General features: G+C 67.4%; 47 protein-coding genes and 5 tRNA genes (2 of these 52 only partly in view). 29 read left to right on the top strand and 23 right to left on the bottom strand.

All coding sequences use genetic code 11. From position 1 onward, the window contains the following. Positions 1-557 carry the 5' portion of an ABC transporter ATP-binding protein gene (locus ACM0PK_RS08755; protein WP_072168333.1) on the bottom strand. 526 nt of this gene lie to the left of the window's left edge, so the window shows 557 of its 1,083 coding nt (coding positions 1-557); its start codon is at positions 555-557; the stop codon falls past the left edge of the window. A 352-nt stretch (positions 558-909) separates the two neighbouring features. Between ACM0PK_RS08755 and zwf the strand changes: the two genes are divergently transcribed. The 5 genes from zwf to eda all read left to right on the top strand — a co-directional run bounded on the left by zwf (position 910) and on the right by eda (position 6,909). Next, a complete protein-coding gene (zwf, locus tag ACM0PK_RS08750) occupies positions 910-2,346 on the top strand; it encodes a glucose-6-phosphate dehydrogenase (RefSeq protein WP_005416129.1) in 1,437 nt (478 codons plus the stop codon). Beyond that, positions 2,343-3,350 carry a glucokinase gene (glk, locus tag ACM0PK_RS08745; RefSeq protein WP_061480283.1) on the top strand — a complete coding sequence of 336 codons (1,008 nt, stop codon included), beginning with the start codon at positions 2,343-2,345 and terminating at the stop codon, positions 3,348-3,350. Before zwf ends, glk begins: the two co-directional genes overlap by 4 nt. After that, positions 3,347-4,069, top strand: a complete 723-nt coding sequence (gene pgl, locus ACM0PK_RS08740; RefSeq protein ID WP_049413491.1) for a 6-phosphogluconolactonase — start codon at positions 3,347-3,349, stop codon at positions 4,067-4,069. Before glk ends, pgl begins: the two co-directional genes overlap by 4 nt. Before the next feature lie 58 nt (positions 4,070-4,127). Then, positions 4,128-6,044: a phosphogluconate dehydratase gene (gene edd, locus ACM0PK_RS08735; protein ID WP_111201953.1), complete on the top strand. Its 1,917-nt coding sequence runs from the start codon at positions 4,128-4,130 to the stop codon at positions 6,042-6,044. Positions 6,045-6,249: 205 nt separating this feature from the next. After that, positions 6,250-6,909 carry a bifunctional 4-hydroxy-2-oxoglutarate aldolase/2-dehydro-3-deoxy-phosphogluconate aldolase gene (gene eda / locus ACM0PK_RS08730; protein ID WP_134970163.1) on the top strand — a complete coding sequence of 220 codons (660 nt, stop codon included), beginning with the start codon at positions 6,250-6,252 and terminating at the stop codon, positions 6,907-6,909. Positions 6,910-7,026: 117 nt separating this feature from the next. On the opposite strand, the gene ACM0PK_RS08725 is transcribed toward eda, so the two are convergent. The 3 genes from ACM0PK_RS08725 to ispG all read right to left on the bottom strand — a co-directional run bounded on the left by ACM0PK_RS08725 (position 7,027) and on the right by ispG (position 9,870). Then, positions 7,027-7,674, bottom strand: a complete 648-nt coding sequence (locus tag ACM0PK_RS08725; RefSeq protein ID WP_005416124.1) for a response regulator — start codon at positions 7,672-7,674, stop codon at positions 7,027-7,029. A 170-nt stretch (positions 7,675-7,844) separates the two neighbouring features. Continuing rightward, on the bottom strand, positions 7,845-8,624 hold the full coding sequence (locus tag ACM0PK_RS08720) for a phosphatase PAP2 family protein (RefSeq protein ID WP_414607492.1): 780 nt from the start codon (positions 8,622-8,624) through the stop codon (positions 7,845-7,847). Beyond that, positions 8,605-9,870 (bottom strand): flavodoxin-dependent (E)-4-hydroxy-3-methylbut-2-enyl-diphosphate synthase, encoded by a 1,266-nt coding sequence (gene ispG / locus ACM0PK_RS08715; RefSeq protein WP_134970161.1) that lies wholly within the window; start codon positions 9,868-9,870, stop codon positions 8,605-8,607. The genes ACM0PK_RS08720 and ispG overlap by 20 nt, the downstream gene beginning before the upstream one ends. Before the next feature lie 114 nt (positions 9,871-9,984). Here ispG and ACM0PK_RS08710 point away from each other — a divergent pair, with 114 nt between their 5' ends. Further along, entirely contained in the window at positions 9,985-11,211 is a 1,227-nt protein-coding gene (locus ACM0PK_RS08710) for an ATP-binding protein (protein WP_049414674.1), read from the top strand. After that, positions 11,208-11,771 (top strand): response regulator transcription factor, encoded by a 564-nt coding sequence (locus tag ACM0PK_RS08705; protein ID WP_005409063.1) that lies wholly within the window; start codon positions 11,208-11,210, stop codon positions 11,769-11,771. The genes ACM0PK_RS08710 and ACM0PK_RS08705 overlap by 4 nt, the downstream gene beginning before the upstream one ends. 102 nt (positions 11,772-11,873) lie before the next feature. Here the strand turns inward: ACM0PK_RS08705 and pgi are convergent, their stop codons facing one another. The 6 genes from pgi to pcnB form a co-directional block, all read right to left on the bottom strand. Then, complete coding sequence (gene pgi / locus ACM0PK_RS08700) at positions 11,874-13,388, bottom strand: glucose-6-phosphate isomerase (RefSeq protein WP_414607491.1); 1,515 nt, start codon at positions 13,386-13,388, stop codon at positions 11,874-11,876. After that, positions 13,385-13,765: an aspartate 1-decarboxylase gene (panD, locus tag ACM0PK_RS08695; protein ID WP_006432456.1), complete on the bottom strand. Its 381-nt coding sequence runs from the start codon at positions 13,763-13,765 to the stop codon at positions 13,385-13,387. The genes pgi and panD overlap by 4 nt, the downstream gene beginning before the upstream one ends. A 161-nt stretch (positions 13,766-13,926) precedes the next feature. Further along, complete coding sequence (panC, locus tag ACM0PK_RS08690) at positions 13,927-14,766, bottom strand: pantoate--beta-alanine ligase (RefSeq protein WP_134970159.1); 840 nt, start codon at positions 14,764-14,766, stop codon at positions 13,927-13,929. Beyond that, positions 14,763-15,578: a 3-methyl-2-oxobutanoate hydroxymethyltransferase gene (panB, locus tag ACM0PK_RS08685; RefSeq protein ID WP_014646749.1), complete on the bottom strand. Its 816-nt coding sequence runs from the start codon at positions 15,576-15,578 to the stop codon at positions 14,763-14,765. Before panB ends, panC begins: the two co-directional genes overlap by 4 nt. Before the next feature lie 34 nt (positions 15,579-15,612). Next, positions 15,613-16,098 (bottom strand): 2-amino-4-hydroxy-6-hydroxymethyldihydropteridine diphosphokinase, encoded by a 486-nt coding sequence (folK, locus tag ACM0PK_RS08680; protein ID WP_414607490.1) that lies wholly within the window; start codon positions 16,096-16,098, stop codon positions 15,613-15,615. Positions 16,099-16,101: 3 nt separating this feature from the next. Beyond that, positions 16,102-17,475, bottom strand: coding sequence for a polynucleotide adenylyltransferase PcnB (gene pcnB, locus ACM0PK_RS08675; RefSeq protein ID WP_095377484.1), 1,374 nt, complete (start codon positions 17,473-17,475; stop codon positions 16,102-16,104). A 52-nt stretch (positions 17,476-17,527) separates the two neighbouring features. Here pcnB and ACM0PK_RS08670 point away from each other — a divergent pair. Further along, positions 17,528-17,602 (top strand) — tRNA-Glu (locus tag ACM0PK_RS08670). Positions 17,603-18,076: 474 nt separating this feature from the next. On the opposite strand, the gene ACM0PK_RS08665 is transcribed toward ACM0PK_RS08670, so the two are convergent. Then, complete coding sequence (locus ACM0PK_RS08665) at positions 18,077-19,501, bottom strand: sugar porter family MFS transporter (RefSeq protein ID WP_414607489.1); 1,425 nt, start codon at positions 19,499-19,501, stop codon at positions 18,077-18,079. A gap of 194 nt (positions 19,502-19,695) precedes the next feature. Here ACM0PK_RS08665 and fdxA point away from each other — a divergent pair, with 194 nt between their 5' ends. Then, positions 19,696-20,019, top strand: a complete 324-nt coding sequence (fdxA, locus tag ACM0PK_RS08660) for a ferredoxin FdxA (protein WP_301909210.1) — start codon at positions 19,696-19,698, stop codon at positions 20,017-20,019. A gap of 210 nt (positions 20,020-20,229) precedes the next feature. Here fdxA and ACM0PK_RS08655 read toward each other — a convergent pair whose 3' ends face one another. Both ACM0PK_RS08655 and dapA read right to left on the bottom strand, forming a co-directional pair. Beyond that, entirely contained in the window at positions 20,230-20,745 is a 516-nt protein-coding gene (locus ACM0PK_RS08655; protein ID WP_005416115.1) for a hypothetical protein, read from the bottom strand. Positions 20,746-20,777: 32 nt separating this feature from the next. Further along, the gene (dapA, locus tag ACM0PK_RS08650) at positions 20,778-21,671 is read right to left on the bottom strand and encodes a 4-hydroxy-tetrahydrodipicolinate synthase (protein WP_061480294.1); all 894 of its coding nucleotides are present in this window, start codon (positions 21,669-21,671) and stop codon (positions 20,778-20,780) included. A gap of 164 nt (positions 21,672-21,835) precedes the next feature. Between dapA and ACM0PK_RS08645 the strand changes: the two genes are divergently transcribed. The 10 genes from ACM0PK_RS08645 (at position 21,836) to ACM0PK_RS08600 (ending at position 27,795) form a co-directional block, all read left to right on the top strand. After that, the gene (locus ACM0PK_RS08645) at positions 21,836-22,396 is read left to right on the top strand and encodes a glycine cleavage system transcriptional repressor (RefSeq protein WP_005409051.1); all 561 of its coding nucleotides are present in this window, start codon (positions 21,836-21,838) and stop codon (positions 22,394-22,396) included. A gap of 79 nt (positions 22,397-22,475) precedes the next feature. After that, positions 22,476-22,955 carry a peroxiredoxin gene (locus tag ACM0PK_RS08640; RefSeq protein WP_005416113.1) on the top strand — a complete coding sequence of 160 codons (480 nt, stop codon included), beginning with the start codon at positions 22,476-22,478 and terminating at the stop codon, positions 22,953-22,955. A gap of 84 nt (positions 22,956-23,039) precedes the next feature. Continuing rightward, complete coding sequence (locus ACM0PK_RS08635; RefSeq protein WP_414607488.1) at positions 23,040-24,440, top strand: PhoH family protein; 1,401 nt, start codon at positions 23,040-23,042, stop codon at positions 24,438-24,440. Then, positions 24,437-24,943: a hypothetical protein gene (locus ACM0PK_RS08630; protein WP_065185214.1), complete on the top strand. Its 507-nt coding sequence runs from the start codon at positions 24,437-24,439 to the stop codon at positions 24,941-24,943. The genes ACM0PK_RS08635 and ACM0PK_RS08630 overlap by 4 nt, the downstream gene beginning before the upstream one ends. Positions 24,944-24,955: 12 nt before the next feature. Continuing rightward, the gene (locus ACM0PK_RS08625) at positions 24,956-25,624 is read left to right on the top strand and encodes a YoaK family protein (RefSeq protein WP_053500054.1); all 669 of its coding nucleotides are present in this window, start codon (positions 24,956-24,958) and stop codon (positions 25,622-25,624) included. Between the two features lie 127 nt (positions 25,625-25,751). Further along, positions 25,752-26,561, top strand: a complete 810-nt coding sequence (gene thiD, locus ACM0PK_RS08620; RefSeq protein WP_088496463.1) for a bifunctional hydroxymethylpyrimidine kinase/phosphomethylpyrimidine kinase — start codon at positions 25,752-25,754, stop codon at positions 26,559-26,561. Further along, on the top strand, positions 26,558-27,484 hold the full coding sequence (locus tag ACM0PK_RS08615; protein WP_260808651.1) for an alpha/beta hydrolase family protein: 927 nt from the start codon (positions 26,558-26,560) through the stop codon (positions 27,482-27,484). Before thiD ends, ACM0PK_RS08615 begins: the two co-directional genes overlap by 4 nt. Further along, positions 27,475-27,551, top strand: a tRNA-Arg gene (locus ACM0PK_RS08610). The genes ACM0PK_RS08615 and ACM0PK_RS08610 overlap by 10 nt, the downstream gene beginning before the upstream one ends. A 58-nt stretch (positions 27,552-27,609) precedes the next feature. Continuing rightward, a tRNA-Arg gene (locus tag ACM0PK_RS08605) sits at positions 27,610-27,686 on the top strand. Between the two features lie 32 nt (positions 27,687-27,718). Beyond that, positions 27,719-27,795: transfer RNA gene (locus tag ACM0PK_RS08600), tRNA-Arg, on the top strand. A 570-nt stretch (positions 27,796-28,365) separates the two neighbouring features. On the opposite strand, the gene ppk2 is transcribed toward ACM0PK_RS08600, so the two are convergent. Genes ppk2 through hemA form a run of 4 tightly spaced genes read right to left on the bottom strand, consistent with a single transcriptional unit; the run spans position 28,366 to position 33,250 of the window. Then, the gene (ppk2, locus tag ACM0PK_RS08595) at positions 28,366-29,148 is read right to left on the bottom strand and encodes a polyphosphate kinase 2 (RefSeq protein WP_111202202.1); all 783 of its coding nucleotides are present in this window, start codon (positions 29,146-29,148) and stop codon (positions 28,366-28,368) included. Between the two features lie 46 nt (positions 29,149-29,194). Further along, a complete protein-coding gene (locus tag ACM0PK_RS08590; protein ID WP_414607159.1) occupies positions 29,195-30,901 on the bottom strand; it encodes an O-linked N-acetylglucosamine transferase, SPINDLY family protein in 1,707 nt (568 codons plus the stop codon). A gap of 5 nt (positions 30,902-30,906) precedes the next feature. Then, entirely contained in the window at positions 30,907-31,989 is a 1,083-nt protein-coding gene (gene prfA / locus ACM0PK_RS08585; protein ID WP_014036080.1) for a peptide chain release factor 1, read from the bottom strand. Continuing rightward, complete coding sequence (gene hemA / locus ACM0PK_RS08580) at positions 31,967-33,250, bottom strand: glutamyl-tRNA reductase (protein WP_414607160.1); 1,284 nt, start codon at positions 33,248-33,250, stop codon at positions 31,967-31,969. Before hemA ends, prfA begins: the two co-directional genes overlap by 23 nt. A 63-nt stretch (positions 33,251-33,313) precedes the next feature. Here hemA and ACM0PK_RS08575 point away from each other — a divergent pair, with 63 nt between their 5' ends. The 8 genes from ACM0PK_RS08575 (at position 33,314) to ychF (ending at position 40,297) form a co-directional block, all read left to right on the top strand. Further along, complete coding sequence (locus tag ACM0PK_RS08575; RefSeq protein ID WP_181452514.1) at positions 33,314-34,999, top strand: tetratricopeptide repeat protein; 1,686 nt, start codon at positions 33,314-33,316, stop codon at positions 34,997-34,999. Then, a complete protein-coding gene (lolB, locus tag ACM0PK_RS08570; RefSeq protein WP_111202206.1) occupies positions 34,996-35,655 on the top strand; it encodes a lipoprotein insertase outer membrane protein LolB in 660 nt (219 codons plus the stop codon). The genes ACM0PK_RS08575 and lolB overlap by 4 nt, the downstream gene beginning before the upstream one ends. Beyond that, a complete protein-coding gene (gene ispE, locus ACM0PK_RS08565; protein WP_111202207.1) occupies positions 35,652-36,521 on the top strand; it encodes a 4-(cytidine 5'-diphospho)-2-C-methyl-D-erythritol kinase in 870 nt (289 codons plus the stop codon). The genes lolB and ispE overlap by 4 nt, the downstream gene beginning before the upstream one ends. A gap of 11 nt (positions 36,522-36,532) precedes the next feature. Beyond that, positions 36,533-36,609, top strand: a tRNA-Gln gene (locus tag ACM0PK_RS08560). 140 nt (positions 36,610-36,749) lie between these two features. Beyond that, positions 36,750-37,709, top strand: a complete 960-nt coding sequence (locus ACM0PK_RS08555) for a ribose-phosphate diphosphokinase (RefSeq protein WP_005415400.1) — start codon at positions 36,750-36,752, stop codon at positions 37,707-37,709. A 109-nt stretch (positions 37,710-37,818) separates the two neighbouring features. Further along, the gene (locus tag ACM0PK_RS08550; RefSeq protein ID WP_005408191.1) at positions 37,819-38,436 is read left to right on the top strand and encodes a 50S ribosomal protein L25/general stress protein Ctc; all 618 of its coding nucleotides are present in this window, start codon (positions 37,819-37,821) and stop codon (positions 38,434-38,436) included. Between the two features lie 48 nt (positions 38,437-38,484). After that, entirely contained in the window at positions 38,485-39,063 is a 579-nt protein-coding gene (gene pth, locus ACM0PK_RS08545; RefSeq protein WP_088496489.1) for an aminoacyl-tRNA hydrolase, read from the top strand. A gap of 142 nt (positions 39,064-39,205) precedes the next feature. Next, a complete protein-coding gene (gene ychF / locus ACM0PK_RS08540; protein ID WP_005415403.1) occupies positions 39,206-40,297 on the top strand; it encodes a redox-regulated ATPase YchF in 1,092 nt (363 codons plus the stop codon). Between the two features lie 505 nt (positions 40,298-40,802). Here ychF and ACM0PK_RS08535 read toward each other — a convergent pair. The 6 genes from ACM0PK_RS08535 to ACM0PK_RS08510 all read right to left on the bottom strand — a co-directional run bounded on the left by ACM0PK_RS08535 (position 40,803) and on the right by ACM0PK_RS08510 (position 55,178). After that, positions 40,803-44,042 carry an autotransporter family protein gene (locus tag ACM0PK_RS08535; protein ID WP_414607161.1) on the bottom strand — a complete coding sequence of 1,080 codons (3,240 nt, stop codon included), beginning with the start codon at positions 44,040-44,042 and terminating at the stop codon, positions 40,803-40,805. A gap of 263 nt (positions 44,043-44,305) precedes the next feature. Then, positions 44,306-44,947 carry a response regulator gene (locus tag ACM0PK_RS08530; RefSeq protein WP_049416983.1) on the bottom strand — a complete coding sequence of 214 codons (642 nt, stop codon included), beginning with the start codon at positions 44,945-44,947 and terminating at the stop codon, positions 44,306-44,308. Next, a complete protein-coding gene (locus ACM0PK_RS08525; protein WP_414607162.1) occupies positions 44,944-48,171 on the bottom strand; it encodes a hybrid sensor histidine kinase/response regulator in 3,228 nt (1,075 codons plus the stop codon). Before ACM0PK_RS08525 ends, ACM0PK_RS08530 begins: the two co-directional genes overlap by 4 nt. Before the next feature lie 114 nt (positions 48,172-48,285). Then, a complete protein-coding gene (locus ACM0PK_RS08520; protein ID WP_414607163.1) occupies positions 48,286-49,509 on the bottom strand; it encodes an EAL domain-containing response regulator in 1,224 nt (407 codons plus the stop codon). Continuing rightward, on the bottom strand, positions 49,506-52,277 hold the full coding sequence (locus ACM0PK_RS08515) for a response regulator (RefSeq protein ID WP_088496493.1): 2,772 nt from the start codon (positions 52,275-52,277) through the stop codon (positions 49,506-49,508). Before ACM0PK_RS08515 ends, ACM0PK_RS08520 begins: the two co-directional genes overlap by 4 nt. 162 nt (positions 52,278-52,439) lie before the next feature. Next, positions 52,440-55,178 carry a TonB-dependent receptor plug domain-containing protein gene (locus ACM0PK_RS08510; protein WP_414607164.1) on the bottom strand — a complete coding sequence of 913 codons (2,739 nt, stop codon included), beginning with the start codon at positions 55,176-55,178 and terminating at the stop codon, positions 52,440-52,442. A gap of 170 nt (positions 55,179-55,348) precedes the next feature. Between ACM0PK_RS08510 and ACM0PK_RS08505 the strand changes: the two genes are divergently transcribed. Together ACM0PK_RS08505 and ACM0PK_RS08500 are read left to right on the top strand one after the other, a co-directional pair. Further along, positions 55,349-56,368, top strand: a complete 1,020-nt coding sequence (locus tag ACM0PK_RS08505) for a cyanophycinase (protein ID WP_414607165.1) — start codon at positions 55,349-55,351, stop codon at positions 56,366-56,368. A gap of 106 nt (positions 56,369-56,474) precedes the next feature. Next, positions 56,475-56,843, top strand: partial view of an isoaspartyl peptidase/L-asparaginase family protein gene (locus ACM0PK_RS08500; RefSeq protein ID WP_414607166.1) — the 5' portion only. Its footprint extends 648 nt past the window's final position; only the first 369 of its 1,017 coding nucleotides appear in the window; its start codon is at positions 56,475-56,477; its stop codon lies off the right edge, out of view.

The raw sequence follows: 56,843 nt of genomic DNA, 5'->3' as shown, positions 1-56,843 counted from the left end.
GTGCCCAGCTTGCGGTGCAGCTGCGCGATCTCGGTACGCACGCTGTGGCGCAGCTTGGCGTCGAGGTTGGACAGCGGCTCGTCGAGCAGGAACACCGCCGGCTCGCGCACCAGCGCCCGGCCCAGTGCCACGCGCTGGCGCTGGCCACCGGACATCGCCTTGGGCAGCTTGTCCATCATCTCGGTCAGGCCCAGCGTCTGCGCCGCCTCGGCAATGCGCTTGTCGATGGTCGCCTTGTCATGCCCGCGCAGCTTCAGGCCGAAGGCCAGGTTCTCGGCCACGGTCATGTGCGGGTACAACGCGTAGCTCTGGAACACCATGGCGATGTCGCGATCCTTCGGCGCCACGTCGTTGACCACGCGATCACCGATGGTCAGCGTGCCGCCGCTGATTTCTTCAAGGCCCGCCACCATCCGCAACAGGGTCGACTTGCCACAGCCGGACGGACCGACCAGCACCATCAGCTCGCCATCGGCGACCTCGAAGCTGGCGTCCTTCACCGCGACCTGGCCGTTGTCATAGACCTTGCGCACACCCTGCAACTGCACTTTTGCCATATCACCTATCCGGTCCGCCCGAAGCCGGGCTGTCTTTTGGAACTGCCTCGGCCCTCCCGATGGCAGTGATGATTGCGCGCTTGCCGCATGACGGCGAGCACTGCAATCGAATACAGTTGCCCATTCTGCCATGTAAACGTTTTCACGTGGCACTATCCGATGATCGGTGCGCACCGATCTGCGTCGGCGGTTGAACGAAGGTTCCGCCGAGGTAGTGGTTTCGAATGGAACGGTCTTCCGCAACCCCGGAGATCGCCCCTGACGAACCTCGGACAGGCAGTTGCGCGGATGTCCCCCGAACCCAGCCATGAAGCGATTGACAACGATGTCACCCGGATCTGAAACTCGAGCGATGCACGACACCCTCTTCCTGTTCGGTGCCACAGGTGATCTGGCCCAGCGCTACCTGTTCCCTTCGCTGCTTCGCCTGCTTGGCGACGGCCTGCTGCCGGAGGACTTCCGCATCCGCGCACTGGCCCTGTCCGGGCATGACACCGAAGCCTTCCATGACATCCTGCGGCCGCGCCTGCAGCAGGCCATGCCGATGGCCACGCAGGACGACATTGCTGCCCTGCTGCGCCGCATCGACTACCGTTCGGTGGACCTGCGCGACGTCGACTCGGTTGCCGCTGCGGTCTCCGACCTGGTGCACCGCAAGTGCGTCAGCTACCTCGCCATTCCGCCGGGCCTGTACATTTCCACCTGCGAAGGCCTGGCCAAGGGCGGCGCCCTCGCCGCGCCGGCACGCCTGATGCTGGAGAAGCCGATCGGCAGCGACAGCGAGAGCGCCGAGGAAATCATCAGCACCATCGGCCAGTGGATCGACGAGGACCGCGTGTTCCGCCTCGACCACTACCTGGGCAAGGCGGCAGTGCAGAACCTGATCGCGCTGCGCTTCGGCAATACGCTGCTGGAAGCGGTGTGGAACCGCAACTACATCGAATCGGTGCACATCCTGGTGGCCGAGAGCGAAGGCGTGGACGGCCGTGACGCCTACTATGCCCGCTCCGGCGCGCTGCGCGACATGGTGCAGAGCCACATCCTGCAGCTGCTGTGCATGGTGGCGATGGAGCCGCCGGCGTCGCTGGAGGCCGACCGCATCCGCGACGAGAAGGTCAAGGTGCTGCGCGCCCTTCGCCCGCTCGACGCGAAGCACGCCGCGCGTGACAGCATCCGCGGCCGCTATACCGCCGGCACCATCAACGGCCAGCCGGCGCAGGCTTACCAGCCGCCGGAAGGCAGCGACGTGGAAACCTTCGCCGGTGTCACCGCGCATATCGACAACTGGCGCTGGAGCGGCGTGCCGTTCCATCTGGTCACCGGCAAGCGCCTGCCCGAGCGCACCACCCGCGTGGTGGTCACGCTGAAGCCGGTCACCCATTGGCTGTTCGAGCGCCCGCAGCGCGCGCAGGCCGCACCGAACCGCCTGGTGTTCCAACTGCAGCCGCAGGAGAACATCGAACTGGGCCTGATGAGCAGCCTGGCCGGCCCGGAATGGGGCGCGCTGGAACTGCATCCGCTGGAACTGGAACTGTCAGTGCCAACCGGCCTGCATCGCCGCATCGCTTACGAGCGCCTGTTCCTGGACGCCTTCAATGGCAATCACACGCTGTTCGTGCGCGACGACGAAGTGCGTGCAGCGTGGGCCTGGATCGACAGCGTGGCCGACGCCTGGAAGGACGCCAAGCTGCCGCTGGAACCCTACCCCGCCGGCCAATGGGGCCCGAGCAATGCCGGCGAGTTCCTGCCGCAGGGCGTGGACGCACCGGACAGTGGAGCGTCGGCATGAGGGCCAGTTCGCAGCCGGTGCTGGTGGCCGACATCGGTGGCACCAATGCCCGCTTCGCCCTGGCTGACACCTCGCAGGACGCACCTCTGCAGAAGGACAGCATCCGCGAGTACGCGGTGACGGAGTTCCCTTCGCTGGGTGATGCCGCGCGCCACCATCTGGAACAGATCGGTGCCACCGCAAGCCGCGGCGTGTTCGCAGTGGCCGGTCGCGTTGATGGTGATGAAGCACGCATCACCAACCATCCGTGGGTGATCTCGCGCAGCCGCACCGCAGCGATGCTCGGTTTCGACGAACTGCACCTGATCAACGACTTTGCCGCACAGGCGATGGCGATCTCGCTGCTGCAGCCCGAGGACGTGGTCCAGGTCGGCGGTGCCGCCTGGGTACCGGGCAAGCCGGGCCAGCCGCGCAACTACGCAGTGATCGGGCCGGGTACCGGCCTCGGCGTGGGCGGCCTGATCATGCGCCACGGCCGCTGCTACCCGCTGGAAACCGAAGGCGGCCATGTCAGCTTCCCGCCAGGAACCCCGGAAGAGATCCGCATCCTCGAGATCCTGTCCGAACAGTTCGGCCGCGTCTCCAACGAGCGCCTGATCTGTGGCCCCGGCCTGGTCAACATCCACCGCGCCGTGTGCGAGATGGCCGGTATCGACCCGGGCCAGCTGCAGCCGGTGGACGTGACCGCCCGCGCCCTGCACGGTGATCCGCAGGCAATGCGCACCGTGGACGTGTTCTGCGCCGTGTTCGGCGCCATCGCCGGTGACCTGGTGCTCACCCAGGGCGCCTGGGATGGCGTGTTCCTGACCGGCGGCCTGACCCCGAAGATGCTCGATTCGCTGCAGCACTCCGGTTTCCGCCAGCGCTTCGAACACAAGGGCCGCTTCTCCTCGATCATGGCGCGCGTGCCCTCATTGGCGGTGATGCATCCCCACGCCGGACTGCTGGGCGCCGCCGCCTATGCCACCGACGCCGAACGTGACGCACCAGGAGTTGCCGCATGAACCCCAGCTTCCACGACGACCGCATCGAGTTCATCCAGCACGGCGACGCCGACGGCTGGATCGAAGCGGTGGCCGCTGAGATGGCACGCACCCTCAACCACGACATCAATGAAGTGGGCCGCGCCCGCATCCTGCTGTCCGGCGGCACCACGCCGGCCCCGGTCTACCAGGCACTGGCCGAGCTGGACGTGCACTGGGACCGGGTTGAAGTGAGCCTGGCCGACGAGCGCTGGCTGTCGCCGCAGGATCGCGACAGCAACGCCTGGCTGGTGCGCGAGCACCTGCTCAAGCGTACCGAGGGCGCCCACTTCGATCCGCTGGTACGGATCGGCAAGCCACTGCCCGAATGCGTGTACACCGCCAACCTGCAGGCGCAGCACAGCCAGCCGCCGAGCCTGGTAGCGCTGGGCATGGGCAACGACGGGCACACCGCCTCGCTGTTCCCGGGCTCGAAAGACCTCGCGCGCGCACTGGAAAGCACCCTGCCCTACGCCGCGCTGGATGCCACTGGCTGCCCAGGCGCGAACCAGTGGCCGCTGCGCATCACGCTGACCCCGCACGGCCTGCGCCAGTGCCGCCAGCGCCTGTTGCTGCTGCGCGGCAAGCAGAAGCTGCAGGTACTGCGCCAGGCGCTGGACAGCAACGATGCCCAGCAGTATCCGATCCTCAATGCGATCAACCTGGAAGGCGCGCGCCTGCGCGTCCACTGGGCTGATTGATGTCGGCGGCGGCGCCGTGCCGCCGCTTGCCTCTCGCCACCACGAACGCCGGTAGCCAATGAGCCTCCATCCTCAACTGCAAGCCATCACTGAGCGCGTCATCCGCCGCAGCGCCGCCTCGCGCGCCGCCTATCTGGCCGCGATCGATGCCTCCCTGCGTGAGGGCCCGTTCCGCAGCCGCCTGAGTTGCGGCAACCTCGCCCACGGGTTCGCCGCCTGCGGCGGCACCGACAAGAGCCGCCTGCGCGGCGGCGTGACGCCGAACCTGGGCATCATCACCGCCTACAACGACATGCTGTCGGCCCACCAGCCGTTCGAGACCTATCCCGAACAGATCCGCGACATCGCCCGCGAGCTGGGCGCCACTGCACAGGTCGCCGGCGGCGTGCCTGCGATGTGCGACGGTGTCACCCAGGGCCGTGGTGGCATGGAGCTGTCGCTGTTCTCGCGCGATGTCATTGCCCAGGCCACGGCCATCGGCCTCAGCCATGACATGTTCGATACCACCGTCTACCTCGGCGTGTGCGACAAGATCGTGCCGGGCCTGCTGATCGGTGCGCTGGCCTTCGGCCATCTGCCGGCGGTGTTCGTACCGGCCGGCCCGATGACCCCGGGCATCCCGAACAAGCAGAAGGCCGAAGTGCGCGAACGCTACGCCGCCGGTGAAGCCACCCGCGAAGAGCTGCTGGAAGCCGAGTCCGCGTCGTACCACGGTGCGGGCACCTGCACCTTCTACGGCACGGCCAACTCCAACCAGGTGCTGCTGGAAGCCATGGGCGTGCAGTTGCCGGGCGCCTCGTTCGTCAATCCGGGCACGCCGCTGCGCGACGCCCTGACCCGCGAGGCAACCGAACGCGCGCTGGACATCACCGCACTGGGCGACGACTTCCGCCCGCTGGGCCGGATCATCGACGAGCGCGCGATCATCAACGCGGTCATCGCGCTGATGGCCACTGGCGGTTCGACCAACCACACCATCCACTGGATCGCGGTGGCGCGTGCGGCCGGCATCGTGCTGACCTGGGACGACTTCGACGAACTGTCGCAGCTGATTCCGCTGCTGGCCCGTGTCTACCCGAACGGCGAGGCCGACGTGAACCGTTTCGCGGCCGCTGGCGGCCCGGCCTTCGTGTTCGGCGAGCTGATCAAGGCGGGCCTGATGCACGGCGATCTGGTCAGCGTCGCGCGTGGCGGCATGTCCGACTATGCGCGCGAGCCGCAACTGCGTGACGGCCGGCTGGTCTACCTGCCGGGCCTGGAACACAGCGCCGATGACGAAGTGGTTCGTGGCGTCGACAATCCGTTCGAGCACCAGGGTGGCCTGCGCCTGCTGCGTGGCAACCTCGGCAAGTCGCTGATCAAGCTGTCGGCGGTGAAACCGCAGTACCGGACGATCGAAGCACCTGCGGTGGTGGTCGATGCACCGCAGGTATTGAACAAGCTGCACGCCGGTGGCCTGCTGCCGCAGGACTTCGTGGCGGTGGTGCGTTACCAGGGCCCGCGTGCCAACGGCATGCCCGAACTGCATTCGCTGGCACCGCTGCTGGGCCTGCTGCAGAACCAGGGCCGGCGCGTGGCGCTGGTCACCGACGGCCGCCTGTCCGGTGCGTCGGGCAAGATCCCAGCGGCCATCCATGTGACGCCGGAAGCGGCGCGCGGTGGCCCGCTGGCCAAGGTCCGCGAGGGCGACATGATCCGCCTCGACGGCGAGGCCGGCACGCTGGAAGTGCTGGTGGACGCGGCGGAATGGGCAGCACGTCCGCTGGCGCCGAACACCGCGCCGGCCGCGCATGACCTGGGCCGCAATCTGTTTGCGATCAACCGTCGCGTGGTGGGTCCGGCGGACCAGGGCGCGATTTCGATTTCGTGTGGGCCGGCGGCGGCCGATGGTGGGCCGTGGGACTACGATGCGGAGTACGAGCTGGGGCACGATGCGGCGGCTGCGGCGGCACCGCATGAGGCGAAAGACGCCTGATGCGAAAAGCCGCGGCAGGCTTCCCGGCTTGGGCAGTAGAGCGCCCTGGCCGGGACACGCCGTAAACCCATCCATGGGGGCTCGATCGCGGCATCCATGCCGCTCACGGTCCCGGCCAGGGCGCTCTACTGCCCTTGGACAATTCCCGGCGCGTCATTTGCGCTGCGGCCACTGAATCAAGAAGAGCAAAGGCAAGGGCAAAAGCATGGGTATCGAACAACATCAGGTGAAGGCGGCGGAGCTGTTGCATGCGGCGGGCATCCTGCCGGTGGTGACGATTCATACGCTGGACCAGGCGCGGGCGGTCAGTGCGGCGCTGCTGGAAGGTGGTCTGCCGGCGATCGAGCTGACGCTGCGCACGCCGGTGGCGATGGAAGCGCTGGCGATGCTCAAGCGCGAGCTGCCCGATGTGGTGGTGGGTGCCGGTACGGTGCTGACCGTGGAGCAGATGCAGCAGTCGATCGATGCGGGTGCGGACTTCCTGGTGACCCCGGGGACGCCGCCGGCGCTGGCTGATGCACTTGCCGCTGCGCCGCTGCCGGTGGTGCCAGGTGCGGCGACGCCGACCGAGCTGCTGTCGCTCTACGCCCGCGGCTTCCGCGTGTGCAAGCTGTTCCCGGCCACAGCCGTGGGCGGGCTGGCGATGATCAAGGGACTGGCCGGCCCGGTGGCGGACCTGAAGCTGTGCCCGACCGGCGGCATCACCGAGAACACCGCCGCCGAGTACCTTGAGCAGAAGAACGTGGTCTGCATCGGCGGCTCGTGGATGGTACCGGGCAACTGGATCGCCGACGGCGAATGGGACAAGGTGCGCGCCAGCGCCGCCGACGCGGCGAAGATCATCAAGCGCGTGCGCGGCCTCTGAGCCCGAAGCAGGTGTAGAGCCGAGCCCATGCTCGGCTCCACATTGCCTCGATCGGCAGTGACGGCCCACGGAATCTGCCCGTGGCCCTGCGGAAGGCTCAGCCGTTGGCCGAAACCCTTACAACGGCCGCGCCGGATCCACCAGCCCGTACTGGCTGGCCATGCGCGCCAGCGCGATGTTGTCGTGGATCCCCATCTTCTCGAACAACCGCGCCTTGTGCGTGTTCACCGTCTTGGCACTCAGGCTCAGGCGCCGCGCGATGTCTTCCTGGCGCAGGCCCTGGGTCAGCAGCAATGCTACTTCCAGTTCTCGCGGCGACAGGCTGTCGAACGGCGAACCATTGCCCTCCACCGTCGACAAGGCCAGGTTCTGCGCGATGCTGGTGCCCAGGTAGCGACGGCCCATGGCCACATCGCGCACCGCGCGCAGCAGCTCCTGTGCATCGCAGCCCTTGCCGATGTAGCCCGCGGCCCCCGCCTCCAGCAAGCGCTTCGGCAGCGGCCCGTCTTCCAGCACCGACACGATCACCACGCGGGTGTTGCGGTGGCTGCGGACGATGCGCTCGGTCACTTCCATGCCACTCACACCGGGCAGGTGCAGGTCGCACAGCACCACGTCCGGCAACAATTGGCGGACGTCGCGCAGTGCGTCTTCGCCCGTCTCGGCTTCGCCCACCACCTCGATGTCGGTCTCCCCCGACAGGATCATCTTCATCCCGGTGCGGACCAGCGCATGGTCATCCACCAGGTAGACTCGAATCGTCATTCACGTACCTCTTCGAATGCGGCCATTGCAGGTCAAGCTAGGCAGGACGCCGATACCCCTGCAAGCGCGTTCGGGACGCGATCCAGGCGTTCTGCCTTGCGCATCACAGTAACGCGCGTTGTGCTTGCCCCCTGTCTTGCAGAACCTGCTGCAACGAAACAACTGATCTATTACGTAGACGCCCCGGAAGGGCCATCCACGTCACCCCCCTGTGATGATGCTTCGCTGGCCGTCGCTGGCGGCGAATCCCGACGTCGCCAAGGATGCCGGCGACTGAACATGACCAGATAGCACCCTACCACCCAAACCAGCGCGGCACACCATCCGGCCAGGATGTCCGAGGGGTAATGCACGCCCAGATAGACCCGTGACACGCTCACCAGCAGGCTGAACGGGGGCGCCAGCAGCAGTACCGGCCAGCGCCAGCGTGTATTCCAGGCCAGCAGCACCAGGGTCGCGGCAAGGGTCATCGAGCCCATGGCGTGCCCGCTGGGGAAGCTGAACGTCGATTCCGGCGCAATCGACTCCCACAGGCTGGGGCGCTGGCGCTGGAAGAAGTGCTTGCTGCCCATGTTCAGCAACGCCGATCCCACGAAACTGACCGCGACGAAGGTCGCCTCGCGCCAGCGCCTGTAGCCCAGCAGCCCACCGATGATCAGCACGTCAGCAGGGATCAGGAACCACTCGTAGCCCAGTTTCGAGATGAGCACGAAGAAGCGGTCCAGCCATGGCGAATGCAGGCCATGCATCTGCCACAGCAGCGGCGCATCGAAATGGAACGATTCAAATTCGTGCACTTCGTCCGCCAAGGCGACGAAGCCGGCCAGCGGCAGCAGCACGCCGCCGAACAGCAGGACCAGGCGCCAGGCGTTGCGCGCCATCCAGTGGCGGAAACCGGAGGCCGACTCCGGTGCGGCGAGGATCGCAGGCTTATCCGGCGCTTCGGACATATTTGTGTTCGACGTAATCGTCGATCAGGGCGACGAACTCCTGGGCGATGTTGTCGCCACGCAGGGTCACCTTCTTCTCGCCATCGACGAATACCGGTGCTGCCGGCGTCTCGCCCGTGCCCGGCAGGGAGATGCCGATGTTGGCATGGCGCGACTCACCCGGCCCATTGACGATGCAGCCCATCACCGCCAGGGTCATGTTCTCCGCCCCCGGGTGGTGGATCTTCCACAGCGGCATCTTCTCGCGCACATGGTTCTGCACCACTTTGGCCAGTTCCTGGAAGAACTCGGAGGTGGTGCGGCCGCAGCCCGGGCAGGCCGTGACCAGCGGCGTGAAGGCGCGCTGGCCGGTGGTCTGCAGCAGTTCCTGGGCGACGATCACTTCCTGCGTGCGCGACTGGCCCGGTTCCGGGGTCAGCGAGATGCGGATGGTGTCACCGATGCCTTCCTGCAGCAGCACGCTCAGCGCTGCCGACGAGGCGACGATGCCCTTGCTGCCGATACCGGCTTCGGTCAGGCCCAGGTGCAGGGCGAAGTCCGAGCGCTGGGCCAGGTCGCGGTACACCGCGATCAGTTCCTGCACGCCACTGACCTTGGCCGACAGCACGATCCGATCGCGCGGCAGGCCCAGTTCCACGGCCTGCTCGGCCGAATCCAGCGCCGAACGGATCAGCGCCTCACGCAGCACGCGGCCGGCGTCCCAGGGCTGCTCGCGCAGGTTGTTCTCGTCCATCAGCCTGGCCGCCAGGGCCTGGTCCAGCGAGCCCCAGTTGGCACCGATGCGCACCGGCTTGTTGTAGCGGATCGCGAACTCGATCAACTGGGCGAACTGCAGGTCCTTCTTCTTGCCGAAGCCGACATTGCCCGGGTTGATGCGGTACTTGGCCAACGCTTCCGCACATGCCGGTTCGGCGGTGAGCAGCTGGTGGCCGTTGTAGTGGAAGTCACCGATCAGCGGTACATCGATACCCATCATCGCCAGCTTGTCGACGATGCGCGGAATGGCCGCAGCGGCTTCCACGGTGTTGACGGTCAACCGCACCATCTCCGAGCCGGCACGCCACAACTCGGCCACCTGCTTCACGGTGGAGGCCACGTCGGAGGTATCGGTGTTGGTCATCGACTGCACCACCACCGGCTTGCCGCCGCCTACGGTGACCCCGCCGATCTGGACGGCATGGGTCTGGCGACGGGGCCAGGCGGTGGCATCGGAGGGGGGAGTCGGGCGGGTGACGGCGTCGTGCATGGGCGCATTCTACCGCCCACTCCCGCATTCGGGGTGACTCGCATTCAGCCTGCGGCACGGCTGCGGCCGATTGTCGCAGGCATGTGCACGCATGAACGCATACGATGAGCGTGAATGACCGGTCCCGACGCCCCGTTTCTCCGTACCCTGTGCAGCCTGCGCTGGCTTGCCGTAGGCGGCCAGGCCGCCACCATCCTGGTCGCGACCTGGGTGCTGGGCCTGCCGTTGCCGCAGCTGCCGTTGTGGGCCGGCGTGGCGGTGCTGGCCCTGTTCAACGTCTATACCCAGCTGCGCCCGGAAGCGGCCGACACTGCGCCGCTGACCGCATTCGGCCATATCCTGGTGGACGTGATCATCCTGACCTGGATGGTGGGCTGGAGCGGCGGCATGGCCAACCCGTTCAGTTCACTGTTCCTGATCCTGATCGCGCTGGCCGCCTTCGCCCTGCCCCTGCGCTGGGCACTGGCGGTCGCGCTGGCCTGCCTGCTCGGCTACGCCGCCAGCGGCATCTTCGGGCAGGCGCTGCCGGACGGCTACTTCCGCGCACAGGACCTCAATCGCTGGGGCGTGGTCGCCAACTTCCTGATTTCCGCCACAGTGGTGCTGGCCTTCTCCACCCGCCTGGCACTGGCCCTGCGGGAGCGCGAACTGGAACTGTCGGCGCTGCGTGAGCGCTTCGCCCGCAACGAGGGCATCGTCGCCCTGGCCACCCATGCCGCCTCGGTCGCGCATGAGCTGAACACACCGCTGGCGACCATGACCCTGCTCGCCGACGATGTCGCCGAGCGCAGCGAAGAGCCTGAAGTGCGCGAAGACATGGAAACCCTGCGCGAGCTGCTGGTGCAGTGCCGGGAACGTGTGCTGGCGCTGGCCGCACCAGCCTCGGCCGACGCGCCGGGCCGCAGCCATTCCAGCGCCCAGCAGGTACTTGAACAATGGCGCCTGGTGCGGCCGACCATCGACCTGCACCGCAATGACGATGCGCCGCTGCGGCTGCCGCTCGACCCGGGCGTAGGCCATCTGTTGATGGTCCTGCTCAACAATGCCGCCGATGCCGGCGAGAAGGCCGGCCGGCCGCGTGTGGACCTGGACCTGCGCATCGAGGGCGACGACCTGATCGGCGAAGTACGCGACTACGGCCATGGTTTCGACGCCCGTGCCGCCGTGCTGCCGGGCAAGCTGTTCGGCAGCAGCAAGAGCGAGGGCATGGGCGTCGGCCTGGCCCTGTCCCATGCCACCATCGAACGCCTCGACGGCGAGATGTGGATGCGCCCGGCCCAGGGGGCCGGCAGCCGCGTCGGCTTCCGCCTGCCGCTGGCCCCACGCGAGGAAACCCCATGAGCGCCTCAACCCTTGGTCTGCTGGTCGACGACGACGAGCTGTACCTGCGCACCTTGCAGCGCAGCCTGGCCCGCAAGGGCCTGGAAACACAGACCGCACAGGATGCCGCCAGTGCCCTGGCACTGGCCCGCCAGCATCCGCCGGCGTTCGCGCTGATCGACCTGAAGCTGGGCAGCGATTCCGGCCTGGCGCTGATCCAGCCGCTGCGCGCACTGCGCGCGGACATGCGCATCCTGCTGGTGACCGGCTATGCCAGCATCGCCACCGCAGTGGAGGCGATCAAGCTGGGCGCGGATGATTACCTGCCGAAGCCGGCCACGGTGCCGATGATCCTGCGCGCCCTCGGTGAAGAGGACGACGGCCCGGCCGACGATGGCGAAATGGAAGTGCCCGATGCGATGACGCCGATCAGCCGCCTGCAGTGGGAACACATCCAGCAGGCGATGCACGAGACCGGCGGCAACGTGTCCGCGGCGGCACGCCTGCTCGGCATGCACCGGCGCTCACTGCAGCGCAAGCTGGCCAAGCGGCCCAGTCCGGAACGCGATCCGAGCCGGTGAGACGCCACGCCACGCGCCGGTAGTGCCGGCCGCTGGCCGGCAACCTCGTGAACGATTGAAGCATCGCCTGGATGCCGGCCAGCGGCCGGCACTACCCGGGCATCAGCCCTTCAGCTGCGCCAGGATCTCGCGGGTCATCGGGTCGGCAACCGCCACATCCTCGCCCTGCAGCGCCGGCAGCAGGCCACTGGCCAGCTGCTTGCCCAGTTCGACACCGAACTGGTCGAAGGCGTTGATGTTCCAGATCACCGACTGCACGTACACAGCGTGCTCGTACATGGCGATCAGTGCACCCAGCGCCTGCGGGGTCAGCGCGTCGAGCAGGATCAGCGTGCTCGGCCGGCCCCCCGGGTAGTCGCGGTGCGGATCTTCGCTGCCCTGGCCATTGGCCAGCGCTTCGGTCTGCGCCAGCAGGTTGGCCAGCAAGGCCTGGTGATTGATCGTATAGGGATCATCGTTGTGCACACAGCCGATGAAGTCGGCCGGAACGACGCTGGTGCCCTGGTGCAACGCCTGGAAGAAGCTGTGCTGCACATCGGTGCCCGCCCCACCCCACCACACCGGCACGGTGTCGACGGTGACCGGCTGGCCGTCGCGCTGCACGCGCTTGCCCAGGCTTTCCATCACCAGCTGCTGAAGGTAAGCCGGCAGCAGCGCCAGGCGCTGGTCGTAGGTCATCACCGCGTGCGTGGCATGGCCCAGCAGGTTGCGGTTCCAGATGTCGGTGAGGCCATGCAGCACCGGCAGGTTGTGCTCCAGCGGTGCATCCAGCGCATGCGCATCCATCTGCGCCGCGCCTTCCAGCAACTGTTCAAAACGTTCGAAGCCGATTGCCAGCGCAATCGGGAAACCGACCGCCGACCACAGCGAATAACGGCCACCGACCCAGTCCCACATCGGCAGCACGCGATCGGCGGCGATCGCGAAGGCCTTGGCGGCGCGCTCCGGATTGGCGCTGACCGCATACAGGCGCTCGCTGCCACCCAGCCAGTCGTGCAGGATCTGGCCGTTGAGCAGGGTTTCCTGGGTACCGAAGGTCTTGGAGATCAGGATGCCGGCGGTCTTCGCCGGATCCAGCGTGGCCAGCGTGCGCTGCATGGCGGCGCCGTCCACGTTCGACACGAAATGCACGCGCAGGCGCGCACCGCTCACCGGGCGCAGCGCATCGGCGACCAGGCGCGGGCCGAGGTCGGAACCCCCGATGCCGACACTGACCACATCGGTCACGCCGCTGTCTTCCAGCGCGCGCACCAGCACGCCCATGCGCTGGCGGATGCCACGCGCGGTGGCATAGGCCTCGGCCGCCACCGGCGCATCGACCACGTCGCCACGCAGCGCGGTATGCAGCGCGGCGCGGCCTTCGGTCAGATTGACCTGCTCGCCGCGGAACAGGCGGGTGGTGGCGCCACCGACATCACGGTCGGCAGCCAGCGCCAGCAACGCCTGCAGCGCCGCGGCATCGTATTTCTGACGGGCGAAGTTGACGTACAACGGACCGACCCGCAGCGCCAGGTCCTGCACGCGGCCGGGTTCGGCGGCGAGCAGGCTGGGAATGCTTGCGCCCTTCAGGCGCTGGGCGTGGGAGTGCAGCGAGTCGAATCCGTTGTTCGTTGTCATGCGGCCTGGGTCGGGATCGTGTCGTTGGTGTGGGTGATCTGGTTGTTGCCATCAACGTACACCAGCTTCGGCTTGAAGCTGTCAGCTTCCTGCTCGGTCATGCTGGCGAACGCGGCGATGATGATGATGTCACCGACCTGCACGTGGCGCGCGGCGCCACCGTTGAGCGAGACAACGCCGCTGCCGGCTTCGGCGCGGATGGCATAGGTCGAGAAGCGCGCACCGTTGGTCACGTCCCAGATGTGCACCTGTTCGAACTCGCGGATGCCCGTGGCAGCCAGCAGGTTGTCATCGATGGCGATCGAGCCTTCGTAGTTCAGCTCGGAATGGGTGACGGTGGCGCGGTGGATCTTGGTCTTGAGCAGGGACAGGTGCATGGTGGCGCTGCAACGGCAAAGGAAAGAGCGGATTCTAGCACCCGCACAGCGCCGGGCATTACGGCCGGCAACCTGTTCAGGTAGGCGGTGAAACCGGGGGCGGATCCCTTTTCCGCTGGGAAAGGGATCTGACCCCATGCATCGCGCGGCATCGCCGGAACTCAGAACTCCAGGTTGTCGATCAGCCGGGTGGTACCCAGCCGCGCGGCGATCAGCGCCACCCGGCCGCCGCCGTCGAAGGTCGGCTCGGCCAGCTCCGGAGTGCGCAGCACCGCGTAGTCAACCTGGAAACCGGCCGCCTGCAATGCGGCAGTGGCCTCGGCCTCGATGCGTTCACGTGCCTGCCCGGCCACGTAGCCTTCGCGCATGCCCAGCAGGGTCCGGTGGATGGTGGTCGCGACCGGGCGCTGTTCAGCGCTCAGGTACTGGTTGCGCGAGCTCTTGGCCAGGCCATCCTCGTCGCGCACGATCTCCGCACCGACGATCTGGATCGGGAACGACAGCTCGGCCACCATCTGCCTGATGACTGCCAGCTGCTGGTAATCCTTGCGACCGAACACGGCCACGTCCGGCTGCACCTGCAGGAACAGGCGCGCCACCACCGTGCAGACGCCATCGAAGTGCCCCGGACGGCTCGCACCTTCCAGCACTTCACTCACGCCCGGCGCGTGCACGCGCGTGGTCTTGTCCACGCCCAGCGGGTACATCGCCTCGACGCTGGGCAGCCACACCGCATCACAGCCAGCCTGCTCCAGCCCGGCCACGTCGGCCTCGGGCGTGCGCGGGTAGCGGCTGAAGTCCTCGTTCGGCCCGAACTGGGTCGGGTTGACGAAGATGCTCGCCACCACCTTGTCGGCATACTGGCGGGCCAGGGCCACCAGCGAATGGTGGCCCCCATGCAGGTTGCCCATGGTCGGCACCAGCGCCACGCGCAGGCCCTCGCGCTTCCACTGGGCGATCTGCCCGCGCAGCGCGCCGAGCTCGTTGAAGGTCTGGATCATTGGGCGTACGCGTGCTGTTCGTCGGGGAAGCTGCCGTCGCGCACGGCGTCGGCAAATGCGCGGGTGGCACCGGCCACCGAGCCGCCTTCGGCAAGGAAATCCTTGACGAACTTGGGACGGCGATGGCCACTGTCCAGACCGAGGAAATCGTGCAGCACCAGCACCTGGCCATCGCACTGCGGGCCAGCACCGATACCGATGGTCGGCACATCCACCGCAGCGGTCACTTCGGCGGCGACGGGGGTCGGCACGCATTCGAGCACCATGATGCTGGCGCCTGCGGCGGCCACGGCCCTGGCATCCTCCACCAGCTGGCGCGCAGCATCGCCGCGGCCCTGGATCTTGAAGCCGCCCAGGCGCAGCACCGATTGCGGGGTCAGGCCCAGGTGCGCGCAGACCGGAATCTCGCGCTCGACCAGGTAGCGGATGATGTCGACCTTGAAGCCGGCACCTTCGATCTTGACCATCTCGGCACCGGCCTGCAGCAGCTGCAGCGATGCATCCAGCGCGCGTTCCGGGGTGGCGTCGGCGCCGAACGGCAGGTCGGCCACCAGCAGCGCACGCTGCAGCACGCGGGCCACGGCGCGGGTGTGGTAGACCATGTCGGCCACGGTCACCGGCAGGGTCGAATCATGACCCTGCACGACCATGCCCAGCGAATCGCCGATCAGGATCAGATCGACGCCGTTGGCATCGAAGGTGCGGGCGAAGCCGGCGTCGTAGGCGGTCAACATGACCAGCTTCTGGCCATTGCGCTTGGCCTCGGCCAGGGCGGGAACGGTCCAGGGCTTGCTGTCTGCGTGGGTGCTCATGTGCTGATAACCGGGGGAGATAACCCGGTCATTATCACCCTATCGGCGTAATCCCGCAGGCATCCACCCGCACCACTGCATCCCGCACGCTGCCATGACCGGGAATGGCCAGATCAGGCGCAATTTCGGCCAGCGGCACCAACACGAAGGCGCGCTCGTGCAGGTAGGGATGGGGCACCTGCAGACCGGGCTGATCGAGGACCTGCGTGCCATACAGCAGCAGGTCCAGGTCCAGCGCGCGCGGCCCCCAGTGCACCGCCGGATCGCGCACGCGGCCAAAGCCCCGCTCCAGCGCCAGCATGGCATGCAGCAACTCATCGGCCGCCAAGGTGGTTTCGACCGCAGCCACGGCATTGACGAACGGCGGCTGGTCTTCATTGCCCCAGGCCGGGGTTGCATAGAGCCGCGAGGCCTGCCGCAGGCGCGTTCCCGGCAGGCCGTCCAGCGCGGCAATCGCCGCGCCCACGGTCGCGGCTGCGTCGCCAAGGTTGGCGCCGAGGCCGATCCAGGCGAGGGTCATCGCTTACTCGCCCGCCGCAGCAGCACCGGGACGTCGACGGCGACGGCGGCGCTTGCGCGGTGCCCCGCTCTCGTCATCGCCGTCTTCACTGTGCATTGCATCCAGCGACGACTCCAGCTCGCGACCGGACTGCGCCTGTGCTTCGCGCCAGAACTCGACATCCACTGCATGCTCGGACGAAGCGACCTGGCGCAGGCTGAGGAAATCGAACGCGGCGCGGAAGCGCGGGTGGGTCAGGGTACGGAACACGCGCTTGCGCTGGCGCGAGCTGAAGCGCGACTGCAGCAGCCAGATCTCCTGCATCGGCAGCGAGAATCGGCGCGGCAGCGCGATGGTGCTGAGCTGCTGCACGGTGACCCGGTCGGCGGCGCGGCGCTGCGCCTCTTCCGGTGCCACCCCCTGCTTGAGCAGGGTCGCCTGTGCGCGGCAGAACGCCGGCCACAGCAGCAACGCGAACAGGAACGCCGGCGAGACCGGCTCGTCGTTGGCCACGCGGGCATCGGTGTTGGCCAGGCCTTCGACCAGCATGCGGCGCAGCGCGCCGGTGCGGTTGGACTTCAGCGCCCTGGCGCTCTCCGGGAACAGCACGTCGAGCAGGCCGTAACGCTCAAGGCCTTCGAAGCTGGCCACGCCGTGCCCGGACAGGAACAGCTTGAGCACTTCCTCGAACAGGCGCGCCGGCGCGGCTTCATTGAGCAGGCCGGCCAGGTGCGGGATGGGCGCAGCGGTCCCCTCTTCGATCTGGAAACCGAGCTTGGCCGCCAGGCGCACCGCACGCAGCATGCGCACCGGGTCTTCCCGATAACGCTGCTCGGGATCGCCGATCAGCTTCATCAGGCGCGCCTGGACGTCTTCGAAGCCGCCGGTGTAGTCGCGCACCGAGAAGTCCTCGATGGCGTAGTACAGGGCATTGCAGGTGAAGTCTCGGCGGACGGCGTCGTCTTCGATGGTGCCGTACACGTTGTCGCGCACGAGCATGCCGTTTTCCATCTCGCGGTCGCCGCTGCCGTCATCGCTGTTGGCACGGAAGGTGGCGACTTCGATGATTTCGCGGCCGAACACAACGTGGGCGAGGCGGAACCGACGACCGATCAGGCGGCAGTTGCGGAACAGCTGCTTGACCTGTTCGGGCGTGGCATCGGTGGCCACGTCGAAATCCTTGGGTTGGCCATTGACCAGCAGGTCGCGCACCGCGCCGCCGACAAGGTAGGCGCCGAAGCCGGCATCGCGCAGGCGATAAAGCACGCGCAGGGCGTTCGGGCTGATGTCCTTGCGGGAGATCGTGTGCTGGTCGCGCGGGATGACGCGCAGGCTGAACGGTGATGTAGCAGGGGAAATGATGTTGGCGCTTCCGGTTGAAGTTTCGGGATTGCCCAATGGCATCGAGGTGCATATACTAGCGCTCCTGCCTCGGCAGCGACACAGTTACGCTCCCTTCGTCTAGTGGTTAGGACGTGGCCCTCTCAAGGCTAAAACAGGGGTTCGAGTCCCCTAGGGAGCGCCAGTCGCCGCAGCAGGAACCGAAAAAGCCCGCCTTGTGCGGGCTTTTCTGTTTTCCGGGATTTGCATTGGCATCGATCGGTTTGGTCGCAGTAGCGCCCCCCTGTTCCTGCGTGGGAGGGGGCGGGCCACCCTTTTCTGGACACGCAAGAGCCCATCCATGGTGCTCGATGGCGCCATCCATGGCGCCAACGGTCCAGAAAAGGGTGGCCCGCCCCCTCCAGACAGTTTCCCGCGAAGGCGGCACGAACAGCTTCGCCCCTCCGCAGCCAATTCAATCCCGACGCGCAGACCTGCGTCCGCCAGAACCGCAATGCCTGACGCGAAGGCGGGGCAGCTCAAGCCGGGACCGTTGGCGCCATGGATGGCGCCATCGAGCCCCCATGGATGGGTTTACGGCGTGTCCCGGATTGGGCTGCCCCGCCTTCGCCCTCGATGACACCGAGGCGCCAACGAATGCAACCGAAGCCAGTCGCCGTCAGCCTTCCATCTGCTCCAGCTCCTTGCCCTTGGTCTCGCGCACGTAGCGGACCACGAAGACGATCGAGAGGATCGCCGCGACGGCGTAGATGCCATAGGCGCCGGCCAGGCCGATGCCGGCCAGCAGCATCGGGAACGTCACGGTGATCGCGAAGTTCGAGGTCCATTGCGCCGCACCCGCCACCGCCAGCGCCGGGCCGCGGATCTGGTTGGGGAACATCTCGCCCAGCATCACCCACATCACCGGGCCCCAGGACATGTTGAAGAACACCACGTAGACGTTGGCTGCCACCAGCGCCAGCCGCCCCATGCCATCGGACAGCTGCAGGCGCCCATCGACGAGGCTGCCGCTGGCAAACGCCACCACCATCAGCACCAGCGCCACCGACATGCCGACCGAACCGATCCACAGCAGCGGCCTGCGCCCGATGCGGTCGATCAGCAGTACCGTCAGCAGGCAGGCACCGATGCTCAGCGCGCCGGACAACACGTTGATCAGCAGCGCGTCGCTTTCCGAGAAACCCACCGCCTGCCACAGCACCGCGCCGTAGTAGAACACCACGTTGATGCCGACCAGCTGCTGGAAGATGGCCAGGCCGATACCCACCCAGAGGATCGGGCGCAACTTGCCGGTAGCCTTGTTGCGCAGGTGGCCGAAGCGCGGCTTGTGCTGGTCCTGGGCCAGGCTGGCTTCGATCTCGGCCTGCTTGGCGGTGGCCGCGGCCTCGCCGTACAGCCGCGCCAGCACCGCCCTCGCCTGCCCCTGCCGCCCCTTCAACACCAGGAAGCGCGGGCTTTCCGGGATCACCAGCAACAACAGCAGGAACAGCCCCGAGGGCAGCCCCTGCATCCAGAACATCCAGCGCCAGGCCTCATGGCCCAGCCACAGGGGCGCGGTCGAGGCGCCGGCGGCACGCGCCAGCAGGTAATTGCTGAGGAAGGCCGCAAACAAACCGCAGATGATCGCCATCTGCTGCACCGTGGCCAGCCGGCCGCGGTAACGCGCCGAGGCGACTTCGGCGATGTAGGCCGGTGACATCACGCTGGCCGCGCCCACCGCGAAACCGCCCAGCACGCGGGCGGCGATGAACAGCCAGGACGCATGGGCCGCGCCGGCACCGAGCGCCGAGACAAGGAACATCAGCGCGGACACGATCAGGACACCGCGGCGCCCCAGGCGATCACCCAGCCACCCGGCCAGGAAGGCGCCGATCGCGCAGCCCAGCAGCATCGAGGCGACTTCGAAACCAAGCGCCGCCTCACTGGAGTTGAAGGCCTGGCGGAGGCCATCGACCGTGCCATTGATGACACCACTGTCGAAACCGAACAGGAATCCACCAAGAGTGGCCACGCAGCTGATCAGGACGATGAATGCAGTGTTCTCACCGCCATGGGGCGCGGTGCTGGGCTGGGTTTGGGACATGGACGATCCTGCTGGGAAGGGAGTCAGGCCACGGTGGGCGACCGAGTGCCCCGCAGCGTCGCACAGCCCCTGCCGTGCCGCCAATGACTCCCACGGTCGCGCCTGCCAGACGCCCGTTCTCCGCCCCGCGCCGACACCGGGGGCCAACCTGTTCTAGAATTGGCAGGTTCAGGAATCGATCCACCCCCAAGCCCATGCCCTTTGTCGTCACCGAAAACTGCATCAAGTGCAAACACACCGATTGCGTGGAAGTGTGCCCCGTGGATTGCTTCCACGAAGGCCCGAACTTCCTGGTGATCGACCCGGATGAGTGCATCGACTGCACCCTCTGCGAGCCGGAGTGCCCGGTCAATGCGATCTTCCCGGAGGACGATGTTCCTGCCGGACAGGAAGGCTTCGTTGCCCTCAACGCCGAGCTGGCGAAGGAGTGGCCGGTGCTGACCGTGCGCAAGGACCCGCCCGCCGACGCTGGCGATTGGGATGGCAAGCCGGACAAGCTGAAGCTGCTGGAGCGCTGAGAAGCGCCCACGGCGGTAACGAAAAGGGCGCCCATGGGCGCCCTTTTCTGTTCTTCGGCAGACCCCAACCGTGCGCTCCGGCAGGTGCCAACCGCGCGACCTGGTAGGTACCAACCCTGGTTGGCACAGAGGTTGGCACAGAAGCGCCGACCAAGGTCGGCCGCTACCAGAGCGGGTGCGGACCAAGGCCCGCAGCCACCCGACCAGCCCTTACTGGGCGAGCTTCGCCTTCAGTGCGGCGATCAGCTTCACCGGCGCTTCGGCGGTGGCCGGCAGGCCACGCGGGTCAACCGCGGAGATGTAGGCGCCGGCATCGACGGCCACTACGCGGACCAGAAAGTTGCTGCCCTCGTAGGCCACGTCGTACGAACCCAGCAACTGCGCGCGGCTGGCGATGGTCACGCCCTCCACGCCTTCCAGTGCGGTACCGACCTTGGCGAAGGCTTCATCCTTGCCACCGGCAATGGTGAAACCGGTGCTGCCGGCTGCCGGAGCCGCAGCAACCGGCGCCGCCGGCTTGGTGGCCGAGGCCAACGTCGGCACCTTGTTGTCGGTGGTGGCATTGGGCAGGTTCAGGTCCGGCGGCACTTCCAGCGGACGCATTTCCGGGGCCAGAGCGTAGTCGCCCTTGGCGCCGCGCTTGAAGCAGCCGGTGGTGCCGGCAGCGACCGCCACGGCAAGCAGGGCATAGGACAGCACGCGGACGGTGGAAACGGATTGACGCATGTGAATCTCCTGGGTCAGACCAAGACGGAAGGTCAGTGGCTGGAAAGGGCTTCGAGGGCGGCGATGTCGCCGGCAAGATGGTCGGCAGCCGGATGATGCGCTGCCGACAACGGCAGCAGTGGCAGGCGCAGGTCGTGACCGATGCCGATGCGGCGCAGCAGCGCCTTGACCGGGATCGGGTTCGGTTCGACGCCGCAGAAATCATGGAAGGGATGCAGGCGCGCATCCCACGACGCGGTGGCTTCGTGGTCGTGTGCGGCGGCCAGCTCGCACATCCGGCGGTAGGCACCGGGAAGCACGTTGGAACCCACTGAGATCAGGCCGTCGATACCGGCCTGGATCGAACGCGCGGCCGTACCGTCGTCCCCGCTGAGCACGGCGAACTGTGGGCTGCGCAGAGCGAGCAGCGCCTGCACCCGGCCGGTGTCGCCCACCGCCTCCTTGATGCCGACGATGTTGGGGTGGCTGGCCAGCTCGGCCACAGTCTCAGGCTGCATGTCGCAACCGGTACGGCCGGGCACGTTGTACAGCACGACCGGCAGCCCGCCCTGGTCGGCCACCGCACGGTAGTGCGCGATCAGGCCGGCCTGGGTGGGGCGCACGTACGGCGGCGTGACCACCAGCGCGTGGCTGGCGCCGAGGGCGGCGGCACGACGGGTCTGTTCGATGGTCTTGGCAGTGCCCGAAAGGCCGGTACCGGCCATGACCGGAATGCGACCGCCGATGCGCTCGACCGCGCTGGCCAGCAGCAGGTCGTACTCGGCGTCGGTGAGGGTTGCCGCTTCGCCGGTAGAGCCGGCTACGACAACGCCATGGACGCCACCTTCCAGTTGCAGGTGCAGCAGGCGCTGCCAACCGTCGGGATCGAGGGCGCCGTCGGCCCGGAACGGGGTCGCCAGCGCGGTGATGAGGCCGGAAAGGGACAAGGACGTGCTGCTCTTGGCTGGGAAGGGAAAACGCCCGCCACGAAAGGCCGGGGGCGACTTGAATGTTACTTGCGGCGCGAAAGCACGGGCAAGTATGCTGGACACCGGTGGATCCCCGCCTCTGGCGGGCATTCAGACTAACGCATGCATTACCCGGAATCGCCTTGACCGACACCACCCCGCGCCCCGCGCCGAGCGAAAACCACCTCCTGATCAACGCCTATACGACGCATCCGGAGTCCCCCCTGCTGTCCGTCACCCGCCGCATCGCCGACAGCGGCTGCAATCTGGTGGATGCACGCCTGGCCACGGTCGGCCGCGATGTCTCGGTCACCGCCCTGGCCACCGGCTCCTGGGACTCGGTGGCCAAGCTTGAGGCGATGCTGACCCGGCTGGAGCGCGAGGAAGGCCTGAAGCTGGTCTGGTACCGCACCGCCGCCAAGCAGGCGCAGTCCAACCTGCTGCCGTACATCGTCGAAGTGATCGCCGCCGACAAGCCGGGCATCCTGTTCCAGCTGGCCGACTTCTTCGACCGCCAGGGCATCACCATCGAGAACCTGCAGAGCACGCGCTACCGCGCCATGCAGACCGGCGCGGAAATGTTCAGCGCACAGGTCACCATCGGCGTGCCGGCCAACATGCACATCGCCGCGCTGCGCGACGATTTCCTCGAGTTCTGCGACCACCTGAACCTGGACGCGATCATGGATCCGATGAAGTTCTGATTCTTCGCGCGTCTCTCACGGGCGCGTGGCGTTTCATGTAGCTGTAATGGCAAGAACCCAGGCTCGACAGAAGGACCTCATGAACAACGGCGACACCCTGGACAGCACCACCCTCTCCCTGCCGCTGGCCCTGTCCGGCGGCGACCAGGCCACCCTCGGCGACTATGCCGGCCAATGGCTGGTGCTGTACTTCTATCCCAAGGACAGCACCCCGGGCTGCACCACCGAAGGCATCGACTTCAACGCCCTGCTGCCGAAGTTCAGGAAAGCCGGCGCCGTCGTGCTGGGCGTCTCGCGCGACTCGGTGAAGTCGCACGACAACTTCTGTGCCAAGCAGGGCTTCAATTTCCCACTGGTCAGCGATGGCGACGAAGCGCTGTGCACCGCCTTCGACGTGATCAGGATGAAGAACATGTACGGCAAGCAGGTACGCGGCATCGAACGCAGCACCTTCCTGATTTCCCCCGACAGCCGCATCGTGCAGTCCTGGCGCAAGGTCAAGGTCGCCGGCCATGCCGATGCCGTTCTCGCCGAACTGAAGGCCTCCCAGTCCAAGTGAGTCCCACTGCCTACTGTGTCTGCCATCACCCTGCCCTGCAGCAGGCCGTGGTGGTTTTTCCCTGTCCGTAACCAGGAATCGACGATGACCCGAGGCAAGCGCATCTACGTGCTGGATACCAACGTGCTGATGCACGATCCCACCGCGCTGTTCAAATTCGAGGAGCACGACGTCTACCTGCCCATGCAGGTGATCGAAGAGCTGGACAACGGCAAGAAGGGCACCTCCGAGGCGAGCCGCAACGCCCGCCAGGTGAGCCGCTTCCTCAACGAGCTGGTGCAGGCCTCCGGGCTGGACAACCTGGCCGACGGCATTCCGCTGCAGCGGCCCAATGGCCTGCAGCTGCGCGGCAAGCAGAGCGCCGGCAAGCTGCGCTTCCAGACCAGTCATTTCGATGCTGGCAAGAGCTTCGGCAAGGTGATCCCGGACAACGCCATCCTCGGCGCGATCCTGGCCCTGAAGGAAGAAACCCCCGACCTGCCGGTGGTGTTCGTCTCCAAGGACATCAACCTGCGGATCAAGGCCGCCATCGCCGGCATCGTGTCCGAGGACTACGAGAACGACCGCGCACTGGACGATTTCAGCCTGCTCTACACCGGTGCCACCGAGCTGCCCGAAGACTTCTGGAAGCGCCACGGCGAGGATCTGCGCAGCTGGAGCGACAAGGGCCGCAGCCATTACGAGATCCAGGCGCAGGATGGCGAGGAGTGGTACCCGAACCAGTACGTCTACCTGCCCGGCGAAGACGAAGTCGAACTGCGCGTCAGCCGCGTGGTCGGCGACGGCAAGGTAGTGCTGTCGCTGGTCGATGATTTCCGCCACGGCAGCCATGCCGTGTGGGGCATCAGCGCACGCAACCGCGAGCAGAATTTCGCCCTCAACGCACTGATGGACCCGGAGATCGACTTCGTCACCCTGCTGGGTACCGCCGGTACCGGCAAGACCCTGCTGGCACTCGCCGCCGGCCTGGCGCAGACGATGGACCAGCAGCGCTACCGCGAGATCATCATGACCCGCGCCACGGTCAGCGTTGGCGAGGACATCGGTTTCCTGCCGGGCACCGAGGAAGAGAAGATGACGCCGTGGATGGGCGCGCTGACCGACAACCTGGAAGTGCTCACGCACAACCAGGAAGGCGGCACCTGGGGCCGCCAGGCCACCAACGACCTGCTCGCCAGCCGCATCAAGATCCGCTCGATGAACTTCATGCGCGGCCGCACGTTCCTGTCACGCTACCTGATCCTGGACGAGGCGCAGAACCTCACCCCCAAGCAGATGAAGACGCTGATCACCCGTGCTGGCCCCGGCACCAAGATCGTCTGCCTGGGCAACGTCGAGCAGATCGACACCCCGTACCTGACCGAAACCACCTCGGGCCTGACCTACGCGGTGGACCGCTTCAAGAACTGGCCGCATAGTGCGCACATCACCCTGCGCCGTGGCGAGCGTTCGCGCCTGGCCGATTACGCTTCGGAGGTGTTGTGAACCGCTGCACGCGCCTGTTGCTGCCCAAGGCTGCGATCACCCTCGCCGCCGTGCTCGGTGCCTGTACGACCACGCGCGGCCCGGCCAGCGTGCCCACCGCCGAGCGCACCGGCCAGTCCTGGGTGGTCACCCGCCCGATCATCGCCGCGCAGGTGCTCGACACCTGCTCGCGCCCCAGCCCCGGCCGCGAGGCCGGGCGGGTGTCGGGTTACTGGGCGCCCAGCCGGCAGCAGGTCGACCAGCTGGAGGCGAGGCTGTCGTCGCTGGAAGCGCAGGTCCCGAAGGTGCTGGACTTCGACCGCCAGTACGTCGGCATCGAAAGCGCCGGCAAGCGGCTGATCTACATCAACGCCTTCCACCTGCCTGACGACAGCGGCGTCAATCCGGCCCGTGAAGCGATTCGCGTCTGCGATGGCGGCGCACAGTTCTGGGGCGCCGTGTTCGACCCGGCCAGCAACACCTTCAGCGAGCTGCAGTTCAACGGCGGCTTCGGCGGGCCCTGAGGGGCCTCGCCGATGGGAATACGCCTGCCCACCTGGGTCTGGATCGGCGCGGTCGCACTCTCGTGCGTGGCCGGCATGGTCAACGTGGTCGGCTTCCTCGGTTTCGAGCACCAGGCGGTCAGCCACATGACCGGCAGTACCAGCCAGCTCGGCATGGCACTGGCCCAGGGTGACTGGCGCGCGGTCGGCCACCTGTGGGGCCTGCTGATCGCGTTCTCGCTGGGCGCGATGCTCAGCGGCCTGCTGATCCAGGACAGCACCCTGCAGCTGGGCCGGCGCTACGGCGTGGCACTGGCGCTGGAATCGGCTCTTTTGCTGGTGGCCATTCCGCTGTTTGAAGAGCACCAGATCTGGGGCGCACTGGCCGCCGCCATGGCCTGCGGCCTGCAGAATGCAATGGCTACGACCTTCAGCGGCGCGGTGGTACGCACCACCCATCTCAGCGGCATGTTCACCGATCTCGGCATCGGCCTGGGCCACCTGCTGCGCGGGTTGCCGTTGCAGGTACGACGACTGACCCTCAGCGGCCTGATCATCAGTGGCTTCCTCGCCGGCGGCGTGATCGGCGCCTGGCTGTTCGCGCGCTGGCAGTACGACGCCCTGCTTGCTCCCGCCCTGCTCACCGGCCTGACCGGCCTGGGCTATGTGGTGTACCAGCAGTGGGCGCGTTGGCGGCATTGAGGGCCGCGCTGCGGGGGCCAGATCCCTTTTCCTGCTGAAAAGGGATCTGACCCCGCCTGACGGATCAAAGGCATCCACGCATGGCGTGGATCTACCCTCCCCTGCGGGACCACGGCACAATCGCCTGATGAGCCCGACCACTCCCGTATCCGCCCTCACCATCGCCGGCTCCGACTCCGGCGGTGGCGCAGGCATCCAGGCCGACCTGAAGGCCTTTGCAGCACATCGCGTGCACGGACTCTCCGCGATCGCCGCACTGACCGCACAGAACACCCGTGGCGTCATCGCTGTGCACGTGCCGCCGATCGATTTCCTGCGTGCACAACTGGATGCCTGCTTCGATGACTTCGACATCCATGCGGTGAAGCTCGGCATGCTGGCCAACACCGAGGTGATCAATGCCGTCGCCGATGCGTTGGAGCGCCATCACCCGCCACACGTGGTGCTGGACCCAGTGATGGTCGCCACCAGCGGCGCGCGCCTGCTGGAAGACAACGCTCTGCAGGCAATGCGTGAGCGGCTGATCCCGCTGGCCACGCTGATCACCCCGAACACGCCGGAAGCAGAGCTGCTGGCCGGACGGAAGATCGGCAACGGCGATGACGCCGAACAGGTGGCCTCCGCCCTGCTCGACCTGGGTGCCGGTGCGGTGCTGCTGAAAGGTGGCCACCTGCAGGAAGGCAACCGCGTAATCGACCGCTACTTCGACGGCGTGAGCAGCGAAGAATTCATCCACGCCCGCCTGCCGCTGGATGCACACGGCACTGGCTGCACGCTGGCCTCGGCCATCGCCGCGCAGCTGTGCAACGGCCTGAGCCTGGCCAACGCCTGCGAAGCCGGCATCGACTACGTTGCGCGCGGCCTGCAGCAGGGCTATGCCCCCGGCCGCAGCGAGGTACGGGTGCTCGACCACTTCGGCGCGGCACCGCACGCATGAACCTGACGCCGGCCCTCCTTCCAGTGCAGTGTAGCGACGGGCATCGCTACGAAGTGGTGGCCTGCATGCCCGCACAGCCCATCGCCCGCTTGTTGTGGCTGCCAGCGCTGGGTGTGGCCGCGCGCCACTACCTGCCGCTGGCACAGGCGCTGGCAGCGAAGGGCGTGGCGGTCTACCTGCATGAGTGGCGCGGCAACGGCAGCAGCTCGCTACGCCCGTCGCGCGCGCAGGACTGGGGCTACCGCGAGGTACTCGAGCAGGATCTGCCGGCCAGCCAAGCGGTCATGGCGGCCGCAGACGAGGAAGCAGGCCCCCTGCCCTGGATCATCGGTGGCCACAGCCTGGGCGGGCAGCTGGCCTGCGTGCATGCCGGCCGCAACCCTCTGCACTTCCATCACTTGTGGTTGGCGGCCAGCGGCTCACCGTTCTGGCGTGGATTCCCGCCACCGCGCGGCTGGCTGCTGCCACTGGTCTACCGCTTCCTGCCGTGGATCGCGCAGCGCCAGGGCGTGCTGCATGGCCGTCGCCTCGGCTTCGGTGGGACCGAAGCACGCGGACTGATCGCCGACTGGGCACGCGTCGGCCTGAACAACCACTACGCTGCCGCGGGCATGGGTGAAGACCTCGACGCACAGATGGCGCGCGTGCACGGCAGCGCACAGGCCGTACTGATGGAACACGACTGGTTGGCTCCGACCGGATCGATGCAGGCGTTGCTCGCAAAGCTGCCGAATGTGGACGCGAAGCTGCGCGTGCTGTCCGCGCAGGAACTGGGCACGCGCGCCGATCATTTCGCCTGGCTGAAGGCACCGGATGCCGTGGCGGACAGCTTTTTCATTCAGTTGGATGAAAATTTTCACAAAACTGTTGACGGTGTGCGCCGACATCCGCATAATTCCGCTCCTGTCGCAGGGCGCCCGTAGCTCAGTTGGATAGAGTACCTGGCTACGAACCAGGCGGTCGGGAGTTCGAATCTCTCCGGGCGCACCACTCGACAGGTTTTCAGCATCCGCCGCTGGAAATGTTTTAAAATTTGATTGTGTACCGCGCGCCCGTAGCTCAGTTGGATAGAGTACCTGGCTACGAACCAGGCGGTCGGGAGTTCGAATCTCTCCGGGCGCACCATACACAGTCGGCACAACAAGTTTATGTAATTGGCGCCCGTAGCTCAGTTGGATAGAGTACCTGGCTACGAACCAGGCGGTCGGGAGTTCGAATCTCTCCGGGCGCACCATTACACCGAAACAGCAGGCCTCGGCCTGCTGTTTTTTATGTGTGTTTTTCGGCAGGGCTGCGCCCTGCACCTTCAGAGGCCACAGCCAGAGCCGGAGCAACAGCAACAGCGCGCATTCCGTGGGATGGCGGGGCGGTGTCGGAGTGCGGGGACGCCGCAAGTACGTCCATGTAGGCTTGGCAGCCGCATCCATGCGGCTGACACCCCGCACTCCGACACCGCCCCACCTCTGACAGATTCCTCATGTCTGGTAGATCCACGCCATGCGTGGATGATTCTCCAGACAAATCGAATATTTCGAATTGAATTCGAAGAGCATCCACGCATGGTGTGGATCAACGACAGATCGCGGAAATCTGTCGAAGGCGGGGTGGGTCCGGGTGCGGGGGCGTGAGCCGCATGGATGCGGCGACCGAGCTTACATGGACGTACTTGCAGCGCCCCCCGCACCCGGACCCGCCCCGCCATCCCTCAGGAAGCCCGCCGTTGCTGTTGCTGTTGCCGTTGCTCTGGCTGTTGCCGTTGCTCTGGCTTCGGCAGGTGCAGGGCCGCAAGCCCTGCCGACCCACCCTATTCCTCGACCGGGAAGTCCTCGATCGGCTTCAGCACATCGAAGTGCTCGCGATGCAGCTTGCCCTTCAGCTTCGGCAGCTCCGGCAACGGTGCATCCACCCGCGTATCCGGCAACCGGTCCAGCAGGTTTCGCACCAGGGTCAGCCGGCCAAGCCGCTGGTCGTTGAAGTCCACCAGCGTCCACGGCGCCGCCTCGCGATGCGTCGCGCGCAGCATCGCCTCGCGGGCCTCGGTGTACGCGCTGTACTTGCTGCGCGATTTCAGGTCGACCGGTGAGAGCTTCCAGCCCTTCAGCGGATCGAGATGGCGTTCGGCGAAGCGCTTTTCCTGTTGCTCCTGGTCCACGCACAACCAGTACTTGAACAGCAGGATGCCGTCGTCCACCAGCAGCTGTTCGAACACCGGCGCCTGGCGCAGGAACTGCTGGTACTCGGTTTCGCTGCAATAACCCATCACCCGTTCAACACCGGCACGGTTGTACCAGCTGCGGTCCATCAGCACGATCTCGCCGGCGGCGGGAAGATGCGCGGCGTAACGCTGGAAGTACCACTGCGTGGCTTCACGGTCGGTGGGCTTGGGCAGCGCCACCACCCGGCATTGGCGCGGGTTGAGATGCTGGCTGATGGCCTGGATCGCACCGCCCTTGCCGGCTGTATCGCGGCCTTCGAACAGCACCAGCAGGCGTTGCCCGCTGTACTGAACCCAGCGCGCCATTGCAGTCAGTTCCAGCTGCAGCGGCAGCAGCAGTTCGTCGTAGTCCTTGCGCTTGAGCTTGGCCATCGTTACGTCACGCGGGGAGGAAGCCGGAGCGTAACGCAGCGGTTGCTCAGGGGGTGTCGACGCCCTGCCAGCCCTGCTCGCCCGCCAGCGTCTGCAGCAGGGCGGAAAGGTCATGGGCAAAACCTGCCATGTTGAATACACCACTGTCTTCGCGTGCCTGCGCCAGTTCGGCACGCAACGCTGCCAGCGCCGCCGGGTTGTTGCCCAGCGCGCTGGCGGTGGCGATGAACGCCGCATCGTCGGCAACGTTCATCCGCGAGAGATCCAGATGATGGTTGAGGCTGCCGGCCACGCGCGCGGCGAAGGTATCGCCCGGGCAGGTCAATACCGGGCAGCCGGCCCAAAGCGCGTCGGACGCGGTGGTATGCGCGTTGTACGGATGCGTGTCGAGGAACAGGTCGGCCAGCTGATAGCGGGCCAGGTACTGCGGATGCGGCAGCTTGGCCATGAACACCAGGCGCGCCGGGTCCAGGGCTGCGGCCTGTGCGGCCGCACGCAGGCGGGCGTCGGCCTTGCCGGGCCCGGACAGCAGCCACAGCACGCTGCCGGGCACGGCCTGCAGCACCGCGAAGGCGCGGCCCATGCTGCGCGGGTTGAGCTTGTAGCTGTTGTTGAAGCAGCAGAACACCACGCCGTGTTCGGGCAGCCCGCACTCGGCGCGGGACGGTGCCGGTTCCAGTACGCGGGTGTTGTCCGAGGGTTGGAAGGCACGTGGCAGGCGCAGGACGCGTTCGCTGAAGTGAGGTTCCAGCGATGCCGGCAGCACGAATTCGTCGGCGACCACGGCATCCAGCCAGCGCGCACCTGATGTGCCGGGGTAGGCCAGCCAGTTCAGCTGCAACGGGGCCGGGCGCATGGCCAGCACTTCGGGCGTGCCGCCGCCCCCCCAGCCGCGCAGGTCGAACAGCAGGTCGATGCCCTGTGCACGGATGCGGGCCGCGATGTCGGCATGCCGCAGTGCGGCCACGTCATGCAGGCGGGCCGCAGCCTGCAGGCGTTCGCGGATGCGGCTGCCATCGGCGCGGTTCAGCGCGAACAGGTGCAGCTGCAGCGCCGGGTCATGGCGCAGGTGTTCGAGCAGGGCCACGGTCAGCAGCCCGGTAGGATGGGCGCCGAAGCCATTGGAGAGGAAGCCGACGCGCAACGCGCCGTGCTCGCGAACCTTCACTGCAGGAAGGGGGCGCACCGCCGACGCAACGACCGCGGCGCGTGCGCGCGCACAGGCCAGCTGCTCCGCAGCGCTGGCGTCTTCGTTGAGGAAGGCGAAGGGTTCCACCGCACCCTGACCCGCGGCGAGCGCGTTGCGCACCTGCGCAGCCAGCGTGTCCACGTCCTGCCAGTCGCACAGGCGGCGCTGCCAGGCCAGGCGCTGGGCGGCGATATAGGGTTCGCCCGGCATCAGCGCATGCGCGCGGCGATAGGCCGTCGCCGCCCCTTCGGCATCATCGGCATCTTCCAGCGCGTGGCCCAGCCACAACGCGATGCCCGGGTGCTGCGGGGCCAATGCCGAGGCCTGGCCGAGCAGCTTCGCCGCGTCGGCGTGCGCGCCGGCCATCCACGCCACGCGCCCCAGCCGCGCCAGCGCTTCGGGGTGGTTGGGGCGCAGCTGCAGGGCGCGTCGTGCGGCCTGCTCGCCGGCAGCGATGTCGCCGGCTTCCAGTTCCAGGTCGGCCAGCATCACCCAGGCGACGAAGTCGCCGGGCTGGCGTGCGATCGCCTGCTGCAGGTGCTGCCGCTGCTGCCAGGCCGTCATCGTGCTCAGCCCGCCGACAGCTGGGCCAGGGCGTCGACCTGGTGTTCGTGGCTGAGCCGCTGCAGCAGCGGGTCGAGGTCACCGGCCAGGATGTTGGGCAGGTCGTACAACGTCAGGCCTTCCACGCGGTGGTCGGTGATCCGGCCCTGCGGGAAGTTGTAGGTGCGGATGCGCTGGCTGCGATCGCCGCTGCCGACCTGCAGGCGCCGCGACTCGGCCTGTGCCGCGTCCTGGCGCTGGCGCTCGGCATCGAGCAGCTGCGCCTTCAGGCGCTTCATCGCCTTGTCGCGGTTGGCGTGCTGGCTGCGCTCGGTCTGGCACTCCACCACCACGCCGGTCGGCACGTGGGTGATGCGGATCGCGGACTCGGTCTTGTTGACGTGCTGGCCACCGGCACCGGACGAGCGGAACGTATCCACCTTCAGGTCGGCCGGATTGATGACGATGTCATCGACTTCGTCGGCCTCGGGAATGATTGCCACGGTCGCGGCCGAGGTATGGATACGGCCCTGCGATTCGGTGGCCGGCACGCGCTGCACGCGATGCGTGCCCGATTCGAACTTCAGGCGCGAGAACGCACCACGGCCGACCACACGCGCCACCACTTCCTTGTAGCCGCCATGCTCGCCGGGGTTGTCCGATTCGATCTCGACCTTCCAGCCCTGGCGCTCGGCATAGCGGGCGTACATGCGGAACAGGTCGCCGGCGAAGATCGCGGCTTCGTCGCCGCCGGTGCCGGCGCGCACTTCCAGGAACAGGTTGCCTTCGTCGCGCGGGTCACGCGGCACCAGCAGCAGCGCAAGCTCCTGCTCCAGTTCCTGCAGGCGCGCCTGCGCGGCGGCGATTTCCTCGTCGGCCAGCTCGCGCAGGTCGGGGTCGGCGCGCATGCCTTCGGCGGCGGCCAGGTCGGCCTTGGCACGGGCTTCATCGGCCAGTGCAGTGGCGACCGGTTCAAGTTGGGCGAATTCGCGCGAAAGGTCGCGGAAACGGGTGTTGTCCGCGACCACGTCGGGTTCGGCGAGCAGGCGTTCCAGTTCTTCGCGGCGCTCGGCCAGCGCTTCCAGCTTACGGCGCAGGGTCGGCGTCATCGGGTCTCACGGGTGGGTGGTGGTAGCGCGGCGTGGCCGGGAACAGGCGCTCGGCGGCGCGGGTCAGGTCGGCATCGCCACTCAGCGCGGCGGCGCGCAGTGCGGCGGTCGGCGGATGCAGCAGGCGGTTGGTCAGGCCGTGCGCCAGCAGTTCCAGCACTTCGTCGGCGGGCTTGCCGTTGGCCAGCTGCTGGCGTGCGCGCTCCAGCAACTCGGCGCGGGTGGCCTCGCCGAACGCACGCAGCTGCCGCAAAGACGCCTGATGGGCACTGGCCTGCTGGGTCTCGACGTAACGCGATACCTGCAGGTCGATGATCGCCTCGGCTTCGGCGGCGGCCTCGCGGCGGCCACGGCGGTTGTCTTCCACCGCGCGTTCCAGGTCATCGACGGTGTAGAGGAAGGCATCGTTGAGCGTGCCGACCTCGGCTTCGATGTCGCGCGGTACGGCCAGGTCGAACAGCAGCATCGGCTTGTGCCGGCGTGCACGCAGGGCCTTGGCCACCATCTCGCGATGGATCACCGGCTCGCGCGCGGCGGTGGCCGAGAACACCACGTCGGCCTCGCCCAGGTGACGGTCCAGTTCGGTCAGCGGCAGGGCCACGCCGCCATGGCGGCTGGCCAGTTCCTGCGCGTGGGCCAGGGTGCGGTTGGCGATCAGCAGCCGCCGCACCTTGCCTTCGCTCAGGTGCCGTGCAGCCAGCTCGATGGTCTCGCCGGCACCAACCAGCAGCACAGTGGAGTCGTCCAGCCGGGCGAACGCGTTCTGCGCCAGGCGCACCGCGGCCGACGCCACCGATACCGGGTTGGCACCGACCTGGGTATCGGTGCGCGCCCGCTTGGCCACCGAGAAGGTCTGCTGGAACAGGCGGTCCAGGCGCTGGCCGAGCAGGCCATGGTCGCGCGCGGTCGACCAGGCGTCCTTCACCTGGCCGAGGATCTGCGGTTCGCCCAGCACCATCGAGTCCAGCCCGGTGGCGACCCGGAACAGGTGGCGCACAGCCTCGGCATCGGCATGCTGGTACAGATAACCCTGCAGGTCGCCGGCCTGGCTGCGCAGCCACTGGTCCAGCGCCTGTGCCGACTCGGCCACGGCGTACAGCTCGGTGCGGTTGCAGGTGGACAGCAGGACCGCCTCGGCGATCTGCGGGGTATCGCGCAGCGAGCCCAGCGCACGCGGCAACGCCTCACCGGCGAAGGCCGCGCGCTCGCGCAGCTCCACCGGTGCGGTCTGGTGATTCAGTCCGAGCACCCACAGGGTCATTGTTCAGTTGCTTGCGATAAGCTGCTGGCCATTGGACGACATTTTAAGGCCCCGATGCCGACGATGCCCGCATTGATTCGCATCCCCAGTGTTCTGCTGCTGTCCCTGGCCTGCGCGCAGGCCCTGGCGGCGGTGCCGCCCAAGGCCCCCGTGCGGGCCGCGGCCACCGGGGAACTGGCGCTGGAGCCGGTGATGGCCGGTGAGTTCGCCCTGCAGGCCGGCAAGCTGGCCGAGGCCGCGCGCTGGTACCTGCAGGCCGCGCAGCAGACTGACGGCGATGCTGGCCTGGCCGAGCGCGCGACCCGTATCTCCATGCTTGCCAACGATGACGCCAGCGCCGCCAAGGGCCTGGCCCTGTGGCAGCAGCGCGCCCCGCGTTCGTTGACCATGCGCAGCGCCGCCGGTGCGCTGGCCATGCGCCAGGGTGATGTGAAGGCCGCCCGCACTGAATTGCAGGCGCTGCTGGCCGACCCCGACGAGCGCGGCTGGAAGTTCGCCCTGGCCGCGCTGATCGGCGGTGGCCGCGACCCGGCGGTGCCGGCGCAGGTGCTCGGCGAACTGGTCGATGCCAATGCCATTCCACCGAAGATCGAGGCCTGGCAGGAGTTCGGCCGCCTGGCCCTGCGCATGGACAAGCCTGACCTGGCGCGGCGCATGATTGATGAAGTGGTCAGGCGCTTCCCCGAAGAACCGCGCGTAGCGTTGCTGCGTGCCAGCCAGCTGCAGCAGGCCGGCGAGACCGACAAGGCCTTGTCGCTGCTGCACGACGTCGAGCCGAAGACCCGGCAGGACCCCGAGCTGCGCAATGCGGTGGCCATCGCCTACGACAGCCTGGGGCAACCGGCTGCGGCCGAGCGCGTACTGGCATTCGGCCCGCAGGATGTGCAGACCTGGGGCATGCGCGCTTCACTGTTGGCCAAGCAGGGCGACAAGGCGGCGCTGTCCAACCTCTACAACGAACTGTCGCGGCAGGCGGCCAAGCCGGACCCCGCGCAGCGCCTGTTGCTGGGCAAGATCGCCGAATACCTGAAGCGCTATCCCGAGGCGGTGCAGTGGTACCACAGTGTGCCCGGCGGTGATGAGCTGAGCGAGGCGCGCCTGCGTGCGGCCAACGCCCAGGCCCTGGCCGGACGGCTGCCGCAGGCACTGGATGAGGTGCACGCGATCCAGTCCGACGCGGTGGTCGATGATGATGTGCGCCGTGACGCGTATCTGCTGGAGGCCGAGCTGCGCCAGCGCGGCGATGACAGTGCTGGCGAACTGGATGCGCTGGCCCGCGGCCTGGCCGCCTACCCGGATGACAATGGCCTGCTGTACGCCCGCGCGCTCACCTGGGAGCGTCGTGACGATATTCCGCGCGCCGAGGCCGACCTGCGCAAGATCCTGGTGACCGACCCGGAAAACGTGCCGGCCCTGAACGCCTTGGGCTACACCCTGGCTGACCGTACCGGGCGCCTGCAGGAGGCGCTGGAGCTGATCGACCGCGCCCGCGTCGCCGAGCCGGACAACGCCGCTATCGTCGACAGCTATGGCTGGGTGCTGTATCGCCTGGGCCGCAAGGACGAAGCGCTGGTGCAGCTGCGCCGGGCCTGGACCCTGGCCAAGGACCCGGAGATTGCCGCCCATGTCGGCGAAGTGCTGTGGGTGCTGGGCAAGCATGACGAGGCCCGCCACTTCTTCGACGAAGCGGCCAAGCTCGACCCTGAAAACCGCGCGCTGCTGCGCGTCCGCGAGAAATTCAATCCATGAGTGTTTCCCTGATCCGGCCACTGCTGTTGGCGGCTGCGACCCTGGCGGTGACCGCCTGTACCAGCGTGGGCACGCAGAAGACCCCGCCACCGGCGGTGGTCGAGACGGTTTCGGCCGAAGCGGCGCAGGCCGAAGCGGCGCGCGTGGCCGCCCTGCATGCACAGCGGGACTGGGCCTTCCAGGGCCGGGTCGCGGTCAGCAAGGGCAAGGACGGCGGCAGCGGTCGCATCGACTGGAAGCAGGAAGGCCGCCGCTACGTGGTGGAATTGAGCGCGCCGGTGACCCGGCAGAGCTGGAAGCTGACCGGCGATACCCATTCCGAAGCTGGCCGCCTGGAAGGACTGACGGGCGGCCCGCGCGACGGCGAGGACGCCCAGCAGCTGTTGCTGGAGGCGACCGGCTGGGACATTCCGGTTAACCAGTTGCCGGAGTGGATCCGCGGGCTGGTCGCCGGCGACGCCGCCGGCCCCGAGACGGTCGAACGCGACGGTGAAGGCCGGCCGCGCCGGATGCAGCAGATGGGCTGGCAGGTACAGTACCTGGACTGGTACCCGGCCGACGCCGGACGGCCGGCGCTGCCGCGCCGGATCGAGGCCAGCAATGGTGACGCCAAGGTGCGCCTTCTGGTGGACCAGTGGGGGCAGGGCACGCCATGAGCGGGGCAGTCGACGACGCGGGCTGGTCCTGGTGGCCGGCCCCGGCCAAGCTGAACCTGTTCCTGCACATCACCGGGCGCCGGGCCGACGGCTACCACGAACTGCAGACCGTGTTCCGCCTGCTGGACTGGGGCGATCGCATCGGCCTGCGCCTGCGTGAAGACGGCCAGGTGCGCCGGCACGGCGAGGGCCTGGCGGGCGTGGCCGAGGCCGATGATCTGGCGGTGCGCGCCGCGCGTCTGCTCCAGGAAGCGGCGAAGGTCGCGCAAGGTGCGGACATCATCGTCGAAAAGCACGTTCCTGCCGGTGGCGGCTTCGGTGGCGGCTCGTCCGATGCGGCCACGGTACTGGTGGTGCTGAACCGGCTCTGGCAGGCCGGGCTGGACGAAGAGGCGCTGGCCGCGCTGGGCCTGCGCCTGGGCGCCGACGTGCCGGTGTTCGTGCGCGGTCGCAACGCCTGGGCAGAAGGGGTGGGCGAGCGCCTGCAGCCGATCACGCTGGCGCCGGCCTGGTATGTGGTGGTTGAACCGGGCGTTCATGTTCCCACGCCGGCCCTGTTTGCAGACCCGGATTTGACGCGCGACAGCCCAGTGGCGAAAATAGAGGACTTCGCTTCCGGGACCTTGGTCGGGAACGCGTTCGAACCGGTGCTGCGCCGCCGTGAGCCTGCCGTCGAGGCAGCGCTTGCCGCGTTGAGCGACATCGGCACCGCGCGGCTGACCGGTTCGGGAAGTGGTTGTTTCGTCGAATTCGCGTCGCAGTCTGCTGCAGAGCAGGGACGGTCGAAATTGCCGAAGGAGTTGCGGGCAAGGGTGGCAGCGGGCGTCGCGCGTTCGCCACTGCTGGATGCACTCGAGCAACACTGATTTATCAATGCAGGGGCGTCGCCAAGAGGCCCAAGGCACCAGGTTTTGATCCTGGCATTCGTAGGTTCGAATCCTACCGCCCCTGCCAATAGCGGCTGTGTCCGCGCCTTCCAGCGCATCGCCCGCGCGGGACGTGGATACAACCGCGGTGTTGTCAGCAGCAAGGGTCCATCGGGGTCCTTGCCGACTCCGGATCCCCGCCACTCGTCCCCGCCCGAGACAATCATGATGCAAGAGTCCCCGAACCTGCTGGTCTTTTCCGGCAACGCCAACAAACGTCTGGCGCAGAACATCTGCAAGGAACTGGGGGTTCGCCCGGGCAAGGCGCTGGTCTCGCACTTCTCCGATGGTGAAGTGCAGGTGGAGATCGAGGAGAACGTCCGCAAGCAGGACGTGTTCGTGATCCAGCCGACCTGCGCGCCGAGCGCGGAAAACCTGATGGAACTGCTGGTGCTGATCGACGCGCTCAAGCGCGCATCGGTGGCCAGCGTGACCGCCGTGGTGCCGTATTTCGGCTACTCGCGGCAGGATCGCCGCATGCGCTCTTCGCGCGTGCCGATCACCGCCAAGCTGGCGGCCAAGATGTTCAGCACCGCGGGCGCTGATCGCGTGCTGACCGTCGACCTGCACGCCGACCAGATCCAGGGCTTCTTCGATATTCCGGTGGACAACGTGTATGCGTCCCCGCTGCTGCTGGCCGACATCTGGCGCGCCTACGGCACCGAGAACCTGATCGTTGTGTCGCCGGACGTGGGCGGCGTGGTCCGCGCCCGTGCGGTGGCCAAGCGCCTGGATGACGCCGACCTGGCGATCATCGACAAGCGCCGCCCGCGTGCCAACGTCTCCACCGTGATGAACATCATCGGTGACGTCGAAGGCAAGACCTGCGTGATGGTCGATGACATCGTCGATACCGCCGGCACCCTGTGCGCCGCTGCCGCTGCCCTGAAGGCGCGCGGTGCGCTCAAGGTCGCCGCCTACTGCACCCACGCGGTGCTGTCGGGCCCGGCGGTGGACAACATCACCAATTCCCAGCTCGACGAGCTGGTGGTGACCGACACCATCCCGCTGAAGGACGCGGCGCGGGTGTGCAGCAAGATCCGCCAGCTGAGCGTGGCGGAAATGCTGGCCGAAACGATGCGCCGCATCGCCTTCGGCGAGTCGGTCAGCTCGCTGTACGTCGACTGAGTTTTTCGCCCCTGCCGGCAACGGCGGGGGCATACCCGGATGCTTCTGGTCGCGGAAGCATCTTCAACCGCCACGCCGCAGGGCGCGGCAACAACCTGAGTAGTCGAAAATGTCCAAGACCCATGAAATCAAGGTCACCAAGCGTGAACTGCAGCGTAAGGGTGCGAGCCGCCGCCTGCGTCACGCCGGTGTGATCCCGGCCATCGTGTACGGCGGCAACGCCGAGCCGGTCGCCATCAGCCTGGACCACAACGAAATCTGGCTGGCCCAGCAGAACGAGTGGTTCTATGCCTCGATCCTGGACCTGAACCTGGATGGCCAGGTGCAGAAGGTCCTGCTGCGTGACATGCAGCGCCACCCGTACAAGCAGCTGATCATGCACCTGGACTTCCAGCGCGTGAACGAGAACGAAGCCCTGACCGCTTCGGTCCCGCTGCACTTCGTCAACGAAGACACCTCGCCGGCCGGCAAGGCTGCCGACGTCGTGGTCACCCACGAACTGAAGGAAGTGACCATCACCTGCCTGCCGAAGGACCTGCCGGAGTCGATCGAAGTCGACCTGGGCGAGCTGAAGGCCGGTGACGTGGTGTACCTGTCCGACATCAAGCTGCCGAAGGGCGTGGAAATCCCGGCCCTGGCGCTGGGCAAGGACCACGACGACGCCATCGTCACCGCCAAGGCCGGCAAGGCCGACGAGGCTGACGAAGAAGCGGCTGCCGCCGAGTAATACCGTTACGGTGCCTGCCTCCGGGCAGGCACCGTACTGGAAGGAACGATGGCAGGACTGCGACTGATCGTCGGTCTGGGCAACCCCGGATCGGAACACGCCCGGACCCGGCACAATGCCGGGTTTCATTTCGTTGAGGCCCTGGCGGAAAAAGCCGGTGCGCGATGGAATGTGGACAGCAAGCTGTTCGGTGAGACCGCCAAGGTCGAGATCGCCGGGCAGACGGTGTGGCTGCTCAAGCCCGCCACCTTCATGAACCTCAGCGGCAAGTCGGTCACCGCCGCGCAGCGGTTCTGGAAGATCGAGCCGGAGGAAACCCTGCTGGCCCACGACGAACTGGACCTGCCGCCCGGTGCGGCGCGGCTGAAGTTCGACGGTGGCCACGGCGGCCAGAACGGCCTGCGCGACACCATGCGCCTGCTGGGCCACGGCAGGTTCCATCGCCTGCGCGTGGGCATCGGCCATCCCGGCCACAAGGACCGCGTGGTGGGTTGGGTGCTCGGCCGCCCGTCGAAGGACGACGACGTGCTGATCGCGCGCGCCATCGACGATGCGATCGACGTGCTGCCGCTGGCGGTGCAGGGCGATTTCAACGAAGCGATGAAGCGGCTGCACACCCCGAAGTAAACCGCTTTGGGTAGGTGCCAACCTTCCCGATTCCGGTGGGTGCCAACCTTGGTTGGCACACAATGATCGACACCGAGATGGATTGGCCAAGCAGCGCGCGCGCTGTTTCACCAATCACTTTCACCCCAGAGAGCTGTCACCCATGGGTATCAAATGCGGCATCGTCGGCCTGCCCAACGTCGGCAAGTCGACCCTGTTCAATGCGCTGACCAAGGCGGGTATCGCCGCGGCGAACTTCCCGTTCTGCACCATCGAGCCGAACGTCGGCATCGTGCCGGTACCGGATCCGCGCCTGAACGAGCTGGCGGGCATCATCAACCCGCAGAAGGTCATCCCGACCGCGGTCGAGTTCGTCGACATCGCCGGCCTGGTGGCCGGTGCCGCCAGCGGTGAAGGCCTGGGCAACAAGTTCCTGGCGCACATCCGCGAAGTCGATGCGATCACCCACGTGGTGCGCTGCTTCGAGCACGGTGACATCGTGCACGTGGCCGGCAAGGTCGACCCGATCTCGGACATCGAAACCATCGACACCGAGCTGGCGCTGGCCGACCTGGACAGCGTCGAGAAGGCGCTGAACCGTGCCGAGCGAGCGGCCAAGGGCGGCGACAAGGATGCCGCGGCGCGCAAGCCGGTGCTGGCCAAGCTGCAGGCGGCGCTGTCGGAGGGCAAGGCCGGCCGCTCGGCCGGCCTGGACGAGGAAGAGAAGGCGCTGGTGCGCGACCTGTTCCTGCTCACCCTGAAGCCGGTGATGTACATCGCCAACGTGCTGGAAGACGGTTTCGAGAACAACCCGCACCTGGAAGCCGTGCGCGCGCATGCCGCCGCCGAGGGCGCGCAGGTGGTGCCGGTGTCGGCCGCGATCGAAGAAGAGCTGTCCCAGCTCGACGACGAGGACCGCGATACCTTCCTGGCCGACCTGGGCCTGAGCGAGCCGGGTTTGAACCGCGTGATCAACGCGGCCTACAGCCTGCTCGGCCTGCAGACCTACTTCACCGCTGGCGTGAAGGAAGTCCGTGCGTGGACCGTGCGCAAGGGCGCCACTGCCCCGCAGGCCGCCGCGGTCATCCACACCGACTTCGAGAAGGGTTTCATCCGCGCCGAAACCATCGCGTATGACGACTTCATCAAGTACAAGGGCGAAGCCGGCGCCAAGGAAGCCGGTCGACTGCGCCTGGAAGGCAAGGAATACCGCGTGCAGGAAGGCGACATCCTGCACTTCCGCTTCAACGTCTGATCCAGCGGCATCGGATCGACCCCGGACGCCCCGCCCTGTGCGGGGCGTTCGCGTTTCCGGCGATGGACAAAAAATCACCACACTGCGAAACGCTTGCGGCGTGACGTTCGCCGGCACTTGTCCACAGCAAACTCCCATCGCTTTCCACGCCACATGTGGAAAACCGCACAGCTCCCCTGTAGAGCCGAGCCTACGCTCGGCTCAGGGGGGTATCAGCCGAGCGTGGGCCCGGCTCTGCCAGGTTTGCCCGTGCAATGTGGACAAATTTTCACCACGCTTCGAAACGCCTGCGGTGCAATGCTCGCACCCACTTGTCCACACCAAATCCCAACCACTCTCCACGGCGGATGTGGAAAACCGCGCATGGGCGTGGACAAAAAAACGCCACTCCCTGAAACGCTTGGTGCGTGGAGCTCACCGCCACTTGTCCACATCAAACTCCCATCGCTTTCCACGCGGCATGTGGAAAAAGTGCCCGGCACTCCCTTGCCGGACACTTCCCGCATCACCAGGTGTACGACACGCCCAGCTGGGCACCGACGTCGCGGAAGCCCATGCCGCCGCTCTGCCGGCTCAGTTCGCCCCAGCCGCGCCAGCCGCCGGACAGATCCACCTGTACACCGGCCTTGGCTTCGTAGATGTCGCGCGGCAACTGCCGCTGCAGCCGTTCACCGTCCATCGCCAGGCCCGCGCCATTGCCGCCGGACCACCAGTTCACTGCCACGTACGGATGCACCTGGCCCTGCGCCGCGCTCAACCCACGGCTGTACAGGCGCAGGCCGAGGCGAGCGCTGGTCTCGTCACCACCGCGGTCTTCGACCACCGTGCCGTTGGCCTCGACCACGCGGTCGCTGTCATAGCGGCTGTGCACCACCTGCAGTTGCGGTTGCAGGTAGATGCCGCGCTGCGCGGTGCGCCGCAGGGGCAGCACATAGCCAGCTTCGGCCGATGCACTCCAGTTGCGGGCGTCATAACGTTCCTTCTGCAGGCCATCGCCCTGCACGCTGTTGCGGAAGCGGCCGTACTGCAGCCAACCATCCACATAGGCGCCGCCCTGCATGCGCGCATCCTGCAGCCACGTGGCATAGGCACCCACACTGGTGCCGGTGACCACGCCACGCGCGGTGTAGCCGGTCACCTGCGAGCGGCTGTCATTGCGCGCGCGGCCGTGGCCGAGCATCGCACCTGCCTGCAGTTCGCCCGCGCCGCCCACCTCGAAGCGACGGCCGACGCCGACCAGCACGCTGCTGATCTGCCCATCGACCTGGATCTGGCGGCTGCGGTCGTGGCTGTCGGGCTGCGCGCTGCGAAGGTGCATCCAGGCCACGGCATCGCTGCTGGCGCCGGCCTCGGCGGCGGGGTCACCGGCGCGGTCGTGCAGGCTGTGCCGGAACATGCCCAGCGCGGCGCTGCGGTTGGCCAGGTAGGCCGCCGGTTCCGGGCGTTCCACCTGCGGGCGCGGTGGATCGATCGGCGGCTCCGGCGGCAACGGTGGATCGACCGGCGGTTCCGGCGGTGACGGTGGATCGACCGGCGGTTCCGGCGGCTGCGGCGGATCAATCGGCGGTTCCGGCGGATCGACGGGTGGCACGTATTCCGAACGCAGGTACCAGTTGCCATCATCCGGGGTCGACACGCCGCCCTTGAACAGGAAGTAGTCGTAGGCACCGGCGACCGCGCGTCCCTGCAGGCTGAACTGTGCATCGGACTGGCCGCCAACGGTGATCACGCGGATACCCTCCTGCGTCAGTGCACCGGCACCGCCGGCATTGCGCACGCTCACGCTGGCAGTGCCGCTGCTGTTGCCATTGATGACCAGCTGGTCGCCCAGCGAAGTGTCGTCACCCAGTGCACGGTTGAAGATCCACTGACCACCGTTGCCCACATAGTCGCCGCTGACAGTGACGGTCTTGAAGCCGCTTGCCCCCGGGGCATCGAAGGCGATGGTGCCGGCGTGTTCGAGCGCGCCGACGCTGGAACTGGCACGCACGTTCCACTGGCTGCTGCCATCCAGCGCAAGCTGTGCGACCTGGTAGCCTGAGTCGTTGCGCAGGGCACCGCTGAACGTGGTGCCGTTGCCCAGCACCATGCGTACGTCAGCCGTTGCGCTGTCGACCACCACGTCACCGCGCAGCGTGCTGGCGTCGGCGCTGAAGTCGATGCGGCTGGTCGCCACGCTGCCGCCATCGGTGAACACCGTGTCGCTGACCCGCAGCAGGCGCCCGCCGCCGTCGCCTGCGGTCACGTCGCTGCCATTGACGGTCAACGCATGGTTGCTGCCCTGCAGCCAGAACGCGGCGCCGCTGGCGGTCTCGATGTGGCTGTCATTGAAGGTGGCCCGGTTCCAGTACGGGCCGAACGCGGTCAGGTAGGAGCGGTAGCCACCACTGTTGCTGCCGGTCATGCGGATGTCCAGGCGATCGGCCTGGGTCAGCCGCGCGGTGTTCATGTGCACGATGCCGAACGCGTTCTCGCCGTCGCCGCGGATCGCAACGGTGTCGAGCAGCGCGGTGGCGGTGGAGCCACCGATGAACACGCCGCCACCCCCGTTGCCGCGCACGTCGATCACGTTGCCGGTGGCTTCAATGCGGCTGGCGGTGCTGCCGGTGGAACCGGTCACGCGTACGCCATAGGTCGTATCGCCGTGCGTGGTGATCCGGCCGCCCTGCACGGTGGCGACCCCGCCGGCGATCTCGACACCGTAGCCGTAGGTGTCGGTCCAGGTGTCGATGGTGCTGACGGTCAGCTGCAGGCGCGACTCATCGCTGGCCAGCCAGAATCCGGAGTAGCCATCACGCACATCGAACGCGGCGTCGCGGGCGGTCAGCTGCCCCCAGCTGTTGATGTTCACGCCATAGCCGCCGACGGTGTAGAAGCTGCCGCCGTTGATCACTGCGCTGGAATAGGTCTTGCTGATGCGGCTGCCGAGCAGGCGCATGCTGCCACCCACCGAGTGCGCTTCCACGTTCTCCAGCAGCACGCTGCCACCACTGTCGATATCGAACCAGCCGCCTTCCATGTAGGTGTCGTACAGCTCGGCGCGGCTGCCCGCGCCATCGACGGCAACGCCGGCGAGGATGCCACCGGGAGCGAGGGTGATGCGGCTGTTGCGGATCGTCAGCAGGCCCGCGCTGTCGGCGCGCAGGCGGGCACCACCGTCGGCGCTCATCTGCAGATCGGCCAGGTGCAGTTCACTGCCCTTGCCGGACGCACCGGCCAGCACCGCACCGGTACCTGTCACTGAAAGGCGGCCCCCGGTGTAACGGATCACGCCACCGTTGTAGGCCTGCACGCTGCCGAATCCGCTGCCGTTGCGCGTGGCATCGATATCGACATCGCGCGCATCGATCACGCTGCCGGCACCATTGGCATACAGTGCGTAGACGCCCACGCCGGTAGCGGGTGCGATCGACAGGGCGGCACCGCGCAGCTGCACCTGGCCGCCACTGGCAGCAGACACGGCGCTGCCATTACCGGTCACGTTGATGCGGCTGCCGTCGATCAGTGCGCTGCTGCCAGCGCCGGTGACGGTCAGTGCGAAGCTGCCCGCGCCATGGGTGAGGACATCATCGGCACCCAGCTGCAGGTTGTTGCCATCGCTGACCTGCAGGGGCCCGGTCAGATCGGCGGCGTGGACTGGCAGTGCCGCCCACAGGGCGGTTGCCAGCAGGCTGGGAAGGAGGGGAGCAGGCGCGAGGCGCGCGCGCCCGGACGCTCGGCGGCGCCGAGTGGGGGAGGCGTACATGCTGTTGGACTTCCTGTGGCAGGGCGCAGCAGGGCTGCGCGGACTGGCGCGGCAGGGCCGCGTCGCTGCGGAAGCCACACGCGATGGCAGCTGCAGGCGCCATCGGGCTTCCGTCCCCCACGGCGACGCGGTTGCTGCCGGCAGGCGCACCATGGCGGGATGCGTCCAGCCTAGAAATCGGCACTGTCCTATGGAATCAGGCGTTTCCTAAAGCCGTCGCAGGCCCCCGCACGGGGCCTGCAGGATTCAGCCTGGAGTGGGCCTCAGGCGAACAACGAGGCCTGCAGGCAATACTCGATCAGTGCCTGGTCACTGTCCACGCCGAGCTTGCGCATCGCACTGATCTTCTGCGTGCTGACCGTCTTGGCGCTGCGCTGCAGCTGGCGTGCGATGTCGCCCACGCTCATGCCGCCGGTAAACAGCCGGATCACTTCCAGTTCGCGCGGCGATAGGCGCGCACGGACCGCATCGGCATCGGCTGGTTCGCTCGCCGCGACCGGCAGCAGGCCCGGTGGCCGGTAGACGCGGTCGGCCAGCACCACGCGCAGGGCCTGTACCAGGCTGCCCAATCCATGGCTCTTGAGCACGACGCCGCCGGCGCCGGCGGCATACATCGCTGCAACCAACGACGGATTGGACACCATCGTCAGCACCAGCAGGCGCGTCTCCGGGAAGCTGCGGCGCAGGAACGAGATCAGCTTGATGCCGTCACCGAAGCGGTCGCCCCCCGGCATGCTGTAGTCGGTGATCACGACCTGTGGCCGGGTGCGGGTCATCAATTCGATCAGCGTCGCCGGGTCGGCCGCTTCGCCCACCACGTCCAGGTCCAGTTCCCCGGCCAATACGTCGCGGATGCCGGCAAGCACGATCGGGTGGTCGTCGGCGATGAGGATCCGTGTGGTCATGGCGGGGTCGGGTCGTCAGGTGGGGAAGGGGAGGCCGCATCAAGCAGCGGATGCAACAGCTGTTCGAGGCGTCCCTGGAAGCGGGCAAGCGACGCCGCCTGGGTGGTCAGGTCATCGCCGCTCGCAAGGCTGTGCTCGATCTGCAGGCCGCTGTCCACCAGGGCGGGTGCGCCCACGATGACCAGTGCGCCACGGATGCGATGCAGTACCTGCACCACGCGCGCGGGATCGGCGCTGGCAATCGACTGGCGCAGGCTGTCCAGGTCGGCCTGCATGGTCTGCAGGAACAACGCCTGCATCTTCGCGGGAACCTGCAGCGGGAGATCATCATCGCCCGTATCGGTGGATTCCGGTGCTTGCGATGGCGCGGGAACCGTTGCGTCGCCCCGGGTGATCCCGATCAGCAGGCGTTGCAGCGCTTCCAGCGTGATCGGCTTGACCAGCACGCCCTGCATGCCCGATTCCTGGCAGCGCTGGCGTTCGGCCGGGTCGGCATTGGCGGTGGCGCCGTGGATCGGCACGCTGACACCGCGCGCCCGCAAGGCGCGCGCCAGGCCATAGCCATCCATCCCGGGCATGTTCAGGTCGGTCAGCACCAGCGCGAACTCGTCCTGATGCCAGTAGCCCAACGCTTCATTGCCGTCGCTGGCGACCACGGCGCGGCAGCCGAGCTGTTCCAGCTGGTCGCGCAGGATCGCCTGGTTGATCGGGTTGTCCTCGGCCACCAGCACCTGCAGGCCGAAACGGCGCGTCGCCGGCAGGCGCCCTTCGGCGCTGGCCGCCAGCGGCTGGCCACTGGCGGCAGCCAACGCGAGCACGATCGCGTCGAACCGGTGCAGGCCAACCTGCCAGGCGCCATCGATCTGCCGTGGCCGCACGCCGCCGTCGCGGCAGGCAACCGCACGCGGTCCATCCACCCACCCGGGCAACGCGTCGCCCAGGACCAGGTCGAGCAGCACGGTGGACGACGGCAAGCCCGCCGCGCTTTCATCGCGGTACACGCTGGCCAGTGCACCGCGCTGCTGCAGGCGGTCGCACAGTGATTGGACCAGCTCGCGCACACCGCCCCGCACCTGTACCTGCAGGCCCGCAGGCAACTGCGGCGCAGGAGATTGCTGCGGATCGGCCGGCGCCGGGGGCAGCGGCAGTTCTACGCTGAAGCTGCTGCCCAGGCCGCTCTCGCTGACCACGCGCAGCTGGCCTTCCATCAACGCCACAAGATGCGCGCAGATGGAAAGGCCCAGGCCGGTGCCGCGCATCGCATCGGTGCCCGGGTTGGCCTGGAAGAACGGCTCGAACAGGTGTGCCTGGTGCTCGCTGGCAATGCCGATGCCGGTATCGGCGACCTGCCACTGCAGCCAGCAGCGCTGCTCTTGCCAGCGTGCCGAGACGCGCACCACCACGCGTCCGCTGTCAGTGAACTTCAGCGCGTTGCTGATCAGGTTGTTGAGTATCTGGCGGATCCGTGCCGCATCACCGCACACCACGGGCGGCACGTCGGCATCGATGCAGGCGTAGAACTGCAGCCCTTTGCTGGCGGCCGCGGCAGCATACGAGTCGAGCGCATCCTCGGTCAGATGCACTGGATCGAACGGGCTGGGTTCCAGGCTCAGTTGCCCGGCCTCGGCCTTGCTGACATCGAGGATGTCGCTGATCAGTTGCATCAGCGTCGAGGACGAACGCTGGATCGTCCCCAGGTAGTCCCGCTGACGCGCATCCAGTGGCGTGAGTCCGAGCAGTTCGAGGGTGCCGAGCACGCCGTACAGCGGCGTGCGGATCTCGTGGCTCATGGTGGCCAGGAACTGGCTCTTGGCCCGGTTGGCCTGGTCGGCGGCACGGCGCGCCTGCTGCAGCACCTGCTCGGCTTCGTGCTGGCTGCTGAGATCGATGAACAGACACAGCACCGCCGGCTCGCCGCGATAGCGCGCCGGCGTCGCGGTCACCAGCAGGTGGCGGCCTTCGGGCGTGGTGTAGGCCAGCCCATCGCCGAGCGTGGTGCCTCCAGCGGACAGCACGCTGCGCCGCCAAGGGCCATGCCAGCCTCCGCTGTGGTGGTCTTCGCCCAGCCAGCGGCGGGCGAGGGTGTTGTCCAGCAGCACATTGCCATCGGTACGGTGCAGCAGGCACAGCCCGATCGGCGCGTTGTCCAGGATGGTGCGGCTGAAGGCTTCGCTTTCCAGCAGCCGCGCGTGGTTGCTGCGCAGCGGCTCGATGACCGAACGCCGATACGCGCGCAGCACCAGCGTGCCACCCAGTGCCAGCAGCAGGGCCACCACGGTCGCACCGAGCAAGGGCCCCTGTGGGTGCTGGAACACCTGCCGCCAGCTGACGTGGTACACCGCCAGCCAGCCGCGCTCGCTGCGCATGCGGAACTGCAGGCCTGCAAGGCCAGCCTTCCAGGAGGTGCCAGCGTCACTGGCGTCTGCTGCATCGCCCAGCAGGCGCTGGCCATCGGCATCGAACAGCGACAGCCGCTGGAACACCGGAACACCCAGCACCTGCCGGTAGTCATCGACACGTGCCGGATCGAGCAGGCACGCCAGCGCGGCCTGCGAATCCTTGCCGTCCTCACCCCACAGGCGCGCATCCTGCGGGGCGTGGGCGATGGCGAGCAGCCAGGTCTGCCGGTCGCGCCACGGCACGCTTACCCAGGCGATGCCGCCGCGCTGCAGCGTGGGCCGCGTACCCAGTGCGCGGTGGATGTCGGCGATCGCCGGTCGCAGGTGATGCGGGCTGTTCTGGCTTGCATCGGTACCGACGGTCTGTACCGGTGCCAGCAGCCCGCGTGTGCCCTGGCCATCGACCAGCAGGCATTGCGGTGGTGGGTAGCGCGAAGCGGACCAGAACGTGCCGTAGAAGCGCAGGAACCGGTCGCCCAGCTCGGTCGGTGGCGAACGACCGGCTCCCTCGCTCCCGATCACCGCGAAGTTGGCGTACAACGGACCGCGTTGCAGTTCCACGCTGGCATCGGCAACCGGCTGGCCTCGTACGCCGACATCATGCAGCCGCCACTGGCGCAGGAAGCGCTCCTGCTCGCGCAACGTGCCGTCCAGGCGGCGGAAGTGGTACTCGATCTTGCTGCGCTCTTCGTTCAACAGCTGCGAGCCGGCCGACAGCAGCAGTCCGGCCTGCAGGGTCGCCAGCACCACCACGCCGATCAACAGGGCATGGACGCGGAGCGAGCGGCGAGCGAGTCGGCGTACAGGAGCGGCCTCGGCCGGCATGGCAGGTCTCAGGGCAGGGGGCGGACATCGGCACCGGTGGTGGCGCGACGCCACTGCACAGACAGGATCATCAATGCCGCTTGATGTTTTTGTGAAGCCGTCGTGGAATCCGCGTCAGCGCAGGGCGGCCCGCGGTCTTTCGTCCAGTTGCGGTGCTTCCTCGTCCAGCAAACGGTTGAATTCGTCCGACGGCAGCGCCTGCGAGATCAGGAACCCCTGCACCTGGCTGCACCCCAACTGCCGCAGTGCGGCCAGGTCGGCATCACTTTCCACGCCCTCAGCCACGATGGTCAGGCCCAGCTGGTTGGCCAGTGCGATCACCGTCGACAGGGTCAGGTGCAGGGCCGGGTCACGGGCGCAGCCACTGACCAGCGCGCGGTCGATCTTGACCTCGGTGAAGGGGGTATTGACCAGGTTGTGGACCGAGCTCAGGCCCTGCCCGAAATCATCCTGGGCCAAGCCGAAGCCCTTCATGCGCAGCCGGCAGGCACCGGCATAGAAGTCGCTGACGTGCCGCGTAGTGCTGTTCTCCATCAGTTCGAAGCACAACTCGCCGGGCGTCCCGCCGTGGGCCAGGGTCAGCGCCAGCAGCTCATCGGGCAGGTCCGACTGCTCCAGCAGATGAGGCGGCAGGTTGATCGACACCGGTACCCGGAAGCCCTGCTTGCGCCAACGCGCCTGTGCGCTGATGCTGGCCTTGAGCATCATCCGCAGCAGGTCGCCCTCCAGCCCGTAGCGGCAGATCGCCGGCAGGAAGCTGCCGGCGGCCAGCGTGCCCAGCTGCGGGTGGCGCCAGCGCACCAGTGCTTCGGCCGCCACCACCCGTCCGGACTGCAGTGACTTCTTGGGTTGGAACCACGCCGTCAGGCTGCCATCGGCCATCGCCTGGCGCAGCTGCGACGCATCCGGTTCGGGGACTGCCGCTGCCGCGAGTGAGGGGGCCTTGTCGGTGGCCGGGCGCGCCTGCGCCAGCGCCTCGAACAGCGCGTCCACGTCGGCGGCCGCCACCGGCTTGGGCAGCAGGCCGATCACATCCAGCCCCAGCGATTCGGCCATCAGCCGTGCCGAGGTCATCATCCGCCGCGGGGCCGCGCTGACCACGGCAAGGCGCGGCGGGCGTGGTTGCGCCGCCAGTGCCTGGATGAACTGGATGCCGTCCTGCCCGGGCATCAGCAGGTCACTGACCACCAGGTCGTAGGGCTGGCAGGCACACAGTGCGATGGCGGCATCCACGTCTTCGCAGGCATCGACCTGGACACCGGCGCGGCTGCCGAACAGATTGGCCAGGAAACCACGCTGGAAGGGCTGGTCTTCCAGGATCAGGACGCGCTGGGTCATGCGGGGTCTCCTTGGCGCAGGGCGGTGAGCGCCTTGCGCAGGCGGGCGATGTCGACGGGTTTGCTGAGGTAGCCCTGCATGCCACTGGCCAGGCAGCGCTCGCGCTCCTCTGCGGTGGCATTGGCGGTGGCGCCGATCACCGGTACCGGGTTGCCGTCATCGCGCAGCTGGCGGGCCAGCGCGTGGCCGTCCATGCGCGGCATGTTGATATCGGTCACCACCAGATCGAAGCACTGCTCACGGCACCGCTGCAACGCTTCCATGCCATCCTGTGCCAGCTCCACGTCGCAGCCGAGGGTGCGCAGCTGCTCGGCCAGGATCACCCGGTTGATCGGGTTGTCCTCGACGGCCAGCACACGCAGGCCCAGAGGCATCGGTGGTGCCGTACGCGTGGCCACCGGCTGCGCTGCACGCTGGTGCTGCACGCTGGCCAGCGCCTTGCCGATCGCGGTCATGCTGTGCAGGGTCACCACCAGGCTGCCATCACCGGCAGTGATCGGCTGGTCACCGCCCTCGATCGAAGCCACCACGCGCGGGCCCGACCAGGCCAGCGGCATCCCGGCTTCGCCATCCATCAGGATCGCACCGTCATGGTCCAGCAACGCCGGGTCGCCAAGCAGGGGCTGCGCGTTGGCGCCCCAGCGACACAGCCAGCCACAGGCACTGTCGACCAGCTCGCGGTCGCGGCCGCGCACCAGGATCGGTGGTTCCGGCAGTAGTGTGGGGCCATCCTCGGCAGCGGCCAGCACCGGCAACGGCAGGCGGACGCTGAAGCTGCTGCCCAGCCCGGGTTCGCTCACCACCTGCAGCTCGCCGCTCATCAGACGTACCAGGCGGTCGCTGATGGACAGGCCCAGGCCGGTGCCCTGCGCGCTGGCTGCGCCGCGGACCTGGCGGAACGGTTCGAACAACCGCGCCTGTTCCTCCGCAGCGATGCCCACGCCGGTATCGGTCACCTGCCAGGCCAGCACGCTCGATTCAGCTTCGCGCTGCACCTGGCGCACGCGCAATACCACCCGGCCATGCTCGGTGAACTTGATTGCATTGCTGAGCAGGTTGCCCAGCACCTGGCGGATGCGGTCGGCATCACCGAGCACCCGTGTCGGCAGGCTCGGATCGGTACAGACCAGGATCTGCAGGCCCTTGCAGGTGGCCGACGCGGCGAAGCTGCGCAGCACGCTCTCGGTCAGCTCGCGCGGCGAGAATGCCGTCGGCTCCAGGCTGAGCTGGCCTGACTCGATCTTGGAAACATCCAGCACATCGCTGATCAACTGCAGCAGGACCGACGAGGAACTCTCGATGGTGCGCAGGTACTGCGACTGCCGGGCGTCCAGCGAGGTGTGCCCCAGCAGCTCCAGCGTGCCCAGCACGCCATACAGCGGGGTGCGGATCTCATGGCTCATGGTGGCCAGGAACGCGCTCTTGGCCTGGTTGGCCGCATCGGCGGCCTGGCGTGCCGACGACAGTGCGGCCTGTGCCTGGCGGTGCCGGGAAATATCATGGAAGACGCATAGCAGCACGTCATCGCCCTGGTAGCGGCAGGCCGCGTGCAGCACCTGCAGCTGGCGTCCATCGCGGGCGGTGAATTCAAGTCCACGCCCGCGTTCGCCGGCATGTCCGCGCCATGGTGCCTGCCAGTCGCTGTGTTCGCCTTCTTCGCCGAGCCAGTCGCGCAGCAGCTGGTTGGAGAGCAGCAACGCGCGGTCGCTGCGGCGCAGGACGCAGATGCCGACCGGCGCCATGTCGATCACCGTCGAACTGAAGTCCAGGTTCTCCAGCAGGCGGCGGTGCTGCTGCAGGGCCGGCTCGATCAGCTGGAGCTCCACGCGATGCCGTATCAGGCGCAGCGCAACACCGGCCAGCAGCAGCAAGAGCACGCAGACCAGCAGGGGCACGGCCAGGTCGCCCAGCAGCAGCTGTGGCGGCAGGTGGTAGACCAACCGCCAGCCGTCATTGCCGACACTTTTCACCAGCGCTACGCCGCGCGGCAGGCCGCCGCTCCACAACGTGCCGAAGCTGTCGTCCTGGCGCTCCCGCAGGGTCTTCCAGCCCGCACCATCCAGCCGCGGTGCCTGGCTGGATAATGCAGGCTGCCCAGCACGGTCGAGCAGCGCATAACCGCCAATGCCCTGGCCGTCGATCATGCTCGCCGCCGCCGCGCCATCGAGCAGCAGCACCAGCCACTGCGCCGGTTGGGGGCCCGCCTGTACCGGCTGCGCCAGCGCAACGCCACTGTCACCCGGCCGCAGCCAGTACACCGGGTCTGCACCCTCGAGGCTGCCGCTGCGTGCCTGCAGCGCACGCAGCGATGGCAGGTGCACCAGGTCGACGTCGACCTCGCCCCCGGCCAGCCAATGCGCGCCGTGTGCATCGATCAGCAGCAGGTGCGTCTGCAGTGCCTGCAGCGTGTGCTCAGCGCGCGCTGACAGCAGCAGCCGCTGGCCCGGCTGGCCACCGGGACCATCCAGCGGAAGCTGTCGCACGCCCTCGCTGTCTGCGGCTGGTGCATCCGGGTTGCCGGCCAGCACCGAATCACCCAGGTAGCGCAGCAGGGCTTCGCGCTGGTCGAAATAGATCTGTGCCTTGTAGGCCGCTGCATTCATCTCGCGGCGATGGGTCGAGATGTCTTCGGTGAATGCCGTGAGCAGGTAGAATCCGGCCGCGGCGGCCAGGCAGATGAAGACGCAGACGGTCAGGCAGCGCAGCAACACCGACGCGGTGGTTGATGGCACGGCCTGCTGCAGCGAAGGGCGGGGAAAGCGGAGCATGCAACGATGCTAGGGAGCGGCGCTGATGGCGCGGAATCAGCTGTTTCCTAAAATCCCCCGCTGGCCGGTCAGGCCGGAGCCTGCGCGTGGGTACCGTTCAGGCGGCGGAAAAGAGAACCCCCGCCAAAGCGGGGGTCCCCTGTATCGGCGCTGGCCAAGCACTTACAGTGCGCTGCCACCGAACTTGTGGGTGTACTGCAGGTTGATCGTGCGGCCGACACTGTCGAACCAGGACACGTCGTAGTACGGGTAAGCGGTGTACGTACGGTCCTTCGGCGGCATCTTGTTGAACACATTGACCACCGACAGCGACAGGCGCGAGTGGTCGTCGAAGCGGTACTGCAGCGAGGCGTTGTAGCGATAGGTCGCCGTCACGTACGGGCTGTCGCCGCTATCCCAGTCGAACACCTGGTCGTAGCTGTCCGAGGTCGGCAGCTTGCCCAGGCGCGAGCCGTACACCGTTGCCGACCACGCATCCTTCTCCCAGGTCACGCTCAGGCTGGTCTTGGTGCGCGGAATGTCGAAGCCACTGTTGACCGCGAACTGGTCTTCGGTGCGGTCGCCGGGGTAGCGCTGGAAATCATGCTTCTTCACCCAGGTGTGCGTGCCGTTGAAGATGAAATCGCCGATGCCCGTCTGCAGGCGATAGCGCAGGCCGACGTCGATGCCGGAGGTGGATTCGCGGGCGACGTTGATCGGCTCCACGTGCACGCCATACAGGCGTCCGTCGTTGCTGCGGGTGATGCGGGCGAGCGCGTCCACGCAGGTCGGCGAATTGATGTCGGCGCTGCCCAGGCGGCAGTTTGCTTCGTTGGCCAGGAGCGTGCGCACGTCCATGTCCTGCACCTGGTTGCGCATGTCGATGTCGAACCAGTCCACCGACAGGTCCAGGCCGATCGCCGGCGACCAGACGATGCCGGCGCTCCACGAGGTGCTGGTTTCCGGGTCGAGCTGGCGGTTGCCGGTGCGACTGCGGATCAGGTTGCGCTCGTAATCGGAACAGTCGCTGGCTTCCTCAAGGCGGCAGGTGTACAGATCCTCGGCGCTGGTCTCGTCGTTGCCCGGTCCGGCAAACACATAGTGCAGGTCCGGTGCACGGAATGCGGTGCCGTAGGAGCCGCGCACCAGCAGGGTATCGATCGGGCGCCATTCCAGGCCGCCGCTCCAGGTCGCCTTGCCGATGCTGTGTCCGGAATAGCGGTACTGGTCGTAGCGGCCCGCCATGCTCAGGTTGACCGTGTCGTGCAGCGGCATGCGCAGCTCCGCAGCCGTCGCCCAGCGGTTGCGCGAACCCTTGCCGTCCGAATCCTTCCAGCTGTAGTAGTAGTACCCGGTCGCCAGCGGATCGGGGTTCAGCGAATAGGCCTGCTGGCCCACTTCCACGGTCGCGGCAAACCCGGCGTCGCCCCCCGGCAGAGCGAACAGGGCCGAGTTGGTCAGGGTGAAGGCGGCGGTCTCCGTGCGCGACTTCGGAGTGTAGGTGGTACGCGCGGCGATCGAGTCGTACTCGGCGCGGGTCAGTGGACGGTACAGCCGTGACGGATCGGCGTTGTAGACCGGGAAACCGTCGTCATCCACGCCCAGCTGCGGGCCGAGGAACAGGTCGTTGGCCTTGGCGGCAATGATCTGTGCCCAGCTGATGCGCGACTGGTACTGCGAATGGCCCAACGCCGCTTCGTAATCCCAGTTGCCAATCAGGTTGCCCTTGAAGCCGGTGGTCACGCTGAAGGTCTTCTGCGTGCTGCGCACCATGGCGTTGCGCAGGTCGCCCATTTCCTCGGGCGAGAACTGGCGCTGCCAGAACTCGATCTCGCCAGTGGATTCGTTGTTGAAGTAGCCCGACTCATCACCGTTGGCATCCATGCGGCCCCACTGGGTGACGTCGCGCATCAGCGACATCGTGTGGTAGCCCAGCTGCACGTCGGCGAACCACTGCTGGCCATTGTCGAAGTCGTAGCTCAGCGACGCGTAGCCGTTGGCACCGCGGCGCTTGCTGAGGATGGTGCCGTAGCCGATCGAGCTGTCGCTGCCGCAGTAGTAGCCATACTTCGGGCGGTAGGCACGATAGGTGCTGCCTTGGTTCTGGCCGGACAGCGCTTCGCAGGTGGCGGCGCCCGGGTCCAGGTAGTCATCGTTGTAGTCGGTGCGCAGATAGGCACGGCGCGCGATGCGCGAACCCTCGGTGGGGCCATCCCGGGTCGAGTCCTGGATGTCACGGTCATAGGCCCACAGCGGGGTCTGCGACTGCAGCTCGACGCTGTACACGGCGTTGAAGTTGCCACGGCTGAAACCGCTGGCCAGGCTCATGTCGAACGACTCGCCGCCGCCTTCGGTGGTGGTGCCCATGCGCATGTCGATGGTGGTGCCGTCGGCCTTCTTCTTCAGGATGAAGTTGACCACGCCGGCGATCGCGTCCGAGCCGTAGATGGCCGAGGCGCTGCCGGTCAGCACTTCGATGCGCTCGATCATGCCCAGCGGGATGTTGGAGACATCGGTGAAGTTGCTGCGGCCCTTGAACGGCATCGGGAAATCGGCAATGCGCCGGCCATTGACCAGCACCAGCGTGTGGTTCGGGCCCAGGCCGCGCAGGTCCACCTGCTGGGCGCCCGGCGAGAAGTCGGCGCCACTGGAAGACTGCTGGCTCTGCGTCTCACCGCCGTTCTGGGTCATTGCACGCAGTACGTCCGGCACGCTGGTGAAGCCACTGGAGCGGATCTGCTCGGCATTGATCACCGTGATCGGAGCGGGGCCTTCCACCTGGGCGCGCGGAATGCGCGAGCCGGTGACCTGCACCGCGTCCAGTTGTTGCACCGAAGAGGAAACCGGTGCCTGGGCCGCCGCAGAAGCAGCCACGCCCATCAACGCCAGCTGGATCGACCACGCCATCGCCTGTCTACGCATGAGGAATTCTCGGAAATGAAGCCGGCCCGCAGAGGAGGGGCCCTGTCCCCCATTCAGACTTCCGGAATGGGCGCGCGCATTTAACGCCTTTTTCATGCCCTTGACTACTGGGCCCCTATCTGGCAAAGAGTGAAAACGCTTGCAAGTCGATTTTGTTCAGGGAGATCAAGATGCGACGCCTCGACCGGACCCTGCCTGGCCCCTTCGCCTGGCTGGCGCTGCTGGTGCTGGCCTGGCCATTGGCCGCGCCCGCGCAGGACCTGCAGGGCCCCGGCTTCGCCTATTACGAAATCGGCGATCTGGAATCCCCGCGTCCCGGTCCGCGCGCGCCCGCCATGATGCTGATGGGCGGTGGCGAGTGGGTGCCGGAGGCCTTCCAGTGGTGGCTGAAGCAGGCCGGCAATGGCCGTGTGCTGATTCTGCGCGCCTCCGGTGGCGACGAACTGCAGGACCGCCTGTACCGCGAGATCGGCGGCACTACCGCAGTGCAGACCCTGGTCTTCGACAGCCGCCGCGGTGCCGATGATCCGGCGGTGCTGCGCGTGGTCGCCGCGGCCGATGCCATCTTCATTGCCGGCGGCGACCAGTCCCGCTATATCCGCTTCTGGAAGGGCACCGCACTCAACCGTGCACTCAACGCCCATGTGCGCGCCGGCAAGCCGATTGCCGGTACCAGCGCTGGCTTGGCCATCCTCGGCGGCTATGCCTATGGCGCCATGGATGGCGGCAGCATCACCTCGGCCGGTGCGCTGGCCGACCCGATGGGCAGTGCCGTGACCCTGGACAGCGGCTTCCTGCAGATGCCCTACCTGCAGCGCGTGGTCACCGACACCCATTTCGACAAGCGTGACCGGCTCGGTCGCCTGATCGTGTTCGTGGCACGTGCCGCCCAGGACAGCGGCGACCCTGATATCGTCGGCATCGGCGTCGATGAGGACACCGCCCTGTGCGTTGAGCCCGATGGCCGGGCCCAGGTCTACAGCGCAGGTGGCGAAGGCAAGGTCTGGGTGGTCAGCCCCGGCCGCGACGCCGATCGCCTGGTCGAGGGGGAACCGCTGCGCTTCCATGCGGTGCCGGTGACGGTGGTCGCCAGCGGCAGCCGCATGCGGCTGGATGATTTCCAGGCCGAGGCCGATTACCAGGCCGTGGCCGACGTCAGTGACGGCGAGATTGAGTTCACGCTTCGGTAGTGCCGGCCGCTGGCCGGCAATCCACCTTCCCTGATGCCACCGGTGCCGGCCAGCGGCCGGCACTACCGGTGCAATCCTTTCACTACACCTGCTGGAGATGTACCCGATGAAACTGCGCCTGGTGCTGTCCGCGCTGCTGTCCGTGCCGTTGCTTGCCCAGGCCGCCCCGGCCGCCTCGCCGTTGCTGGTCATCCACGGCGGCGCCGGTGTCGAGCGCAAGGACCTGTCGCCGGCTGAAGAGAAGGCTGCGCGCGACGCCTTGCGCGCGGCGCTGCTGAAGGGCCATGCCGAACTGGCGGCCGGTCGCCCGGCGCTTGCAGCCGTCACTGCGGCAATCACCGTGCTGGAGGACGATCCGACCTTCAACGCCGGCAAGGGCGCGGTGTTCACCCATGACGGCCACAACGAACTGGATGCCGCAGTGATGGATGGCGCCACCCTGGCTGCAGGTGCGGTGGCCGGCGTGCAGCGGGTG

Origin of the sequence: Stenotrophomonas sp. FR010, assembly GCF_047520755.2 — a bacterium.
GTDB classification, from domain to species: domain Bacteria; phylum Pseudomonadota; class Gammaproteobacteria; order Xanthomonadales; family Xanthomonadaceae; genus Stenotrophomonas; species Stenotrophomonas sepilia.
This window is presented reverse-complemented; position numbering and strand designations above follow the sequence as displayed.

Excerpts from the sequence above, each read along its gene's own strand:
- zwf (WP_005416129.1), top strand. The coding sequence starts at position 910 with ATGCACGACACCCTCTTCCTGTTCGGTGCCACAGGTGATCTGGCCCAG.
- glk (WP_061480283.1), top strand. The coding sequence starts at position 2,343 with ATGAGGGCCAGTTCGCAGCCGGTGCTGGTGGCCGACATCGGTGGCACC.
- pgl (WP_049413491.1), top strand. The coding sequence starts at position 3,347 with ATGAACCCCAGCTTCCACGACGACCGCATCGAGTTCATCCAGCACGGC.
- edd (WP_111201953.1), top strand. The coding sequence starts at position 4,128 with ATGAGCCTCCATCCTCAACTGCAAGCCATCACTGAGCGCGTCATCCGC.
- eda (WP_134970163.1), top strand. The coding sequence starts at position 6,250 with ATGGGTATCGAACAACATCAGGTGAAGGCGGCGGAGCTGTTGCATGCG.
- ACM0PK_RS08725 (WP_005416124.1), bottom strand. The coding sequence starts at position 7,674 with ATGACGATTCGAGTCTACCTGGTGGATGACCATGCGCTGGTCCGCACC.
- ACM0PK_RS08720 (WP_414607492.1), bottom strand. The coding sequence starts at position 8,624 with ATGTCCGAAGCGCCGGATAAGCCTGCGATCCTCGCCGCACCGGAGTCG.
- ispG (WP_134970161.1), bottom strand. The coding sequence starts at position 9,870 with ATGCACGACGCCGTCACCCGCCCGACTCCCCCCTCCGATGCCACCGCC.
- ACM0PK_RS08710 (WP_049414674.1), top strand. The coding sequence starts at position 9,985 with ATGACCGGTCCCGACGCCCCGTTTCTCCGTACCCTGTGCAGCCTGCGC.
- ACM0PK_RS08705 (WP_005409063.1), top strand. The coding sequence starts at position 11,208 with ATGAGCGCCTCAACCCTTGGTCTGCTGGTCGACGACGACGAGCTGTAC.
- pgi (WP_414607491.1), bottom strand. The coding sequence starts at position 13,388 with ATGACAACGAACAACGGATTCGACTCGCTGCACTCCCACGCCCAGCGC.
- panD (WP_006432456.1), bottom strand. The coding sequence starts at position 13,765 with ATGCACCTGTCCCTGCTCAAGACCAAGATCCACCGCGCCACCGTCACC.
- panC (WP_134970159.1), bottom strand. The coding sequence starts at position 14,766 with ATGATCCAGACCTTCAACGAGCTCGGCGCGCTGCGCGGGCAGATCGCC.
- panB (WP_014646749.1), bottom strand. The coding sequence starts at position 15,578 with ATGAGCACCCACGCAGACAGCAAGCCCTGGACCGTTCCCGCCCTGGCC.
- folK (WP_414607490.1), bottom strand. The coding sequence starts at position 16,098 with ATGACCCTCGCCTGGATCGGCCTCGGCGCCAACCTTGGCGACGCAGCC.
- ACM0PK_RS08665 (WP_414607489.1), bottom strand. The coding sequence starts at position 19,501 with ATGTCCCAAACCCAGCCCAGCACCGCGCCCCATGGCGGTGAGAACACT.
- fdxA (WP_301909210.1), top strand. The coding sequence starts at position 19,696 with ATGCCCTTTGTCGTCACCGAAAACTGCATCAAGTGCAAACACACCGAT.
- ACM0PK_RS08655 (WP_005416115.1), bottom strand. The coding sequence starts at position 20,745 with ATGCGTCAATCCGTTTCCACCGTCCGCGTGCTGTCCTATGCCCTGCTT.
- ACM0PK_RS08640 (WP_005416113.1), top strand. The coding sequence starts at position 22,476 with ATGAACAACGGCGACACCCTGGACAGCACCACCCTCTCCCTGCCGCTG.
- ACM0PK_RS08635 (WP_414607488.1), top strand. The coding sequence starts at position 23,040 with ATGACCCGAGGCAAGCGCATCTACGTGCTGGATACCAACGTGCTGATG.
- ACM0PK_RS08625 (WP_053500054.1), top strand. The coding sequence starts at position 24,956 with ATGGGAATACGCCTGCCCACCTGGGTCTGGATCGGCGCGGTCGCACTC.
- thiD (WP_088496463.1), top strand. The coding sequence starts at position 25,752 with ATGAGCCCGACCACTCCCGTATCCGCCCTCACCATCGCCGGCTCCGAC.
- ACM0PK_RS08615 (WP_260808651.1), top strand. The coding sequence starts at position 26,558 with ATGAACCTGACGCCGGCCCTCCTTCCAGTGCAGTGTAGCGACGGGCAT.
- ppk2 (WP_111202202.1), bottom strand. The coding sequence starts at position 29,148 with ATGGCCAAGCTCAAGCGCAAGGACTACGACGAACTGCTGCTGCCGCTG.
- ACM0PK_RS08590 (WP_414607159.1), bottom strand. The coding sequence starts at position 30,901 with ATGACGGCCTGGCAGCAGCGGCAGCACCTGCAGCAGGCGATCGCACGC.
- prfA (WP_014036080.1), bottom strand. The coding sequence starts at position 31,989 with ATGACGCCGACCCTGCGCCGTAAGCTGGAAGCGCTGGCCGAGCGCCGC.
- hemA (WP_414607160.1), bottom strand. The coding sequence starts at position 33,250 with ATGACCCTGTGGGTGCTCGGACTGAATCACCAGACCGCACCGGTGGAG.
- ACM0PK_RS08575 (WP_181452514.1), top strand. The coding sequence starts at position 33,314 with ATGCCCGCATTGATTCGCATCCCCAGTGTTCTGCTGCTGTCCCTGGCC.
- lolB (WP_111202206.1), top strand. The coding sequence starts at position 34,996 with ATGAGTGTTTCCCTGATCCGGCCACTGCTGTTGGCGGCTGCGACCCTG.
- ispE (WP_111202207.1), top strand. The coding sequence starts at position 35,652 with ATGAGCGGGGCAGTCGACGACGCGGGCTGGTCCTGGTGGCCGGCCCCG.
- ACM0PK_RS08555 (WP_005415400.1), top strand. The coding sequence starts at position 36,750 with ATGCAAGAGTCCCCGAACCTGCTGGTCTTTTCCGGCAACGCCAACAAA.
- ACM0PK_RS08550 (WP_005408191.1), top strand. The coding sequence starts at position 37,819 with ATGTCCAAGACCCATGAAATCAAGGTCACCAAGCGTGAACTGCAGCGT.
- pth (WP_088496489.1), top strand. The coding sequence starts at position 38,485 with ATGGCAGGACTGCGACTGATCGTCGGTCTGGGCAACCCCGGATCGGAA.
- ychF (WP_005415403.1), top strand. The coding sequence starts at position 39,206 with ATGGGTATCAAATGCGGCATCGTCGGCCTGCCCAACGTCGGCAAGTCG.
- ACM0PK_RS08535 (WP_414607161.1), bottom strand. The coding sequence starts at position 44,042 with ATGTACGCCTCCCCCACTCGGCGCCGCCGAGCGTCCGGGCGCGCGCGC.
- ACM0PK_RS08530 (WP_049416983.1), bottom strand. The coding sequence starts at position 44,947 with ATGACCACACGGATCCTCATCGCCGACGACCACCCGATCGTGCTTGCC.
- ACM0PK_RS08525 (WP_414607162.1), bottom strand. The coding sequence starts at position 48,171 with ATGCCGGCCGAGGCCGCTCCTGTACGCCGACTCGCTCGCCGCTCGCTC.
- ACM0PK_RS08520 (WP_414607163.1), bottom strand. The coding sequence starts at position 49,509 with ATGACCCAGCGCGTCCTGATCCTGGAAGACCAGCCCTTCCAGCGTGGT.
- ACM0PK_RS08515 (WP_088496493.1), bottom strand. The coding sequence starts at position 52,277 with ATGCTCCGCTTTCCCCGCCCTTCGCTGCAGCAGGCCGTGCCATCAACC.
- ACM0PK_RS08510 (WP_414607164.1), bottom strand. The coding sequence starts at position 55,178 with ATGCGTAGACAGGCGATGGCGTGGTCGATCCAGCTGGCGTTGATGGGC.
- ACM0PK_RS08505 (WP_414607165.1), top strand. The coding sequence starts at position 55,349 with ATGCGACGCCTCGACCGGACCCTGCCTGGCCCCTTCGCCTGGCTGGCG.